General features: G+C 72.4%; 45 protein-coding genes (2 of these 45 cut by a window edge). 15 read left to right on the forward strand and 30 right to left on the reverse strand.

All coding sequences use genetic code 11. The features are described from left to right. The 4 genes in view from DEFCA_RS0114625 to DEFCA_RS19705 are tightly spaced (at most 15 nt apart) and all read right to left on the reverse strand, a layout consistent with a single transcriptional unit that may run on beyond the window. Positions 1 to 494 carry the beginning of a c-type cytochrome gene (locus DEFCA_RS0114625; protein ID WP_025323754.1) on the reverse strand. The gene continues 2,317 nt to the left of window position 1, outside the view, so 494 of the gene's 2,811 nt are visible here — the first part of the coding sequence; the start codon lies at positions 492 to 494; its stop codon lies off the left edge, out of view. 7 nt (positions 495 to 501) lie between these two features. Continuing rightward, positions 502 to 2,082, reverse strand: coding sequence for a cytochrome b N-terminal domain-containing protein (locus DEFCA_RS23610; protein ID WP_025323755.1), 1,581 nt, complete (start codon positions 2,080 to 2,082; stop codon positions 502 to 504). A 15-nt stretch (positions 2,083 to 2,097) separates the two neighbouring features. After that, positions 2,098 to 2,562 carry a QcrA and Rieske domain-containing protein gene (locus DEFCA_RS0114635; protein WP_025323756.1) on the reverse strand — a complete coding sequence of 155 codons (465 nt, stop codon included), beginning with the start codon at positions 2,560 to 2,562 and terminating at the stop codon, positions 2,098 to 2,100. After that, a complete protein-coding gene (locus tag DEFCA_RS19705) occupies positions 2,559 to 4,391 on the reverse strand; it encodes an FAD-dependent oxidoreductase (protein WP_025323757.1) in 1,833 nt (610 codons plus the stop codon). Before DEFCA_RS19705 ends, DEFCA_RS0114635 begins: the two co-directional genes overlap by 4 nt. 394 nt (positions 4,392 to 4,785) lie before the next feature. Here DEFCA_RS19705 and DEFCA_RS0114645 point away from each other — a divergent pair, with 394 nt between their 5' ends. The 3 genes from DEFCA_RS0114645 (at position 4,786) to DEFCA_RS0114655 (ending at position 7,390) form a co-directional block, all read left to right on the forward strand. Continuing rightward, the gene (locus tag DEFCA_RS0114645; protein ID WP_025323758.1) at positions 4,786 to 5,190 is read left to right on the forward strand and encodes a bacteriohemerythrin; all 405 of its coding nucleotides are present in this window, start codon (positions 4,786 to 4,788) and stop codon (positions 5,188 to 5,190) included. A gap of 192 nt (positions 5,191 to 5,382) precedes the next feature. Beyond that, complete coding sequence (locus DEFCA_RS0114650) at positions 5,383 to 6,879, forward strand: multiheme c-type cytochrome (RefSeq protein ID WP_025323759.1); 1,497 nt, start codon at positions 5,383 to 5,385, stop codon at positions 6,877 to 6,879. A gap of 79 nt (positions 6,880 to 6,958) precedes the next feature. Further along, positions 6,959 to 7,390 (forward strand): acyl-CoA thioesterase, encoded by a 432-nt coding sequence (locus DEFCA_RS0114655; RefSeq protein WP_025323760.1) that lies wholly within the window; start codon positions 6,959 to 6,961, stop codon positions 7,388 to 7,390. A 76-nt stretch (positions 7,391 to 7,466) separates the two neighbouring features. Here DEFCA_RS0114655 and DEFCA_RS0114660 read toward each other — a convergent pair whose 3' ends face one another. After that, positions 7,467 to 14,150 carry a PKD domain-containing protein gene (locus DEFCA_RS0114660; RefSeq protein WP_025323761.1) on the reverse strand — a complete coding sequence of 2,228 codons (6,684 nt, stop codon included), beginning with the start codon at positions 14,148 to 14,150 and terminating at the stop codon, positions 7,467 to 7,469. 222 nt (positions 14,151 to 14,372) lie between these two features. Between DEFCA_RS0114660 and DEFCA_RS0114665 the strand changes: the two genes are divergently transcribed. Continuing rightward, entirely contained in the window at positions 14,373 to 15,665 is a 1,293-nt protein-coding gene (locus tag DEFCA_RS0114665; RefSeq protein WP_025323762.1) for a helix-turn-helix domain-containing protein, read from the forward strand. A 22-nt stretch (positions 15,666 to 15,687) separates the two neighbouring features. On the opposite strand, the gene DEFCA_RS0114670 is transcribed toward DEFCA_RS0114665, so the two are convergent. From DEFCA_RS0114670 to trkA, 4 genes are read right to left on the reverse strand one after another with little or no spacing between them, the layout of a single operon-like run. Further along, positions 15,688 to 16,005: a hypothetical protein gene (locus DEFCA_RS0114670; RefSeq protein ID WP_025323763.1), complete on the reverse strand. Its 318-nt coding sequence runs from the start codon at positions 16,003 to 16,005 to the stop codon at positions 15,688 to 15,690. Between the two features lie 3 nt (positions 16,006 to 16,008). Beyond that, a complete protein-coding gene (locus DEFCA_RS0114675) occupies positions 16,009 to 16,527 on the reverse strand; it encodes a CvpA family protein (RefSeq protein WP_025323764.1) in 519 nt (172 codons plus the stop codon). Between the two features lie 48 nt (positions 16,528 to 16,575). Beyond that, complete coding sequence (locus DEFCA_RS0114680; RefSeq protein WP_025323765.1) at positions 16,576 to 18,021, reverse strand: TrkH family potassium uptake protein; 1,446 nt, start codon at positions 18,019 to 18,021, stop codon at positions 16,576 to 16,578. Further along, positions 18,018 to 19,367, reverse strand: coding sequence for a Trk system potassium transporter TrkA (gene trkA, locus DEFCA_RS0114685; RefSeq protein ID WP_025323766.1), 1,350 nt, complete (start codon positions 19,365 to 19,367; stop codon positions 18,018 to 18,020). Before trkA ends, DEFCA_RS0114680 begins: the two co-directional genes overlap by 4 nt. 603 nt (positions 19,368 to 19,970) lie before the next feature. On the opposite strand from trkA, the gene DEFCA_RS0114690 reads away from it, so the two are divergent. Both DEFCA_RS0114690 and DEFCA_RS0114695 read left to right on the forward strand, forming a co-directional pair. Beyond that, positions 19,971 to 20,819, forward strand: a complete 849-nt coding sequence (locus tag DEFCA_RS0114690; protein ID WP_051463266.1) for a CheR family methyltransferase — start codon at positions 19,971 to 19,973, stop codon at positions 20,817 to 20,819. Further along, positions 20,816 to 21,175, forward strand: a complete 360-nt coding sequence (locus DEFCA_RS0114695; protein ID WP_025323768.1) for a PilZ domain-containing protein — start codon at positions 20,816 to 20,818, stop codon at positions 21,173 to 21,175. Before DEFCA_RS0114690 ends, DEFCA_RS0114695 begins: the two co-directional genes overlap by 4 nt. Here DEFCA_RS0114695 and serA read toward each other — a convergent pair. The 3 genes from serA to DEFCA_RS0114710 all read right to left on the reverse strand — a co-directional run bounded on the left by serA (position 21,164) and on the right by DEFCA_RS0114710 (position 24,566). After that, positions 21,164 to 22,756, reverse strand: a complete 1,593-nt coding sequence (gene serA / locus DEFCA_RS0114700) for a phosphoglycerate dehydrogenase (RefSeq protein WP_025323769.1) — start codon at positions 22,754 to 22,756, stop codon at positions 21,164 to 21,166. The two genes, DEFCA_RS0114695 and serA, sit on opposite strands and share 12 nt — an antisense overlap. A 363-nt stretch (positions 22,757 to 23,119) precedes the next feature. Continuing rightward, positions 23,120 to 24,181, reverse strand: coding sequence for an RluA family pseudouridine synthase (locus tag DEFCA_RS0114705; protein WP_025323770.1), 1,062 nt, complete (start codon positions 24,179 to 24,181; stop codon positions 23,120 to 23,122). Position 24,182: 1 nt separating this feature from the next. Next, on the reverse strand, positions 24,183 to 24,566 hold the full coding sequence (locus DEFCA_RS0114710) for a hypothetical protein (RefSeq protein ID WP_025323771.1): 384 nt from the start codon (positions 24,564 to 24,566) through the stop codon (positions 24,183 to 24,185). A 703-nt stretch (positions 24,567 to 25,269) separates the two neighbouring features. On the opposite strand from DEFCA_RS0114710, the gene DEFCA_RS0114715 reads away from it, so the two are divergent. The 4 genes from DEFCA_RS0114715 (at position 25,270) to DEFCA_RS0114730 (ending at position 30,962) form a co-directional block, all read left to right on the forward strand. Beyond that, the gene (locus DEFCA_RS0114715; RefSeq protein ID WP_169709600.1) at positions 25,270 to 26,241 is read left to right on the forward strand and encodes a tetratricopeptide repeat protein; all 972 of its coding nucleotides are present in this window, start codon (positions 25,270 to 25,272) and stop codon (positions 26,239 to 26,241) included. A 493-nt stretch (positions 26,242 to 26,734) separates the two neighbouring features. Continuing rightward, positions 26,735 to 28,162 carry a cytochrome c3 family protein gene (locus DEFCA_RS0114720; protein WP_025323773.1) on the forward strand — a complete coding sequence of 476 codons (1,428 nt, stop codon included), beginning with the start codon at positions 26,735 to 26,737 and terminating at the stop codon, positions 28,160 to 28,162. A 167-nt stretch (positions 28,163 to 28,329) separates the two neighbouring features. Beyond that, entirely contained in the window at positions 28,330 to 30,249 is a 1,920-nt protein-coding gene (recQ, locus tag DEFCA_RS0114725; RefSeq protein ID WP_025323774.1) for a DNA helicase RecQ, read from the forward strand. Beyond that, complete coding sequence (locus DEFCA_RS0114730; protein WP_025323775.1) at positions 30,246 to 30,962, forward strand: uracil-DNA glycosylase family protein; 717 nt, start codon at positions 30,246 to 30,248, stop codon at positions 30,960 to 30,962. The genes recQ and DEFCA_RS0114730 overlap by 4 nt, the downstream gene beginning before the upstream one ends. A 324-nt stretch (positions 30,963 to 31,286) precedes the next feature. Here DEFCA_RS0114730 and DEFCA_RS0114735 read toward each other — a convergent pair whose 3' ends face one another. The 11 genes from DEFCA_RS0114735 to DEFCA_RS0114785 form a co-directional block, all read right to left on the reverse strand. After that, positions 31,287 to 31,691: a hypothetical protein gene (locus DEFCA_RS0114735; protein ID WP_025323776.1), complete on the reverse strand. Its 405-nt coding sequence runs from the start codon at positions 31,689 to 31,691 to the stop codon at positions 31,287 to 31,289. Further along, positions 31,688 to 32,902, reverse strand: coding sequence for a TolB family protein (locus tag DEFCA_RS0114740; RefSeq protein WP_025323777.1), 1,215 nt, complete (start codon positions 32,900 to 32,902; stop codon positions 31,688 to 31,690). Before DEFCA_RS0114740 ends, DEFCA_RS0114735 begins: the two co-directional genes overlap by 4 nt. Further along, a complete protein-coding gene (locus DEFCA_RS22395) occupies positions 32,899 to 34,683 on the reverse strand; it encodes a hypothetical protein (RefSeq protein WP_025323778.1) in 1,785 nt (594 codons plus the stop codon). The genes DEFCA_RS0114740 and DEFCA_RS22395 overlap by 4 nt, the downstream gene beginning before the upstream one ends. Next, the gene (locus DEFCA_RS22625; RefSeq protein ID WP_025323779.1) at positions 34,680 to 35,663 is read right to left on the reverse strand and encodes an ABC transporter ATP-binding protein; all 984 of its coding nucleotides are present in this window, start codon (positions 35,661 to 35,663) and stop codon (positions 34,680 to 34,682) included. Before DEFCA_RS22625 ends, DEFCA_RS22395 begins: the two co-directional genes overlap by 4 nt. After that, a complete protein-coding gene (locus tag DEFCA_RS0114755; protein ID WP_025323780.1) occupies positions 35,660 to 36,703 on the reverse strand; it encodes an oligopeptide/dipeptide ABC transporter ATP-binding protein in 1,044 nt (347 codons plus the stop codon). The genes DEFCA_RS22625 and DEFCA_RS0114755 overlap by 4 nt, the downstream gene beginning before the upstream one ends. Then, positions 36,700 to 37,551 (reverse strand): ABC transporter permease, encoded by an 852-nt coding sequence (locus DEFCA_RS0114760; protein WP_025323781.1) that lies wholly within the window; start codon positions 37,549 to 37,551, stop codon positions 36,700 to 36,702. Before DEFCA_RS0114760 ends, DEFCA_RS0114755 begins: the two co-directional genes overlap by 4 nt. Then, positions 37,551 to 38,510 carry an ABC transporter permease subunit gene (locus DEFCA_RS0114765; protein ID WP_025323782.1) on the reverse strand — a complete coding sequence of 320 codons (960 nt, stop codon included), beginning with the start codon at positions 38,508 to 38,510 and terminating at the stop codon, positions 37,551 to 37,553. The genes DEFCA_RS0114760 and DEFCA_RS0114765 overlap by 1 nt, the downstream gene beginning before the upstream one ends. Further along, positions 38,507 to 40,039, reverse strand: a complete 1,533-nt coding sequence (locus tag DEFCA_RS0114770) for an ABC transporter substrate-binding protein (RefSeq protein ID WP_025323783.1) — start codon at positions 40,037 to 40,039, stop codon at positions 38,507 to 38,509. Before DEFCA_RS0114770 ends, DEFCA_RS0114765 begins: the two co-directional genes overlap by 4 nt. Before the next feature lie 45 nt (positions 40,040 to 40,084). Continuing rightward, the gene (locus tag DEFCA_RS24335; RefSeq protein ID WP_025323784.1) at positions 40,085 to 41,608 is read right to left on the reverse strand and encodes a hypothetical protein; all 1,524 of its coding nucleotides are present in this window, start codon (positions 41,606 to 41,608) and stop codon (positions 40,085 to 40,087) included. Then, positions 41,577 to 43,187, reverse strand: coding sequence for a PEGA domain-containing protein (locus DEFCA_RS24340; RefSeq protein ID WP_025323785.1), 1,611 nt, complete (start codon positions 43,185 to 43,187; stop codon positions 41,577 to 41,579). The genes DEFCA_RS24335 and DEFCA_RS24340 overlap by 32 nt, the downstream gene beginning before the upstream one ends. 236 nt (positions 43,188 to 43,423) lie before the next feature. Beyond that, positions 43,424 to 44,626: a carboxypeptidase-like regulatory domain-containing protein gene (locus DEFCA_RS0114785; protein WP_025323786.1), complete on the reverse strand. Its 1,203-nt coding sequence runs from the start codon at positions 44,624 to 44,626 to the stop codon at positions 43,424 to 43,426. A gap of 405 nt (positions 44,627 to 45,031) precedes the next feature. Between DEFCA_RS0114785 and DEFCA_RS0114790 the strand changes: the two genes are divergently transcribed. The 5 genes from DEFCA_RS0114790 to DEFCA_RS0114810 all read left to right on the forward strand — a co-directional run bounded on the left by DEFCA_RS0114790 (position 45,032) and on the right by DEFCA_RS0114810 (position 51,561). Then, positions 45,032 to 47,845, forward strand: a complete 2,814-nt coding sequence (locus DEFCA_RS0114790) for a cytochrome c3 family protein (RefSeq protein ID WP_025323787.1) — start codon at positions 45,032 to 45,034, stop codon at positions 47,843 to 47,845. Positions 47,846 to 47,924: 79 nt separating this feature from the next. Continuing rightward, on the forward strand, positions 47,925 to 49,055 hold the full coding sequence (locus DEFCA_RS24345; protein WP_025323788.1) for a two-component system sensor histidine kinase NtrB: 1,131 nt from the start codon (positions 47,925 to 47,927) through the stop codon (positions 49,053 to 49,055). Then, complete coding sequence (locus DEFCA_RS0114800) at positions 49,048 to 50,484, forward strand: sigma-54-dependent transcriptional regulator (RefSeq protein WP_025323789.1); 1,437 nt, start codon at positions 49,048 to 49,050, stop codon at positions 50,482 to 50,484. Before DEFCA_RS24345 ends, DEFCA_RS0114800 begins: the two co-directional genes overlap by 8 nt. A 41-nt stretch (positions 50,485 to 50,525) precedes the next feature. Next, positions 50,526 to 50,885: a hypothetical protein gene (locus DEFCA_RS0114805; protein ID WP_025323790.1), complete on the forward strand. Its 360-nt coding sequence runs from the start codon at positions 50,526 to 50,528 to the stop codon at positions 50,883 to 50,885. A 187-nt stretch (positions 50,886 to 51,072) separates the two neighbouring features. Next, positions 51,073 to 51,561, forward strand: a complete 489-nt coding sequence (locus DEFCA_RS0114810; RefSeq protein WP_025323791.1) for a hypothetical protein — start codon at positions 51,073 to 51,075, stop codon at positions 51,559 to 51,561. Between the two features lie 131 nt (positions 51,562 to 51,692). On the opposite strand, the gene DEFCA_RS0114815 is transcribed toward DEFCA_RS0114810, so the two are convergent. From DEFCA_RS0114815 to DEFCA_RS0114845, 7 genes are all read right to left on the reverse strand, one after another. Continuing rightward, a complete protein-coding gene (locus DEFCA_RS0114815; protein WP_025323792.1) occupies positions 51,693 to 52,130 on the reverse strand; it encodes a hypothetical protein in 438 nt (145 codons plus the stop codon). 22 nt (positions 52,131 to 52,152) lie between these two features. Continuing rightward, positions 52,153 to 52,962 carry a fumarylacetoacetate hydrolase family protein gene (locus DEFCA_RS0114820; RefSeq protein WP_025323793.1) on the reverse strand — a complete coding sequence of 270 codons (810 nt, stop codon included), beginning with the start codon at positions 52,960 to 52,962 and terminating at the stop codon, positions 52,153 to 52,155. A gap of 160 nt (positions 52,963 to 53,122) precedes the next feature. After that, complete coding sequence (locus DEFCA_RS0114825) at positions 53,123 to 54,001, reverse strand: 3-methyl-2-oxobutanoate dehydrogenase subunit beta (protein WP_025323794.1); 879 nt, start codon at positions 53,999 to 54,001, stop codon at positions 53,123 to 53,125. 11 nt (positions 54,002 to 54,012) lie between these two features. Next, on the reverse strand, positions 54,013 to 55,173 hold the full coding sequence (locus DEFCA_RS0114830; RefSeq protein ID WP_025323795.1) for a transketolase C-terminal domain-containing protein: 1,161 nt from the start codon (positions 55,171 to 55,173) through the stop codon (positions 54,013 to 54,015). After that, positions 55,170 to 56,933 carry an FAD-dependent oxidoreductase gene (locus tag DEFCA_RS0114835; RefSeq protein ID WP_025323796.1) on the reverse strand — a complete coding sequence of 588 codons (1,764 nt, stop codon included), beginning with the start codon at positions 56,931 to 56,933 and terminating at the stop codon, positions 55,170 to 55,172. Before DEFCA_RS0114835 ends, DEFCA_RS0114830 begins: the two co-directional genes overlap by 4 nt. Next, positions 56,930 to 57,505, reverse strand: coding sequence for a 2-oxoacid:acceptor oxidoreductase family protein (locus DEFCA_RS0114840; RefSeq protein WP_025323797.1), 576 nt, complete (start codon positions 57,503 to 57,505; stop codon positions 56,930 to 56,932). Before DEFCA_RS0114840 ends, DEFCA_RS0114835 begins: the two co-directional genes overlap by 4 nt. Positions 57,506 to 57,508: 3 nt before the next feature. Continuing rightward, positions 57,509 to 57,671 carry the end of a helix-turn-helix domain-containing protein gene (locus DEFCA_RS0114845; protein ID WP_025323798.1) on the reverse strand. Its footprint extends 440 nt past the window's final position, so 163 of the gene's 603 nt are visible here — the last part of the coding sequence; its start codon lies beyond the right edge, outside the window; the stop codon is at positions 57,509 to 57,511.

Raw genomic sequence — 57,671 nt, forward strand, 5'->3', positions numbered from 1 at the left:
TACACGAGCTCGCCCGTGCGCAGGGGCTCGGGCCAGTACCGGGTCTGACCGTGGGCGTCGGCCTTCTCCAGGGCGCGGCCCTGGCCGTCGTGGCACACCGTGCAGCCGAACCGTCCGAGGGGGTGGGTCTTCAGCCAGTCGCCGCTGTGGGCCCGCAGGGGCGGGTCTGCGTCGGCCAGGCTGGGGTTGTCCACGCCGGCGTGGCAGGTGACGCACCGGTCCAGCCGGCCCAGCTCGGGCAGCACCACCTGCTGCACCTCCACCCGGATCCGCTCGGCCGCGGCCCGGGCTCGGTCGTCCGCGGCCCGGGCCAGCACGGCCTCCTTGTAAGCCCGCTGGTAGCCGCGCCACTCCAGCCCCAGGTTCTCCCGGACCGCGGCCACCGCCATCAGGCCCAGGGCCGCAAGCGAGCTCGCCAGCAGCGCGAGCTTCCACCGGCGCGAGGAGGGGAAGGCACCCTTCGGGGGGGACGTGTCGGCTCGATCGTTGCCCATGATCCACCTAGTGTGTCGGCCACAGCGTGGGCCACCAGTAGAACACCCAGTTGGGCCCCCGGAACCAGACCGCGATGATGGTCAGCACCAGGAAACCGGCCAGGAAGCAGGTGAACAAACCGACGGCGCCCAGCCGGGTTGATCCGGTGCGGTGCGCCACCAGCAGGGACCAGAGCATGTACACGGCCGTGAGCACGGTGCCGGGGTTGAACAGGATCACGGCAATCTGGGGGATGTCGGGGAACCAGTTGCGGAGCCACCCGAACGCGATGGCGAACGTCTCGAGCCCCAGCACCGCGGTCAGGCCGAACGCGGCCGACACCAGGGCGATGCGCTTCTCCCGGGCGCTCCCCCCGAACCACCGGCCCGACACGGTCTGCTCCCGGTCGAGGTACGGCACCAGGGCGAGCCCCAGGAGCGCCACCGTGGGGATGCCGATGCCCCCCATGAACGCCGAGTACGACACGAGCTCCTGGAGGCCCAGAAAGTACCAGGGCGCCTTGGCCGGGTTTTCGGGCACCAGGGGGTTGGCCGGCTCTTTCAGGGGCGCATCCTGGAGGAAGGCCCAGGCCAGCAGGAACACCACCGTGACCATGAGGACCGTGGCCTCGGCATAGAACAGGTGGGGCCAGGAGGGGAGGGTGTTCTCCGGGCCGCGGCCCACGGCCGGGCTCTTGCCCCGCACCAGCGCCATGAGCCCGTAGGTCTTCTTGGGCTCCTGGGTGAACACCGGCCGGCAGTCCTCGGGCGGGGGGCCGAGCACGGCATCGGCGTCCGGCGGACGCGACAGCCCCCCGTCCTTCCGGATGCGCCAGAAGTGCACCCCGATGAACACGGCCGTGAGCAGGGGCAGCAGGATGCAGTGGATCATGTTGAACCGGATGAGGGCCTCGTCCCCGAGGACCCGGCCCCCCACCAGGGCGGCCTGCATGTACGCGCCCGGGTCGAAGTACCGGGTGATGCCCAGGGCGTCGGTCACCTCCCGGATCGAGGTGGCGATGTTGGTGCCGATCACCATGGCCCAGTACCCGAGCTGGTCCCACGGGAGCAGGTACCCGGTGTAGGACAGGGCCATGGTCAGCACCCACAGCAGGATCCCCAGGACCCAGTTGAACTGGCGGCCGCCCTTGTACGAGGCCGTGAAGAACACCCGGACCATGTGGAGGATCACCGAGGCCACCATCAGGTGGGCCGCCCACCGGTGCATGTTGCGGATGATCCGGCCCACCGGCACCATGAAGTGGATCTCCTTAATGGAGTCGTAGGCCAGGGCCGTGGTGGGCTTGTAGTAGAACATGAGCAGCACGCCCGTGACCGCGAGGATCACGAAGCTGAAAAACGCGATCAGCCCCAGTCCCAGGGTGAACGAGGGCCTCAGGCTCCACCGGTGGACCCGCGCGGAGTGGATATGGAGGAAGAAGTTTTGGGTCACGGCCTCGGACCGGGCCCGGTCGGTGACGGGCGGGCCGTGGCGCACCAGGCTGCGCTTCAGGGTCTGGGGCAGCGCCTTCAGGTTGGCCACCAACGCGGCCAGTCCGCCCGGGGGGGGCTCGTGGGCTTCGCCGGCGATCGGGTTGGGCTGGCTCATGCCGTCATCCCCTTGTCATGCCTGAAAGTACGTGCCGGCTGACACGGTCCGGCTCTCGTCCACCTGGAGCTGGCCGTCGGGGGCCAGGGAGATCTCGTACCAGGGCAGGGGGCTCGGCGCCGGGCCCTGGAGGACCTTGCCGTCGGGGTCGAACCTCGATCCGTGGCAAGGGCACACGAACCCCGGGGGGGCCTGGTTGACGATGCACCCCAGGTGCGTGCACACGGCCGAGATGGCCACGAACCCCTCGGGCCGGTGGAAGATGAACACGTTGCGGCCCTCGGGCCGGCGGACCTCCCCCACCCGGAAGTCGTTGGCCAGCCCGATCTTGTAGCGCCGGGAGGGTTCGGGAAACGCCCGGGGGAAGGCCAGGCTCAGCATCCCGCCCACCGAGGCCGCCACCGCCGCCAGAAAGCTGCCCAGGGCCGCCAGGCCCAGGAAGTCCCTTCGCTTGACCGGGGGATCCGTCGAGACGCTCATGGCCACACCTCCTGGAACTCCACCCGCTCCATGGTGATCGCCGCGTTGGGGCACCGCTGGGCGCACAGGGCGCACCGGATGCACAGATCCTCGTCCTTGATGATGGCGCTCGCCTGCTCCCACCCCTCGCCGATCACCTCCCGGGCGAGGCGCTGCTGCTCGTCGTCCAGCTCCAGGTCCGCCAACGGCACGAGCTTGAGGCAGCCCATGGGGCACACGTCCGCGCACCCGCCGCACAGCACGCACCGCTCGCTGTCGAAGATCGGGTTCACCCCGCAGTCCAGGCACCGGCTCGCCTCGCGCCGGGCCAGGGCTTCGTCGTAGCCCCGCTCCACGAGGCGGCCCGGAGAGGAGAGCCGTTTTTGCACCTCCTCCAGGGGCACCGGGGTACGGGGGAGGGCCTCGTAGCCCGGTTCGCGCCGGAAGCCGGGCAGATCCCGGTGGCGCTCCAGGAGCCGGGGGGCGATCTCCCGGCCGGAGAGGTAGGCGTACACGGACCGGGCGGCCCTTTTGCCGCTGGCCACCGCCGTGACGATGTTGGCCGCGCCCAGGGCGGCGTCGCCGGCCACGAACACGCCCTCGGCCGTGGTGGCCAGGGTGTCCTCGTCGATCTCCAGCAGGCCCCAGTCGGTGAACCGCACCCCGTGGCGCTCGGGATCCACAAAGTCCAGATCGGTGCGCTGGCCGATGGCCAGGATCACGGTGTCGCAGGGCTCCATCCGCTCGGACCCGGGGATCGGCTCCGGCCAGCGCCGGCCGCTCTCGTCCGGCGGGCCCAGCCGGTTCTCCACCAGGCGCACGCCGCGCACCCGGCCCTGCTCGTCCTTCTCGATGGCCACCGGGGTCACCAGGTACTGGAAGTTGACCCCCTCCTCCCGGGCCTCCTCCAGCTCCTCCTCGGTGACCGGCATCTCGTCCCGGGTGCGGCGGTACAGCACGTTCACCACGCTGTCCACCCCCACCCGCAGGGAGGACCGGGAGCAGTCCAGGGCCGTGAACCCGCCCCCGATCACCACCACCCGCTTCCCCAGGGGCGGGGGGGCGCCGAAGGCCACCTGCCGCAGGAACTCCACCCCGCCGAGCACCCCCTCGGCGTCCTCGCCGGGGATGCCCAGGCTCCGGGAGCGCTTGGCCCCCACGGCGATCACCACCGCGTCGAACTCCCGGAGCAGGTCGTCGAAGCCGACGTCCCGGCCCACCCGGACCCCGCAACGGATCTCCACCCCCAGGTCCTGGATGGCCCGGATCTCGGCGTCGAGCACCTCCCGGGGGAGCCGGAACGCCGGGATGCCAGTGTACATCATGCCGGCCGGCTTGGGCTCCATCTCCAGGACCACCGGCCGGGCGCCCATCAGGGCCAGGTCGTGGGCGCAGGCGAGCCCCGCGGGCCCCGCGCCGATGATCGCCACGCGCCGGCGCTCGGGGGGCGGCAGGGCCCCCTCGGCGCGGGCCCGGAACAGGTGGGCCAGTTCGTCCTGGTCGGCGTCTGGCGTTGCCGGTTCCTGGAAGTTCTCGGGGCGGGCCAGCGTGCGGTCCGGCGGGGCCTCGGTACCGAACCGCTCGGTCACGTAACGCTTCAGCGCCCGGATGGAGATGGGCTCGTCCACTTTGCCCCGGCGGCAGGCCTCCTGGCAGGGCGCGCTGCACACCCGGCCGCAGACCGAGGCCAAGGGGTTGGGTCCCCGGGCGATCCGATACGCTGTTTCATCCTCACCCGAGGCGATCGCCCGCACATACCCCCGCGCGTCCGTGTGCACGGGGCAGGCCGCCTGGCAGTTGATCAGCTCTTTCCAGTAGCGATCGTCCGGAACAGTGACGCGCAGGCCCATCCAACCCCTCCGCGGATCAGGACGGGTGCTCGTTCCCGGCCGGCTCCGGGCGGTTGACCGGGTGGCCGAGAATGGCCGTGTTGAGAGCCGGTGAATCCACGCAAGCAAGAGTCACTATTCCACGACTTGCCGACTCAGGCAAACTAGAACTTGGTTTGGGGGATAAGAAAATGAAAAACCTTGACCCAGGTCAAAGCGACGGAAGGCGGGGACGGCTCGTCCCCCCGAGGGGGCTAAAGGTTCCCACCCCTCATGACGATAGATCTTTGCAAGTGCACGGGGCCGCTATCGTCGGATCGTCGCCCCTCCCCTTGCCCGCACAACCCCCTTTCGAACGCTACCCCCTGTTCGCCGACCCGGCCCCCGGGCCGGTGTGACGGAAAGGAGAAGGACCATGCAGTGGGAACCCAAGATGGCCACGGGCATCGCCAAGATCGACGCCCAGCACAAGGAGCTGATCCGAAGGATCAACAAGCTGCTGGACGCGATGAAGGAGGGGCAGGGTCGGGAGATGGTGGGGGAGGTGCTGGAGTTTCTGGGGCGGTACGTGGTGGAGCACTTCGCCGACGAAGAGGCCCTGATGAAGAAGTACGGCTACCCCAAGTACCCCGAGCACAAGGCGATCCACGACCGGTTCAAGAAGGAGTTCGAGGCCCTGGCCGCCGAGAACGAGAAGAGGGCGGGGAGCCTGTCGCTCACGCTCCAGGTGCAGAACAAGGTCGTGGACTGGCTGCGCAACCACATCATGAACGTGGACGTGAAGATGGCGGCCCAGTTGAAGGAGAAGGGAGCAGCCTGACCGGTCTGTGCCCCGGGGCCCAATCCGGACGAACGCCGCGTCCCCATGGGGGCGCGGCGTTCGCTCGTCCAAGGGCTTGGGGAAAGGGGCGCCCTTGCGGTGCCCGCGGCCTGTGGTAAGGGATACCGGCGGCCCCGGCCCGGGGCCGGGCAGCAAACGGACCATTCCGGCATCGGAGAGAGGAGCGCGATCATGAAGAGCCTGGGGGCGTTGGCCGCGGCCGTCGTGGTCGCCCTGGCTGCGGCACGGGTGGGGGCTTCGGAGACACCGGTGAGCGACGACACCGAGGCGTGCATCGGATGCCACGAGGAGGTGACCCCCGGCATCGTGGCGGACTGGCGCCGCAGCCGTCACGCCCACACCACGCCCGGGGAGGCGCTGGACCGGCCGAAGCTCGAGCGCAGAGTCTCGGCAGCCTCCGTGCCCGAGGCGCTCCGGACCGTGGTGGTGGGCTGCGCCGAGTGTCACACCCGCAACCCCGACGCCCACCCCGACACCTTCGACCACAACGGGTTCCGGGTGCACATCGTGGTCACCCCGGCCGACTGCGCCACCTGCCACCCCGAGGAGCGCGAGCAGTACGGCCGCAACCTCATGGCCAACGCCCACGACAACCTGATGGGCAACCCGCTGTACGGGGCGTTGGTGGCGGCGGCGGCCGGGCCCACCACGTACGACGGGCAGGGGTTGGTGGTGAGCCCCCCCGACGAGCGGACGCTCGGCGACGCCTGCCTCGCCTGCCACGGAACCCGGGTCACGGTGGACGGTATGGAGACCCGCGACACGGCCATGGGCGAGATGGAGTTCCCCAGGCTCCGGGGCTGGCCCAACCAGGGGGTGGGTCGGATCAACCCCGACGGCACCAAGGGGGCGTGCACCTCGTGTCACACCCGCCACCGGTTCTCGATCGAGGAGGCCCGCGAGCCGGACGCGTGCGAGCAGTGCCACAAGGGGCCGGACGTGCCGGCCTACAAGGTGTACGAGGTCAGCAAGCACAACGCCGTGTATCAGTCGTCCAGGGGCTCGTGGGACCTTGAGGGCGTTCCCTGGGTGGTGGGCCGGGACTTCACCGCTCCCACCTGCGCCACCTGCCACGCGAGCCTCATCGTGAGCCCGGGGGGAGACGTGCTGGCCCCGCGCACCCACGAGATGGCCGACCGGCTGAAGTACCGCCTGTTCGGGCTGCCCTACGCCACGGCCCACCCCCGCTCGGGCGACACCACGGTGATCCGGAACAAGGGGGGGCTCTCCCTCCCGTCGGAGCTGTCCGGGGAGCCGGTGGCCGAGTTCCTGATCGACGGGGCCGAGCAGGCCCGGCGGGAGGCTCGGATGCGCTCGGTGTGCTCGGGGTGCCACAGCGGCCAGTGGATCCGGGGCCACTTCGAGCGGCTGGACCACACGGTCCGGACCACCAACGCGCTGACGCTCGAGGCCACCAAGATCCTTCTGCGGGCCTGGGAGTCCGGGCTGGCCCGGGGGCCCGGCCAGGGCGGGAACCCCTTCGACGAGGCCATCGAGAAGATGTGGGTGGAGCAGTGGCTGTTCTACGCGAACTCCACCCGGTTCGCCTCGGCCATGGCCGGCGCGGACTACGGGGTGTTCGCCAACGGCCGGTGGTACCTGCAGAAGAACCTCGCCCTCATGAAGGACTGGCTGGGGTTCCTGTCGCGGCCCCCGACGGGCCGGTGACCGGGGGTTTGGCCCAGGGGGCGGGTCGCGGTATCATTCGCGGCCGCTTTTTTCCACGAAACGGGAAGGAGAACGCCCCATGCCCCACGTCACCAGGATCAAGGTCCGGGGGTACCACCTGGATCTCTACGGACACGTCAACAACGCCCGGTACCTGGAGTTCCTCGAGGAGGGCCGGTGGAGCTGGGTGGAGGAGCGCGGAGACCTGGCCGGGTTCATGAAGGGGGGGTACGGGTTCTCCGTGGTGAACATCAACATCAACTACCGCCGGCCCGCCTTCCTGGGCGACGAGCTGGAGATCCTCACCTCCCTGAAGGGGCTGGGGAACCGCTCGGGCGTGGTGCGCCAGGTGGTGCGCCTGGCCGGCACCGACACCGTGGTGGCCGAGGCCGACGTGACCTTCGTGGTGGTGTCGGCCCAAACCGGCCGGGCCGTGCCCCTGGATGGGGAGGTGCGGGCCCTCCTGGCGGGGTTGGAGGCGGACCGCAGCGGGGATTCGGCGGAGTCGTAGCCTCCTTGGGCCGTGCCCGGGGGAAAAAGGAAGGGCCCCGAGGGGCCCTTCCTTTCTTGCAGATGGGGTTTCCGGCTTACGGGGGGCCGAGGGTCCACGAGGTGCGTTTCCACGCCATCTCCTCCACGGCCGGCACCTCCATCAGGTCGATCGGCTGCCACCCGTAGGACGAGATCTCCTCGAGGGTGCCGCCCTCCCGGAGGACCTCCCGGACGAAGGCGTCGTAGCCGCCCGTCAGGCGCATGCAGGTGACCCGGGCCGTGACCTTGCTCACGGCATCCGTGGCGGGGTAGGTCTGGGTGTCGGCGCTTCCCTCTCCCCCGTAGGTCACGGTCATCTCGGGCAGGGGATAGCCCAGGGTGAGCTCGGTGATCGAGCCGTCCGTCAGGTAGTTCTCCCACCGGGTGCGGTCGGCCCACCCGTCGCCGTTCGTGTCGAACTCCACGTCCACGTCCACCGCGCAGGCGTCGGCGTTCGAGGCCTGGTAGCGTACCGTGACCGTCTTGCCCTCGGTGTCCACGGTGATCTCCGGATCCGACACGGTCACGGCCACGCCCGGCGCGGCGAGGTCCAGGGGGTCGGGCAGCGCCTCGGGCGCCCAGGAGCGGTAGAACCCGAACCCGTCCCGTTGGTCCGTGCCGTCGAACATCAGGTGCACCGTGCTCTCGTCCTGCACTGTGAGCACCGACCCGGTGGCGGCGGCGCCCTCGGACACACTCTGCATGGACCGCACCCGGATCCCCGACGCCCCCACAACCTCCGCCCGTAGATAGCCTGGGGGCGCGTTCTCCAGCCCCAGGGGAGACTCCGGGTCGAGCCCCGAAAGATCCACGGGCACGGGGTCGGACGCCCCCACCGTGTCCGCGTCCAGGGGGACCTCCACGGTCCAGTAGGAGCCGTCGTCGAGTGGGGCAGCGAACTCCAGCACGTAGTCCGCCCCCGGCACCACCGGGATCTGTACCCTGCCCTGGTCATCCTGGGGAAGCTCGTGGGTTTCCCCGAACCGAAGCTCCATCCCGTCGACGAGGATCGCCACGTCGGACAGCTCGACTTGGATGCCGGCGGGCGAGGCGATCTCCAATGACCGCAGCGCCACCGCGTCCGTCTCGCCCAGGGAGAACGCGTCCTCCCCGGAGCTCTTGAACCCGAAGTACTCGTAGTCGCAGGTGTACGTGGAGTCGTTCCACTGACCCAGCATGGCGAGCAGGTTCACCCGCCCGTCCGACGTCGTAAAGGCCCACAGCGGCTCGATGTCCAGGGAGGACAGCGGGGAATCCACGTTCGACCCCCAGTACCCGAAGTTGCGGGGCCACTGCCCGTAGAGAAGGAGCCCGCAGCTGTAGGCCGCAGGGAACCGGACCGTGCGTGACGAGCCGGTCTCCCAGGAGTCCAGACCCACCTCATACGTGCCGGGGGTCTCGATCTGGACCAGGGTATCGGACACGTTGCCCCAGCTCTCTCCGTGGAACCCGTAAAACGCCGGCCCCGCAAACGTCAGCTGGGAGCTCAGCCCCTGCAGGTCCTCCGAGTTCACGGCAGGATCGTCCACCGGAGTGCTCGCAAACCACAGGCCTCCGCCGTGGCCGATCACGTCCGACAGGGCGTCGAAGTCCACCTCCGGTCCGAGGCCGTCGGACCGGACCTCCTTGAACTGGAACACCACGCCCGCTTCGTCCGGATCCAGGACGTACACCGTGACGCTCTTGGTCGAGCTCTGGCCCGCGTCGTCGGTGACCTCCGCGGTCAGCGTGTAGGTGCCCGGGTCCTGGAAGGTATGGGATAGGGTGGCGCCCGATCCGATCGGTTCGTCGTCCAGGTACCACGCGTACCCGGTGATCTCCCCGTCGTCGTCGGCCTCGGCCGTTGCCGTGACGTCCAGGGGGGCCACGCCCGAACCGGGCTCCACCCGAACGGACACGATCGTCGGCGGCCGGTCCTGGACCAGCACCGGTACCGAAGACGAGGCAGTGAGCCCGCCCGCATCCGTCACCTCCACCCGCACGGTGTGGGTGGCCTCCGCCTCGAAGGCATGGGTGAAGGTGCTCGCGGTGCCGGCGCTCACGGGCTCACCGTCCACGAACCACCGGTAGTACAGGCTCTCGCCCTCCCGGGCGTCCGGATCCTCGGCATCCGCAGCAAACGTGACCTCCAGCGGCGGTCGGCCCGAGGCGGGGTCGGCCGTGAGGGCGTGGATCACCGGCGGGTCGGCCGTGACCGTCACGGCGTACGTGGCCGTGGACACGACCCCCCGGCTGTCCTCCGCCTCCACCCTCACGGTGTAGGAGCCGGCCTCCGCAAAGGTCCACGCGGCCTGCAGCGGATCGTCCGTGGGAACCGGCCGGAACCCGCCCTCCGGGCCATCCACGCTCCACCGGACCTCCGCCACCTCCACGCCCTCCGGCACCGCGGCCCCCAGGGTCACCACGTCGCCCGCCCGGGCCGTAGGCTCGTCCACCCCGTCCGCGCGGCCCACCTCCAAGAGTACCGGGGAGTAGGCCTGGAAGCTCACCTCCCGCACCACCTTGTGGGCCTCGGCCGTCTCCTGGGCGTTTCGAATCTCGACCCGCACGGTGTGTTCGCCCTCGGTGTCCGGGGTGTAGGTGAACGCTGGGCTCGTGCCCTCCCCTTGGTCCACGCCGTCCACGAGCCACCGGAATCGCAGGTCTGCATCGTCGGGCTGGGTGGTCACCTCCACCGAGAGCGCCACCTCGTCGCCCACGAGCACCCAGCCGCCGGAGGCGGCAAAGGCATCCAGGGGGTCGCCGTTCACCCGGAGCTCGCCGTCGAACGGAGCCGTGACCTCGATCACCCGTGAGAGCGACGCGCTCATCCCCCTGGCATCCTGGGCCCACACCGACACCGTGTAGCTGCCCGGCTTGTCCAGAACGAGGGGGATGGCCCCGTCCTCGGGGAGTTCCGCGTTCCAGGCGATCGTCTCGGACCACCACCACCGGTTGCCCGACCGGTAGGTCACCGAGTACGTGCCTTCCGCGATCGAACCGCCCCCTTCCTCGTACCCGCCGGGGCCGTTGTCGCTCTTGACCTGCACGGTCACGTCCAGGCCGGGGGCGTCCCCGGCCGGGAGCTCCACCCAGGTGTTGCCGTCCTCGTCTTGGTGAAGCGCGTCTTCCGGCAGGGACACCTCGAACCGCAAGGGGTAGAGCACGTGCACCGTGGTGGTGAGGGCCGTCTCGAGCCCCCGGGAGTCCACCGCTTTGTAGGTGACCGCGAAGTCCCCGGGGTCGGTGTAGCGGCACGCGGGGAGGTCCCAGACGCTGGCGGCCTCGGCCGGGGATTCGCCGTTACCGCAGTCGAGCTCGAAGTGGTCCAGGTCGCCGTTGGGGTCTCGGAACCAGACCCGCCCGGCCATCCACACGTCCACCCGCTCTTGCCATCCGTCGGTGTCCGCATCGTACGCCCGGTACAGGGACACCACGTACTCGTCGTCGAGCCCGCCGCCCGCCACTTCCGGCGGAACCGGGTTGGGTTCCACGGTGAACTCGGCGGTTTCCCGGTCCGTGAGCCACGTGCGATCCGTCACCGAGGCGATGACCACGCACCGGAGCGTGCCCTCGAGCAGGGTGTAGGCCGGATCGGTGCCGATGGACCAGGTTCCGTCGGGCTCGGCCCTCACGGCCAACCAGCGGCGGGTGCCCGCCTCGTCCGAGCAGTCCAAGGTGATGTTGCGGGAGCGGATCGTGTCGTCGCCGTCGGGGTCCGACGCGTCCAGGCTCACCACCACCGGGCTGCCGGCCTGGACCTCGTCGGCGCTCAGGGTAAGGGCATCGATCGAGGGCGGGGTGCTCTGCACGTCGATCCCCAGGTCCACCACCCGGGGCGGCACCGTGTCGTCGTCCGCCACGGACAGGGTCACCCGGAGGGTGTACCGGCCCAGGTCCACGTCGTCTGCCACCGTGAACGAAAACGACTCCCCCGACCCTTCCTCGATCGGCACCGATTCGTCGGACACCCAACCCCGGTACAGGGCGTAGGAGATCGCGAGCGTCCGGCCGCTGGCGCTTCCGGCCCACTCGTCCGGTCGAACGGTCAGCGACTCCCCCCGCCGGAGCCTCGTCAGCCAAGGTACGTTCCCGTAGTCCACCGTCACCTGGTCCTGGACCTCGATCGTTCCCAGGTCCAGGGCCCCTTCGCGGAGCGTACCGCTTCCACCCAGCCCGAAGGACGGCAGCTGGTACGGCACCCACGTGGAGTCGGAAAACCACGAGATCTCGCCCTCGAACCGCCCGTCGGGGCCGGTGCGCAGCTCGGTGCCGGCCACCACCACCGGCACGTCCGGCAGGGGTGCGCCCCCCTTGCTCTGCACCAGCCCCTGCACGGTCACGTTGGGCTCCAGGTCCAAGGTCCAGGTGCCCAGGTAGAGCGCCGGGGCCTGGGGGCTGCCGGGCCCGAACGAGGTCACCGTCGGAACAGGGATGAACGAGGCGTCCACCCCCAGATCCGACCGGCCTTCCAACGGGACCCAGTCGGTGCCGTCGTAGTACTCCAGCATGACCACCGCGTCCCCGCCCACGTACTCGGGCTTCCCGGGCCAGTCCTCCACAGGGTGGAACTCGCCCTGGTCGTCGAAGTAGCCCCATTGGTACCGCCGCATGTGCGACGCCCCGAGCAGGAGCCCGCCCAGTTCGTCGTACGAGGCCAACACCTCGTCCGCCACGTCGTCCACCGCGGCCGCCTCCTCCTCGGGGGTCTGCGGATCGGGCTCGGTGAGCGGCGCCGCCCGGGTCACACGCCGGTTCAGGCGGCTGCCCAGGGTGCTGGCGAGGCTCTTGATGTTCTCCATGGTCTCCCGGAGCTGTTTGGCCAGGTTCCAGAAGTCGCGCCAGCTTCCCGTCCCTTTTTTGTACGCCCGGTAGGCTTGAAGGGCCTGCGAGGCCAGCTCCTTGGCCGACTTGATCTGACCGGGAATCTCGCCGAGCTCCTGGGCCACGCCGTCGGTGTTCGCCACAACGTCCAGGAACTCCAGGCCTTTGGTGGCCGCGTACTCGAAGTCCAGGTTGGTAGGGTTGTAGGCGTCCACCGCGATCTGCATCAGGAACGCGGTGACCTGCTTGGCCTTGGACGACCGGTTCACGGCTTCGGCCGCGGCCGCGACGGCCCCCTTGCAGAGGTCGGGGGTCTTGGAGCAGTCCAGCCCCTCGGTGTTGATGAAGGCGTCGTTGATTTCTTTCCTCCGGAAGATATCCATCAGTCCCCGTTTGAACTCGCTCTCCTCCGAGGAGATCTCCACCATCTGGTTCTCCTCGTAGCGGCGTAGGGCCTCCAGAAGGGCGGTCAGGGCGTCGGGGTTTTTGGAGTGCATCACGGCGTACAGGTACCGGGAGCGTTCCTCGGCCGAGATGCTCCGGTCCAGCACCCTGCGGATGATGCTGTCGGCCGTGGCGGCCCGGTAGGTGTGGAGGTTGGGGTCGGGGCGGTTGCTGTAGTCCGAGGTCCGGCCGCCGCGCCTCGTGCGCACGCGCACCGAGACGTTCTTCACGCGGTTGCCGTTCCGGTCCCGGAGCCTGGCGTGGTAGCTGACCGAGTACCCGGAGCGGTCGCAGTTCCAGGTGGTAAAGTGGTGCACCGTTCCCACCCCGAACACCGGGGTGTCGGTGTCGTCCCCGGCCCGGAGCCGCGCGAGGTCGTCCTGGGTGAGCACGTTTCCGTACGGGTCCTCGAGATGGCCGTAGGCCGGGCTGCCGTCGGCCGTGCGGTGGAGTCGCCAGGTTCCTGCTGCTTCGTCATAGTAGAAGAGCGGAATCTCCACCTCAGGGGTCTCGGGATCCTCGTCCACCAGCGTCTCATACGCCTCGGCCGGAATCGCGATCCGGATCCGGATGTCCCGGTCCCGATCGGTGGGGTCGGTGAGGAGCTTGTTGCCGAGCTCGTCGTATAGGGTGATCTCGGAGGCGGCGTAGGTGCTTAGCACCTCCACCGGGCTGTCGCCGGAGCCCTCGGCCTTGAAACCGCCGGGCATGGTGTCGGGGTCGTTGGCCGTGTCCAGGTAGGCCACGCTTGCGTACAGCCGCTGGGTGCCGGCCGGTAGCTCCAACCCCCGCAGGCTGAATGACATCCGGGCGAGCTCCTGGCCGGCGCCGGAAAAGGGCGAGGGCTCGGAGCCCCAGAACACCCGTGCCGCGCGGCGGCCCGTGGCCCGGTCGCGTACCAGGCTCACGGTGACCGTGCGGTCGGTGTCGAGCACCACTCGACCCGCGCGTGCCGGCGAGGCCGACACCCCGTCCAGGTCCACCGCGGCCACCGCGCCCTCGGACAAGACCGGGTCCATTAGGATGGACCCCTCGACGTCCTCGTACCGCTTCACAAAGGTGCTGTACCCGGGCTTCTCCACCCGGACCTCCACCGTCTTGCCCTCGGCTTCGGCCGGCAGGCTGACAACGAAGCCGCCGCTTTCATCGGTGCGCACGGTGAACACCTCGGTCTCCGGGGCGAACAGGCCGTCCCCGTCCAGGTCCACCGACACCCGCACGACCGCGTTCTCCACGGCGGAGAGTTCCGATCGGGCCAGGCGCGCCGCGCCGGCGCTGGACAGATCCCGGACCGTTCCGGACACGGTCAGGGCGCTCTCGGTCGTCGATGCCGCCGAGGGTTGGGTTCCTCCTGAGCCGCCTCCCCCACCCCCGCAGCCGGCGGCGGCCAAGACGAGCAGGCTGATCAGTCCGAGCCGCATCCGCTGGGAAAGCACGCCCCTCCCTTCGCGGGCCCCCCGCACCGGTCCGATTGTCGGCAGTTTCCACACCATGGATCCTCTCCTCTCCTTGGGACGGGGCCGCCGGCCAGGCCGGCGGACGGGAAGGGTCTGGCGCCCCCAGCTAAGGTTCTGTATCGGACGCCGAGAACGGGCGAAAAGTCGTCCACCGTGTCATCCGCCGGAAATCGTGTCGTCCACGGTGTCGTCCAGGAGGAGTCGGGCGCCGACGCGTTTGCTTGTATTTCTCGTTTTCTTGGGGGTAAAGTAGCCGCCATGCATCCCGGAAACCGGCCGGCGATCCATTTTGCCGCTTTCGTGTTCTGGCTCCTTCTGTTCCCGCTCCAAGGGCCGTTCTTCGCCCTGGAGAACACCCCCCCTCCGCCGGTCGCCGCGTTCCTGCTTCCCCACGCGGCCGGGCTGGCGCTGCTGGGAGCGAGCGGGGCGCTGCGCCGGATGCTCCTTCCCGCCTCCGTGGGCGGCGGCGTTGTCGCGGCGGGGCTCACCGCCCTGTACCCGTTCTTCCCCGCAGGCCACGGCCTGGTCCTGGGGGTCTTGGGCGCGGTGAGCGCGCCCCTGGCCGTGCGGGTGGCCGGGGCCCTGGCCCGCTCCGACCGCCCCCTCGTCGCGGGGGCCTGGGCTCTGGTGGCGGCCAATCTGGTGCTGCCCCTGGCCGCACGGCTTCCCGGCCCGCCGGGGCTGCGGCTGTTGGCCGCGGCTGCGGTGGTGCTCGTTCCCCTGTGGAGACCCGTGCCCCCGCCGCCAGCCCCCCCGTCGGTGCGGCTTCTCCACGGGGCCCACCTGGGGTTCCTGCTGGCCATCTACGCCCTGAACGGGGTGTTTTACGAGAAACTGTTTCCCGCTTACGCGCGGGTGGCCTGGCTGCCGGGCGCGGAGCTCGCGGCGTACGCGGGGGCGGTGCTGGCCGCGGTGTACCTGGGCCGGGGCCGGGCCAAGCCCACCCTGGTCCTGGGGGTGGCGTTCGGATTCGCCGCGCTCGCGGTGTTTCGAACGGGCGGTGCAGGGGGGGTGAACGCCGGCATGGGCCTCATGCAGGGGGGGTCCGGCTTCCTGGACGCCTTTGTGCTGGCTTACTGCCTGGGGCAGCCCGATCCCGCGCGGGGCTTCGCCCTGGGGCTGGCGAGCGTGTGCGGGGGGCTGGGGCTGGGGTGCCTTGCCGCCCACGGACCGTGGGCGGTGGGGGACGGGGTGCCGCTGCTGGGGGCGTTTTTCGTGAACGGCGCGCTGCTCGTGCTCTACGCCGTATCGGGGGGCGACGTCCCTGGCGCGGCACCGGGCCGGGACCCCACCGGGCCCTCCGCGGCCGAGGGGACTCCGACCGGGGAACTGGTGCTGCCCCGGCTCGGCGCGGTGCCCCTTTCCTCCCGCGAGCGGGAGGTCGCGGTCTGCATGCTCCAGGGGTTGAGCAACCGCGCCATCGCCGAGCGCCTGGGCATCTCGCCCTCGTCGGTCCAGACCTATGCCCGCCGCATCTACGCCAAGGTCGGGGTCTCGGGCCGGGAGGAGCTGCTCGAACGCCTCCGGCCCCCCGCTGCGGCGACCAACTAGGCCCGGGGCCGCGGTGGGAGGCCTAGGGCTCGTCCTGAGAACCTTTCCCGGCGGAGTAGATGCCCAGGGTGTACCGGTGGGGGCCGGGCGTGCCCTGGGGCACGAACGCGGCCCGGTCGCCCGGCCGGATGGGGTGGGAGAGGTCGTGGGTTCGGTGGTTCACGATGACGGCCTCGATCCGGTCCAGCGGCAGGTCGAGCCGCCGGGCCACCTCGGCGGCGGGCGTGCCCTCGGGGGGCACCTCCACCTCCACCTCGGTGGGCAGACCTCGCCGCCGGCGCAGGGTGTGCAGGAGCCCGAGCATGAGGATCCGGGCGGTGGAGGGGGCGTCCGGGGCCATGGGTCAGATCCCCCGGCCCAACCGGCGAAGGGCCTGCCGTCCTTCGCGCACGGGCCTGCGGTAGGTTGGGGGTAGGAGCTCCAGGGCGGTTTCGGCGGCCCGCAGGGCATAGGGCAGGGTCACCGAGCGCCGGATCAGGGTCGAACGGGCCGGCAGGAGCGCGGCCAGGAAGTACCCGACGGTCGCTGCCACCACGATCGCCTTCACGAGCCCCAGGGCCGCACCCAGGGTCCGGTCTAGCCACCCCAGGCAGGCGGCGCCCAGGAGCCGGGAGATCGCCCACCCCACCAGGAACGCCGCCGCGATCGCCCCCACCAGAAGCGCCGAGAACGCGATCAGCTCCCGGGTAGCCGGCGCGCCCCAGGGGATCAGGCGGGCCAGCTCCCCGTGGTAGCGAAGCGCGGCCCCGGCGCCCAGGATCACCCCGGCGAAGCCCGCGATCTGGCGCACGGCGCCCTTCCAGATCCCGGCCAGCAGGAGCAGGCCGGCCAACACGAGCACGAACAGGTCAAAGGGGTTCATTCCGCGTCTCCAGGGGTGTCATGCCAAGTTGCCATCCATCTGATCCGCCTACCTTCTCCATGCCCCGGGGAAGAACAGCACGAACACCGTGAACAGCTCGAGCCGGCCGGCCAGCATGCAGAAGGTGAGCACGGCCTTGCCGGCCTGGGGCAGGTGGGCGTAGGTGTCGGTCGGGCCCACCCCCCCGAGCCCGGGCCCGATGTTGCCCACGCAGGCGATCACCGACGCCACGGCCGTGACCGGGTCCACGCCGAGGGCGGCCATGGCCAGGGCGCCCCCGCCGACGGTCAGGAGGTAGAGGGCGAAGAACCCCAGCACCCCCTGGAGCACCTCGGGGGGCACGGGCCGGCCGTCCAGCTTCACCAGCCGCACCCCCCGGGGATGGATGAGCGACCAGAGCTGGGCCCAGGCGTGCTTGACGATCAGCACGACCCGGCTCACCTTCATGCCCCCGCCGGTGCTGCCGGCGCACCCCCCGATGAACATGAGCAGCACCAGGAGCACCTGCCCCACCACGGGCCAGGTCTCGTAGTCGGCCGTGCCGAACCCCGTGGTGGTCAGGATCGACACGGCCTGGAACGCGCTGTAGCGCAGGTTCTGCCAGAAGTTCGGGTAGGCGCGGGCCGTGTTGGAGACCATCAGCACGGCCACCGCGGCCAGGGTCAGCAGCCCGTAGGCCCGCAGCTCCTCGTTCCGGCGGATGCGGCGCCACCCGCCGGTCAGGGCGGCGTGGTGCAGGGCGAAGTTCACGCCGGCCAGAAACATGAACACCGTGATCACGGCGTCCACGTAGGCGCTGCCGAACCCGGCCACGCTGGCGTTGCGGGTGCTGAACCCGCCGGTGGCCATGGTGGCGAAGGCGTGGCACACCGCCTCGAACCAGTCGAGCCCCCCCAGCATCAGGAGCAGGGTCTCCACCGCGGTCAGGGCCACGTACACCCCCCACAGGAGCTTGGCCGTGTCCTGGATGCGCGGCCGGAGCCGGTCCGCGGTGGGGCCGGGCACCTCGGCCCGGAACATCTGCATGCCGCCGACCCCGAGCATGGGCAGGATGGCGAGCCCCAGCACGATGATGCCCATGCCGCCGAGCCAGTGGGTGGTGGCCCGCCATAGCAGCAGGCTCCGGGGCAGGGCCTCGATGTCGGTGAGCACGGTGGCCCCGGTGGTGGTGAACCCGGAGAGGGACTCGAACACCGCGTCCACCATGGTGGGCAGGGCGCCGTGGAGCCGGTAGGGCAGGGCGCCCACCAGCCCGAACAGGACCCAGCCCAGGGTGACCACGGCGAACCCCTCCCGGTGGGTGAGCTCGGCCGGGCCCCGCCGTCCCAGGGCCAGGAGCCCCCCTCCGAGGCCTGCCGAAGCGGCCAGGGCGGCGAGAAAGGTCGGGTGGGTCCCGTCGCCGTCGGCCAGCGAGAGGGCCAGCGGCACCAGCAGCACGGCGGTCAGGGCCAAGGCCAGGCCGCCCAGGACTCGGGCGAGGGCGAACAGGTTCATGACGTGCCGAAGAAGTCTTCCACCGCCACCACCGCCTCGGGCAGGGCGAACACCACGATGCGGTCCCCGGGATCCAGGGTGGTGTCGCCGGTGGGGATGAACGCCTGGTCGCCCCGCAGGGCGGCGCCCACGATGGCGCCGTCGGGGAACGGGATCTCCCGCAGGGGTCGGCGGGCCCAGGCGAACGCCTCGGGGATGCGCAGCTCGAGCACCTCGGCCTGGTTCTCCTCCACGGTGGCCATGTTGAGCACCCCACCCCGGCGCACGTACTTGAGGATGGCGCTGGCCGTGGAGAGTCGGGGGCTGATGCAGGCGTCGATGCCCAGGCTCGGCACCAGCCCCACGTAGGCCGGCCGGTCCACCACGCACAGGGCCCGGCGGGCGCCGTGGCGCTTGGCCAGCAGGGAGGCCAGGATGTTCTTCTCCTCGTTGGGGGTGGTGGCCACCACCACGTCGGCCTTGCCGATGCCCTCCGAAAGGAGCACGTCCACCTCGGTGATGTCCGCGTTGATCACGGTGGCCCGGGTGGCTCGGCGGGCGAGCTCCTCGCACCGGGCCCGGTTGGGCTCCACCAGGGTCACTTCGGCCCGGTTTTGCTCGAAGTGCTCGGCCACCCGCTGGCCCACCGCCCCGCCGCCGAACACGAAGATCCGCCGGGTCTGGCGCTTCTCCAGGCCGAACATGTAGCGCACCGCGGCCAGGTCCTCCCGCCGGAGCACCAGAAACACGTGGTCGTCGGGCTCCACCCGGTCGTCGCCCCGGGGGATCAAGGTGCGGCCGTGGCGGGTGATGGCGGCCACCACGAACGGGTACATGGTGCGCAGCTCCCCGATCTCGGCCAGGGTGAGGCCGGCCACCGGGCTGTCGGGGGTGATGGGGTACCCCACGAACAGGATCCGGCCCCCCGCGAACTCGGCCACCTCCACGGCGGCGGCGTGGCTGGCGATGTTGATCAGGTCCTGGGCCACGGCCTCCAGTGGGTTGATCAGGAGCTCGATCCCGAGCTTCTCGGCGTTGAGCACCGCGCCCCGGCCGGTGTACGCCACCGAGCGCACCCGGGCGATCTTCACCGGCACCCCGTACTCCTTGGCCAGGAGGCAGGCCACGAGGTTCACCTCGTCCACGTCGGTGACCGCGATGAACAGGCCGCACGCCCCGATGCCGGCCTCCTCCAGCACCCGGGCCTCGGCGCCGTTGCCCTCGAGGGCCATGACGTTCAGCCGCTCCTCCACGGAGCGCAGGGCCTGGCGGCTGTGCTCCACTACCACCACGTCGTGGCCCTCGAGGGCCAGGCGCTCGGCGGTGTGGAACCCCACCTCGCCCGCGCCCACCACGATCACGCGCACCCACACCTCCTTGCGGCGGTTTGGACCTTCGGCATATCAGGGGCCAGAACTCAGAGGACAGTGGACGGGGAGAACCCCTGGGACCCAACCCTGTCCTCTGAATTCTGTCTTCTTCCCAGTAGCTTCGGTCGTTGGTCGTTGGTCGTCGGTCGTTGGTCTGGGCCTTCGGCCCGCTAGAAAGCTGGCAGGCTAGGATGCTAGAAGGCTTGAAACCCTCCGTGATCTCCCAGCATTCCAAGCATGACCACGCCTCTTTGACGCCACCTCACGGTCTCGGGGGGCATGGGTTTCAGGGGCCAGAATTCAGAAGTCGGTGGACAGGGAGAACGCTCTTCGGTGCCCCGAGAGGATCCCCCCGGGAACCCAAACTACTTTTCGGGACTTCCTGTCTCCTGTCCGCTGAATTCCGGTTCCTGAAACCCATGCCCTGCCGGCTGCAACGGCCCGGGCCTGCCCGAACCGACTAACAGTCTGCCGAGGATCCCAGGATGCCCCAGGGCTCCCGGTCGTCGCAACCCGGGGGTCAAGCCGGGGCCCGTGCGGGCCGATGGGGAAGGGGCCCCCAAGACCCAGAAACCGTGGACGCCCCGGAGGAATCCCCGGATGGAGCCCCGATCGCCCCCGATCCTGGATGCCGCCTCGTTTCGGGCGGTGGCGGAGTTGGTGTTCGAGCACACCGGCATCCGCCTGGCGCCGGGCAAGGAGTACTTCGTGGTGTCCCGGCTGGGGAAGCTTCTGCGGGACACCGGATGCTCCCGGTGGGAGGACCTGCCGGACGCGATCCTACGGGCCGGCACCCGGGCCCGGGAGGGGTTGGTCCAGGCGGTGCTCACGCTGGAGACCTCGTTCTTCCGGGACGGCCGGCCGTTCCAGGCCCTGCACGAGGTCCTCGTTCCGGAGCTGGCCCGGGGCGGGCCCGTACCCTACCCCCTGCGGATTTGGAGCGCGGGGTGCAGCACGGGGCAAGAGCCCTACAGCATCGTCATGTGCCTGGCAGACCTCTTGGACCGGGGCCGGATCCGGTTGGACCTGCTGGCCACGGACCTGAGCCCCGTGGCTCTGGAGCGGGCCCGCCAGGGGGTGTACGACCCGTGGGAGCTGGAGCGGGGCCTCGACGAAGGGCACCGGGCGCGGTATTTTGAGCCCCTCGACCGCGGCCGGGCCCGCATCCGGGCCGACGTGCGGCGCTGGGTCCGGTTCCGGCGGCACAACCTGGTCGCCGGGCCCCCGCCGGAGACCGGGTTCGACGTGGTGTTCTGCCGCAACGTGGGCATCTACTTCGGCCCGGAGACCCTGGAGCGGCTCCACCGCAACCTGACGGCCGCGCTCCGGCCGGGTGGGGTCCTGGTGCTGGGGGCCGGGGAGACCGTGTCGCCGGAGCTCACGGGGTTCCGCCCGGAGTACCCCTGCCGGACCCTGGTGTACCGGTACACAGCGGAGGACCTCCCATGAAGCGTTCCCCACCGCCCCGGCCCCCGGCCGACCGGCGGGCCCACCCCAGGGTTCCCCTGGTCGTGAGGGAGACCCGCTGCATCGCGGGCATGGAGGTGTTCTTCGGGTACGCCACCAACGTGAGCCGGGGGGGGCTGTTCATCAACTCCCCGCGGGTGCGGCGGCCCGGCGAGGAGTTCGAGATCCGTTTCGGGCTGCCCGGCCTCGACCGGGAGTTCTCGTGCCGGGCCCGGGTGGTGTGGGCCCGGCCCTACCGCCACGACTCCCCCCATCCTCCGGGGTACGGCCTGCAGTTCCTGGACCTGCCCGAGGAGGACGCCCGCCGGATCGACGAGTGGGTGAGGTCACAGGAATAGCTGCCGCACCTCCAGGATGTCGGGCAGGCCCGCCAGGGCCTCGAGTACCTCGGGGCCGGCCGTGCCGTCGATGTTCACCATGCTGATCGCGGTGCCGCCGGGCGCGGATCGGCCGTTGTACATGCCGGCGATGTTCACCCCCTGATCCCCCAGGCAGGTGCCGATCTTCCCGATGACCCCGGGCACGTCCCGGTTGTAGATCAGGATCAGGGTGCCCCGGGGCAGGGCGTCGAGCCGGTAGTCATTGAACCGCACCAGCCGGGGCTCGTGCTTGCCGAACAGGGTGCCCTCGACCCGGTGCTCCCCCGAGGGGCCGGCCACGGTGATCGCCACCAGGTCGCTGAAGTCCCCGGCCTCGGCCGTGACCCGGGTGGAGACCCGCACGCCCCGCTCCCGGGCCACGGCCGGGGCGTTCACTAGGTTCACCCGGGTCTCCAGGGCCGGGGAGAGCAGCCCCACCAGGGCGGCGGCCGTCACCAGGTCGGCCCCCTGGCCCGAGGCCTGGCCCTGCACCGCCACCTCCACCCGGTCCACGGGTTCGGGCACGGCCTGGGCCAGGAACAGCCCCAGCCTGCGGGCCAGGTCCAGGTACGGACCGAGCCGGGTCAGGGTCTCGGAGGGCACGCTGGGGGCGTTCAGCGCGTTGGGCGCCACGCCGGTGCGCAGGAACGAGATCACGTTCTCGGCCACCTCCAGGGCGACGCTCTCCTGGGCCTCGACCGTGGAGGCGCCCAGGTGGGGGGTGACCACCACCTCGTCCCGGCCGTAGAGGGACTTCGGGGGCGGCGGCTCCTGCTCGAACACGTCCAGGGCGGCGGCCGACACCCGGCCCCCGGCGATGGCCCGGTCCAGGGCGTCCTCGTCCACGATGCCCCCCCGGGCGCAGTTGACCACGATCACCCCGGGCTTGACCTTGGCAAACGCCTCGTCTCCCAACAGCCCCCGGGTGTCGGGCGTGAGCGGGGTGTGCACGGTGATCGCGTCCGCCTCGGCGAGGAGCCGGTCCAGATCCACCTTCTCCACCCCGAGCTGGGCCGCCCGCTCCTCGGTCAGATAGGGATCGTAGGCGACCACCCGCATCCGGATGCCCCGGGCCAGCTCGGCCACCACCGAGCCGATCCGGCCCACGCCCACGATCCCCAGGGTCTTGCCCCGCAGCTCCCGGCCCACGAACCGCTTCTTCTCCCAACGGCCCGCCTTCAGGGCCGCGCAGGCCTGGGGCACCTTGCGGGCCGCGCTCATCAGGAGGGTCAGGGCGTGCTCGGCCGTGGTGACCACGTTGCCGCCCGGGGCGTTCACCACCGCCACCCCCAGGCGGGTGGCCGCGTCCATGTCGATGTTGTCGACCCCGATGCCGGCCCGACCCACCACCCGTAGGTCGGTTCCGGCCTCGAGCACCTCCCGGGTCACCCGGACGTTGCTCCGCACGATCACGGCGTGGAACCCGGGCACGGCCCGCGCCAGGGTCTGGGGATCGTTGATGCTCTCGACCCGGACCATGAAGCCGGGTTCCTCGGTGAACCGGTCCAGGGCCGCCTGGCCCAACGAGCAGGTCACGAGCACGCGGAAGGTGTCGGGCATGGAGCGCCTCCTTGGTGTTCAGCAGGGTTCACGGCGAGTTGCGTTCAAAACCATTGGCCCCCTGAGAGAGCGGGGCAAGGGGCCTGGTGGAGCGCCGGGCGTGGCTCCGACAGTCGTTGCCTCCGGCACTCAGCCGATGCCCGCCCGGCTGCAATCCGAGAAATACGGTGTCAACGTTCGTTTTTCCGGCGTTCATGGAGCCTCCGGGCTGAGTGCTGGAGGCAACGTGAGTCGGATGCTGCACTCACGCACGGCCGGAACCAGGCCCCTTGCCCCGCCCCGGAGGCGCTCTGTTTGAACGCAATTCGGAATGAAACCCTTGCCCCGTCCCACGAGAGTTCTCGGTTTGAACGCAACGCGGTATCAGGTGGCCCGAAGGGCGGCCAGGCCGTCCACACCGGACGGGAGGCCGCCGAACGCGGCCAGACTGGCCACCAGATCCTCGGGCAAGGGGTCGGTGAGGTCAAGGGGGCCGCCCCCGGCGGGGTGGCGGAGCCGCACCCGATAGGCGTGGAGGAACATCCGGCCCAGGCCGGCCACGGCTCGCAGGTGCTCGTTGAACTCCGGGTCGCCGTAGCGCCGGTCGAGGGCCAGGGGATGGCCGGCCAGGGCCAGATGGCGGCGGATCTGGTGGGTCCGGCCGGTCACCAGGTCCACCTCGAGCAAGACCACTTGCAGGGGCTGGGGGTACCGGGCCAGGGTGCGGTACCGGGTCAGGGCCTCCTGGAGCACCGGCCGAGTTCGGGCATGGCCCGGAGGGTGCCGGCCCCGGTCGCGGGAGTCCGGGTGGCGGGGCAGGGGGATCCGGATCTCCCCCTCGGCCGGCTCGGGCCAGCCGGCCACGAGGGTGAGGTACGCCTTCCCGATCCGGCCCCTCTGGAGGTTCCGGCCCAGGCGGCGCTGGGCCGGGCGGGTCTTGGCCACCAGCACGATCCCGGAGGTCTCGAGGTCCAGGCGGTTGGCCAGGGCCGGCTGGAACGGGTCCGCCGGGGTCACGCCCAGGTAGGCGCGGACCCGCTCGATCAGGGTATCGCCGGCGTGGCCCAGGGCGGGGTGGCTCGCGCATCCCGGCGGCTTCGACACCACGAGCAGGTGGGGGTCCTCCCTCACCACCCGGAACGGCCCCGCCGGCGTGTCCACCTGCACGTGCTCCCGGTCGGCCGGGGGGACGCTAGGCCGGGTCGGCCGCACGAGCTCCACCGACACGGTGTCCCCCGCGTTCAGCCGGTCCAGGGCCCGGCAGCGCCGGGCGTTCCGCCGGATCTCGCCCGATCGGGCCTTGCGGAACACCTCGCGCGGGTCCAGGTCGGGAAACGCCGTGCGCACGGCGTCGTACACGGTCTTTCCGGCCCAGGCGGTGCCGATCCGCAGGTGCCGGACGACCCGCTCCAGCTCCGCCTCGGGTTCGGCCTCGGCCAGGGCCACCTCAGCACCCTCCCAGGCCGGGGCGGGGCCCTGCGAACAGCTCGTCGCCCCGCACCGCCCTGCGGTCCACCAGGGCCTCCATCACCAGCAAGGCGCCGCAGGGGGAGGCCCCTTCCCGCTTGTCGGGTCGCCGGAGCGGGCAGCGGTAGGGGTAGAGCTCGCACCGGATGCACACGGCCCGCAGCAGCAGGGCGTCGTGCTGGTTGCGCCAGCGCAGGGGCGCGCCCCGGAGCCGCTCCACCACCCGGAAGGCCGGTGACCCGGGGGCGACCCGGTCCCGGAGCCAGGCGAACGCGGCGCACTTCTGCCGCTCCTCCCAGGGCTTGAACAGCCGGCAGTGCTCGGCGCAGACGGCCCGTTCCAACACTTCTTCGTGGGTGCGCATGGGTGGCCTCTCCAGGGCTCCGCAGGAAGGTTCAGGGTACCAATCCGGGCCCTCGGGTCAAGCGCAAAACGATGTGCGCTTGTGCGGCACGGACGAGGGATGGCACACTGCCCCCCCTCCTCACGGCAACCCGGCCCGGCCCCTGCGGGGCCGGGCAACAGGGGAAGGTAACTGGCGGGGGCGGTTGCCGGCGGTGGGGCATGGGGCCTGCTTCCGGCCGGCCAGAGACTAGAAACTAGGGAAATTCCGGGTAGCCTGGCCCGTTAGGCGGGCGCTCCAGCAGACCCATGCCCCCCTGGGCTTTGGCGCGGTTCGAGAGCCGCCCGGCCGCCTAGCTGCCTAGCGGGCCGAAGGCCCCAGACCGACGACCAACGACCGACAACCGAAGTTACTGGGAAGCCTCGGCAGGCCCCTGGGAGGCCCTGCAACGTGCGGCGTAACAGGACGCCCTCCCGCGGCGGCGGGGGACCTGTTTCCGGCCGTGCGTGAGTGCAGCATCCGACTTACGCTGCATCCGGCACTCAGCCCGGAGGCCGAAGCGTTTCAGCGGATCTCATGGCGAGGCGGCCGGGAAGCGAAGCCGACCGGGCACGCGGTGGCTGTGAGTGCCGGATGCAGCGACTGTCGGAGCCACGCGCCCTGGGGGCCAGGAGACCGACGACCGACGGCCGTAGACCGAAGTTACTGGGAAGGGGGCGGAGCGTTGACTCGGTGGTTGGGGCTCATCGCGGGAATGTGGGCGGCCGTGGCGATGGCGGCCGACCCCTACGGCACGGGGGTGGAGGCGTTTCGGCGGGGGGATCTGGCGGGGGCGCTGGAGGCGTTCCGGTCCGCCGCCCGGGACGCCCCCGACAACCTTGCAGTGACGTTCGCCCTGGCCCAGACCTGCCAGGCCTTGTTCGAGCGCACGGGCCTGTACTACCAGGAGGGCCGGGACGCCTACGACCGGGTGATCCGGGGGCTGGACCCCCGCACGCCCCCCGACAGCCCGTTTCAGATGGCCCGCCTGTTCCTGGGCACCCTGCTGGTGCGTGGGGGGGAGTATGATCGGGCGGTGGAGGTGCTGCAGGGGTTCCTCGAGGCCAAGCCGGACTACTGGGCCCGGGAGGAGGTGTGGAACACCCTGGGCGTGGCCCACTACTACCGCAACGACTACCGGGAGGCGGTGCGGGCGTTCGAGCGCGCCCTGAAGGTCGACCCGGAGTTCGGCCCGGCCCGGTTCAACCTGCGCAGCGTGTTCACCCGGCTGTCGCTGTTCGACATCGCCATGGCGAACCGGCGGGCGGGCCGGCTGAGCCTGGCCCTGGGCGACCTGGACCGGCTGCTGCGGCTCGCCCCCCGGTTCCATGAGGCCCGGCTGCAGAAGGCATTGGTCCTGCGGGACCTGGACCGACCGGACGAGGCCCTGGCCGAGGCCCGGCGGGCCCTCTCCGGGGATCCCCCGCCCCGGGTGGCGTTCGAGCTCAACGATCTGGTGGGCGACCTGCTGGCGGCCCGGGGCGATCGGGCCGGGGCGGTGGCCGCCTACCGGCGGTGCCTCAGGATCTTTCCCGGCTACGTACAGGTGGTGGAGAAGATCGATCGCCTGGAACGCCGGGAGGGCGGGGAGGAGCCCCCGGCGGCCGCGGCGCCGCCGGCCCGGACGGCCACGCCGGTGGCCGAGTTTCCCATGTGAGCTCTGGGAGACTGCGCGGGCCGAAGGCCCCAGACCAACGACCGACGTTACTGGGAAGTCTCTCAGGCCCCTGCGGAGCCGGGCACCGGGGGTTGGTCCGGGGCGTTGCCGCGAGGGGGCAAGGGGCCTGGTTCCGGCCGTGCGTGAGTGCAGTATCCGGCTCACGCTGCATCCGGCGCCCAGCCCGGGTTGCAACAAAGGTTCAATGGGGGATCGATCAGCGCGAACGTTTTCAGGGTCCCTGGGGAAGGCGAGCATCGGCTGGGCACCGGATGCAGCGACTGTAGGAGCCACGCCCGGCGCTCCACCAGACCCCATGCCCCCCGAGACCGTGAGGTGACGCCAAAGGGGCGTGGTCATGCTTGGAACGCTTGGAAAGCAGTGAGGTTTTCCAGCCTCCTAGCCTCCCATCGTCCTAGCATCCTAGCGGGCCGAAGGCCCCAGACCAACGACTGACGACCAACGACCGAAGTTATTGAAGGGGGGTATACGCGTGGGGGTGTTGGCCCGGGTTATGGGGGTGGCGGTGATCGTGTTGGGGTGGGCGGGCCGCGCGCCGGCAGGGGGGCTGCCGCCGCCGGCCCCGCCCCACGACGGGGCCGTGTGCGAGGATTGCCACGGCGCCGAGCCGACGGAGCCGGTGGACTGCGGCCGGTGCCACGGCCCGGGGGCGAACCTGCATCCGGACGGGATGGTGCCGCCCCGCCCCCTCCCCTCGGAGTTCCCCCTGGAGGGTGGGCGGGTGACGTGCCGGTCGTGTCACCGGCTCCACGGCCCCGCAGGGCCCCACGCCCTGCGGGGGTTCGGGCGCCCCGGGGTCCGCAGGCTGTCGGACTTCTGCGCCCTGTGCCACGGCGAGGGCCTGGCCCGCACCAACCCCCACCGGGCCGATGCCGGGGAGAACCGGTGTGCCTTCTGCCACGCCTCGGTCCGGGTGGACTCGGTGCTGGCGGGGGGCCGGCCCGAGGCCCGGGCCGCAGCGAACCGGCTGTGCGACTTCTGCCACGACGTGCGGGCCAGGAACCACCCCCGCAACATCGACCCCGTGCTCGACCTGCCGGACGAGCTGCCCCGGGGGCCCGGGGGCGGGATCACCTGCGTCACGTGCCACGACCCCCACGGATCGAGCCGGTTCACCCATTACCTGCGGGAGGCCTACGGCCTGAGGTTCGAGCGGGGCCTGCAGGACGACCCCCACCGGGACGACAGGTATGCGTGCCGGGCGTGTCACGTCGAGCCGGCGCCCGAGCGGATCACACCGGAGCGCCACGACCTGCGGTTCCAGGGGGACACGATCCTCCTGTGCGTGTCGTGCCACGTGTCGGCCCGGAGCCACCACCCGGTGGGGGTGCCGCTGCCGCCGGACATGGCGGCCCGGCTGGAGCGGGCCGGGCCGCTGCCCTTGGACCCCCAGGGGAGGACCACCTGCACCACCTGCCACACGAACCACTGCGACACCGGCGCCCAGCGCATGGGGGTGCGGCGGTACGACCCGAAGCGGTTCCGGTTGGACCTGTGTTGGGGTTGCCACGAGAAGGAGAGGTTCGCGGCCACGGATCCCCACCGCAAGACCGTGGGCGACTCCCAGGAGGGGTGCGTGTTCTGCCACGACCGGCCGCCGGTCAAGGGGTTGGAGCGGGCCGAGGACCTGTATTTCGTGAGCCAGGTCAAGATGATCTGCCTGCGGTGCCACGAGGACCTGTCGGACCAGGACGTGAGCCACATGGGCAAGACCCCGCCCCCCCCGATGCGCGAGCGGCTCGAGGCGGCGGGTCGGGAGCGGTCGATCGAGTTCCCCCTGGCGCGGGACGGAACCCTGACCTGCACCACCTGCCACAACGCCCACTTCTCGGCCAAGGACGACCGGCACAAGACCCGGCTGCCCAGCCGGGACATGTGCGCCCTGTGCCATGCCCGATGACAGGTGCCAGGATTCAGCTTCGGCAGGCCGCGGGGCGGTCCGTTTGCGAGACAGGAACTGCGGCCCGTAGGGCCCATGCGGCATCCGCGGGGGGGCGTGTTTTTCGGCCGTGCGTGAGTGCCGGGGGCAGAGACTAGAAACTAGCGGAACTTACCGGGAGGACCCCCTTGGGAACCGGATCGCCCCCCACCCCTAACCCCTTCGAGATCCTGCGGCAGGTGTTCGGCTACCCCGGGTTCCGCGGGCAGCAGGAGGCCGTGGTGGGCCACGTGGTGGAGGGGGGCGACGCCCTGGTGGTCATGCCCACCGGCGCGGGCAAGAGCCTGTGCTACCAGATCCCGGCCCTGGCCCGGCCGGGGGTGGGGGTGGTGGTGTCGCCCCTGATCGCCCTGATGAAAGACCAGGTGGACGCCCTGGTCCAGCTCGGGGTGCGGGCCGCTGCGCTCAACTCGTCCCTGGATCCGGCCGAGGCCCGGCGGGTGGAGGAGGCCCTGGCCCGGGGGGAGCTGGACCTGGTGTACGTGGCGCCCGAGCGGTGCCTGACGCCCCGGTTCCTGGAGCTGCTGTCCCGGGTGCGGGTGGCGCTCTTTGCCATCGACGAGGCCCACTGCGTGAGCCAGTGGGGGCACGACTTCCGGCCCGACTACCTGGGGCTGTCGATCCTGGCCGAGCGGTTTCCCGGGGTTCCGAGAATGGCCCTCACCGCCACGGCCGACGCGCCCACCCGCTCCGACATCGTCGAAAGGCTGGCGCTGGGCCGGGCCCGAGTGTTCGTCTCCGGGTTCGACCGGCCCAACATCCGGTACCGGGTGGTGTACAAGGAGCGGCCGAGGCAGCAGCTGGCCCGGTTCCTGGAGGGGCACCGGGGCGAGGCCGGCATCGTGTACTGCCTGTCGAGAAAGCGGGTCGAGGCAACGGCCGCCTGGCTGCGGGAGCAGGGGTGGGATGCCCTGCCCTACCACGCAGGCCTGGACCCTGCCGTGCGCCACGCCCACCAGGAACGGTTCCTGCGGGACGAGGGGGTGATCGTGGTGGCCACCGTGGCGTTCGGCATGGGCATCGACAAGCCCGACGTGCGGTTCGTGGCCCACCTGGACCCCCCGAAGAGCCTGGAGGCGTACTACCAGGAGACGGGCCGGGCCGGTCGGGACGGGCTGCCGGCCGAGGCCTGGATGGCCTACGGCATGGGAGACATCGCGGCCCTGGCGTGGCTGCTGGAGGGCTCCGGCGCGGACGAGGCCCACCGCCGGGTGGAGCGCCGCAAGCTCGAGGCCCTGTTCGGGTACTGCGAGACCGCCGAGTGCCGGCGCCGGGTGCTGTTGGGGTACTTCGGCGAGCGCCTCGCCGCGGACTGCGGCAACTGCGACACCTGCTTGGAGCCGGTGGAGACGTGGGACGCCACGGTGGAGGCCCAGAAGGCCCTCTCGTGTGTGTTCCGGACCGGGCAGCGGTTCGGGGTGGGCCACCTGGTGGACGTGCTGCGGGGCCGCGACACCCCCAAGGTGCGGGGGTGGGGGCACCACCGGGTCAGCACCTTCGGGATCGGGGAGGACCTGGACGCCCGCACCTGGCGCAGCGTGTTCCGGCAGCTGGCCGCGGCCGGCATGATCCAGGCCGACCCCGACGGCCACGGGGCCCTGCGGCTCACGCCCCGGGCCCGGCCGGTGCTCCGGGGCGAGGAGCGGGTGCGGCTGCGGCGCGACCCCGCCGGCCGGAGGACGGCCCGAACGCAGGTCCCTGCGGCCGAGCTCGGGGGAGCGGACGAGGCCCTGTTCCAGCGGCTGCGGGCCTGGCGCCTGGAGACGGCCCGGGCCCAGGGCGTGCCCCCCTACGTGATCTTCCACGACGCCACCCTCCGGGAGGTGGCCCGGGCCCGCCCCCGGACCCTTGAGGAGCTGGCGGCCGTGCCCGGGCTGGGCCGGGCCAAGCTGGCCCGGTACGGGGCCGCCCTGCTCGGGATCGTGACGGAGGCGGCCGTGGACCGGGAGGAAGAAGGAGGCCCCCTGCAGCGCCCCGTTGGACCCCCGACCGAGGACCGAGGACCGTCCGACCGACGACCGAAGTTCCCCCCGAGGAGCCCTCCGTGACCCACCGCGACATCACCGACCGGCTCGCGGCCAGCGTGGCCGCCCTGCGGTTCTCCCCACCGGTGGCCTACGTGTACAACCCCCTGGAGTACGCCAGGGCCCCCTACGACCTCTACTGGGAGCTCTACGGCGCCCCGCCCAAGGAGGTGGTGCTCCTGGGCATGAACCCCGGCCCGTTCGGCATGGCCCAGACTGGGGTGCCGTTCGGGGCCGTGGGCCGGGTGCGGGGGTGGCTGGGCATCGAGGCGCCGGTGGGCACGCCCCCCCGCCAGCACCCCAAGCGGCCCGTACTGGGGTTCGGGTGCCCCCGCGAGGAGGTGAGCGGGGCGCGGCTGTGGGGGTGGGCCGAGGAGCGGTTCGGCACGCCCGAGCGGTTCTTCGCCCGGTTCTTCGTGGCCAACTACTGCCCCCTCGTGTTCCTGGAGGAGACCGGGCGGAACCGCACCCCCGACAAGCTGCCCGCGGCCGAGCGCAAGGCCCTGTTCGCGGCCTGCGATCGGGCCCTGCGGGATACGGTGGCGCTGCTCCGGCCGCGGCTGGTGGTGGGAGTCGGGGCGTTCGCCGAGGCCCGGGCCCGGGCGGCCCTGGCCGGCACCGGCGTGCGGATCGGCCGGATCAGCCACCCGAGCCCGGCCAGCCCCCGGGCCAACCGGGGGTGGAGCCGCCTGGTGGAGGCGGAGCTCGCGGCCCTGGGGGTGGGGCGGGAGGCGTGAGGGCGGGCTAAGGGGTGCGGGGTGGGGGTCTGGCGGAGTGCCGGGTGCGGCCCCTTAGCTCGCCGCGCCCCCGAATGTCCGGATCGCCAACAGATCCCAGGGGTTCCGCTATCGTCGCCCGGACCGACGGGTAGACGACGGCATGAGAAGGCGCGGCGATCGGATGCCGCACTCGCGCCCGGCCGGAGCCAGGCCCCCACCCCGCACTGCGGGAACACTCCTGAAGGGTCTAGGGGCCGGAAGCAGGGCCCCGTGCCCCGGACCCCCCAGACCCGGGGCGCCCGTCTGGCCGCCGGGGGGTGGTGGGGGCGTGACGGCGGGGGATCAGGGGCGGGGCTTGGTGGTGGGAGGCGAGGTCCAGTCCTCCTCCCACTCCTCGTCCAGCAGCCCCTGGCGCTCCATGAACTCCATGTTCGCCTGGAGCACCCGGAGGATCACGTCCCGCTCGATGCCCCGGTTCCTCTGGATGAACGAGACGGCCACGTCCATGTCGTACCCGTCGGGGTTGCGGTCGAGCAGGTCCTCGTTCTCCCGGCGCAGCTCCTCGAACTCCCGGCGGGTGGCCTCGTCCATGACCTCGCCGTTCAGGAGTCCGAGGCAGCCCAGGTAGTCCAGCTCTCCCTCCAGGACCTGGGCGATGTCCTTGAGGTCCAGGCCGGTGCGCACGGCGATGTCCTCCAGCGCCGCGAACGGGTCGTATCGGGCCACCGTGTCGTCCAAAGGGCTCACGGGCTCTCCTCCCTCAACCGGGCGGCGTACACCCGCCGCCAGCGTTTTTCGACCCGGCCGGCCGCGCCCTGGGCCGTGAAGAATACGATCACCTCGCCCTCCCGCACCGTGACCCAGGGGTCGGCGTTCAGCTCGGTGCCGGTGCGGAGCACCCGGGGCGGTGCGCTGCCGTCCCGGGGCACCCAGGCCAGCGGGTTCATGCGGTCGGCGTCGTCCAGCACCACCACGAAGCCCCGGGAGTCCGGGGTCCAGCGGGGGCCGCCCCGGGTCTCGGACAGCACCCGCCGGCACACCCGGCGGGCCGGGCCTCCCCCGGCCGGGACCACGTACAGGTCGGCGGGCCTGCTCGCCGCGGGCCGGGACAGGAAGGCCACCCACCGGCCGTCGGGGGAGAAGCTGGGAGCGAGGCACGTTCCGGTCCACCCGGGCGTGAGATCCCGCAGGTGCTCCCGCAGCCGCAGCCGGCGCGAGGCCTCGTCGGTCACCGCGAGCAGGGCCCCCACCCGGTCCACCACGTACACGTGGTCCGAGGCGCCCAGATGCCCCACGAAGGCAAGCCGGTCCCCGTCCGGAGACCAGGCCGGGTACAGCTCGGAGCCGCCCGCCTCGAACGTCAGGCGCATCAGACCGGCCGGCTCGCCCCGCAACCGGTACACGTACAGGTCCCCCTGGCCGGTCCGGCCCGAGGTGAACGCCACCGCCGTTCCGTCCGGAGCGAACGCGGGCTGGGCGTCGTTCTCCGGGTGCTCGGTCAGGAAGATGCGGCGGCCGGGCTCCCGCAGGAACACGTCCAGGTTCACCACCCCCGCGCCCCGAACCGCGGCCTTCCGGGTGGCGGCCACCACGAGCCGCGGCCGCCCCCGCTTCGGCGGGCCGAAGCTGAGCCCCTCGCTCAGGGGGCGTTCGGGCTTGAGGGCGAACGGGTCGGGGCCGGCCGCGGGCACGGTGGGTTTCGGCGGGGCCGCACCTTCGGGCAGGGCCTCGGCCCCCCGAAGCCGGGTCAGGTACACCTCGAGGGTGTCCCCGTCAGCCGCCAGGAACTCGAACCCCAGGTGGTCCCCCGGGGGGTCCACGGCAAGGGCCGCGGGCTGGCCCCTGCCGTCCAGGCCCGGCAGGGGCAGGGGCGCCACGGCCTCCACCCGGTACCCAGCCCGGGCGCCGGCGGGCAGCAGCACCGCCGCGAGCAGGGCGGCCGCGAGGCGCCGGGTCACGGTCGGGACCCCCGGTTGTCGGGGCGCGGATAGGCCTGGTAGGAGAGGTCCAGGGTCAGCAGGGGTACGCGCTCGCCCCCCGCGCCCACGGCGTACACGCGCACGAGGTGGCGGGTGGCCAGAAGCGGGGTCTGCAGCCCGTCCACCTCCACGTAGGGCCGTTTCACGAGCACCTCCTTCTCCCCCACGACCACGGCGTACAGCCGTGCCCCCCGGTAGGGGTCCCAGGAAAGGGCCAGGTCCGGGAGGGCCTGGCCCATCCGGCGGCGCTTCTCGAACCGTTGGTCGGGTTCCTCGCCGGTGGCCCGGATCCACTCCGGATCCAGGATCCACCGGTCCCCCACGACGGGGATCACAAAGTGGCGCCACTGGGACGCCTCGAGGGGGTCGGCCACCTCGTAGGAGAACTCCCGGGCGAACGCGTCGGTGGTCTCGCCCACGAGCTCCCCCAGGGTTCCCCGGCCCCGCTGGCGGTAGATGCGGTAGCCCTGGGCCGCCGCCTCCCTGGGGAGGGTCTCCCAGTACACCACCACCAGGCCTCGGTCCACCGACTCGGCCACCTGGACGACCCGCTCCACCCGGGCCGGGATCTCCACCTCGGCCCGAACCGCGGCGGACGGGGCCTCGGCCCCGGCCACCCAGGCCTCGATCCGGTAGCTCACCGGACGGGGCCGGGCCTCGGGAAGAAACGGCCCGTCCACGGTCTGGCCCTCCCGCAGGGGCTCCGGGCTGCGGCGCCGCAGGACGACCCGGTCGCCTTCGGCGTCTTCCCGCACCACCCGCACCTCGTCCACGGCTCCGTCGCCCAGCACCCACGCCACCGCCACCCGCAGGTCGTCCTGGACCTGGGCCTCGGCCGCGGCCCGGTCCACCGGGGCCAGGGTGCGGGCCGTCACCCGGCCCACTGCGGCCAGGGCCCCGTCGGCGGCGCGCACCTCGAGCCGGTAGGCGGCGTCCACCCCCACCGCCAGGCCCTGGTCCCGGCACGAGGGCTCGGTCCCTTCGCACACGACCACGGGGCCGTCCGGGGCCTCCCGCACCAGGCGGTAGGTCATGCCCTCCAAAGGGGGCCAGGCCAGGTCCACGGTGCGCGCGCCCGGCGCCACCCGCCAGGAGGCCGGCCGAGGATAGCGGGGCACGAGCCGAAGGTCCACCTCGTCGCCGGCCCACACCTCCAGGTCCACCGCGTCCTTGGGGGCCTCCAGGGGCGTGGCCGGGTCGAAGACGACCCGGAACCGGCCCTCGGGCACCAACAGCACGGTGCCGTCGGGCCCCACCCCCAGGCCCCGGTCGAACAGCTCGGACAACCGCTCCACGGCCCGGCGGCCCGCCGGGTCCAGGGCGGCGGGGTCCAGGGGGGTCATCCGGAGCCGGACCCGCTCCAGGGGCACCGCGCTCAGCATTCGCACCCGGCCGAGGCCGGAGGCCTCGAGCAGGTGCTCGCGCAGGGCCGCCGCCTCGGGCCCCAGGGCTCCCTGCGCCTCCAGGCGCTCCAGGGCCCAGTAGGCCTCGGTGTGGCGGCCGGTCTGGACGTAGGCGCGGGCCGCCGCCTCGAGCCAGCGGGGGTCGGACCAGGCCCGGGTGGGGTCCTCGGCCTCGGCCTTCCGCAGGCTTCGCACCGCGTCCGCACCGTAGGTGCTGCCGCGGCTCAGGTAGAACAGGGCCTGGTCGAGGGCGGCGGTGTAGCCCCCCCAGGCCGGCAGGGCCAGGAGCACCAGGAGTCCCGCCCAGAGGCCGATCCCGGCCGGCCGGGCGAGCGACGATCGCTGGGTCTGTCTCACCGTGGGGTCTCGCTCCCGGAGGTTCTGCGGTGACAAGCCACGCGGTGGGCCGGGCCCACCGCCCGAAGGGCCGGGGTCATTCTAGCACACGGTCCGTCGGGTTCCGCGAGGGCCTCGACGCACCGGCTGGAGAAGGGGCATCCGGACACGGGGGGCTCGGAGAACGGCCGGGACGGGCCTGCGACGGCCTCGGCCACGCCGAAGGCGCTCTCCAGGAGCTCCCGGGAGTACGGGTGCAGGGCGCCGCAGCCGAAGAACACCCGGGCCGGGGCGTCCTCGACCAGCCGGCCCCGGAACAGCACGAGCACCCGGCCGACCAGGGTGCGCACCACCCTGAGGTCGTGGGTCACCAGGAGCACGGTCAGGCCCCTGCGCCGGTGGATCCGGCGCAGCAGGGCCACCATCTGCTCCTGGATCGGGGGGTCCAGCCCGGCCACGGGCTCGTCGGCCACCACGAACCGGGGGCGGGTGGCCAGGGCTCGGGCAAACGCCACGCGCCGGCGCTCCCCGCCCGACAGCTCGGGCGGGAAGGCGTCGAGGCGTTCGGGGGGCAGGTGGACCGTCTCGGCCAGCCGCGCCACCTCGGCCCGCACGGCGGACCGGGGCAGGCGCCGGTGGAGCCGCACGGCCTCGGCCAGGAGGAACCGCACCCGGAACGCGGGGTTCAGGGTGGCGTAGGGGTTCTGGAACACCATCTGGGCCGTGCGGGCGAACTCGGCCCGGCGGCCCCAACCCAGCCGGGACGGATCGTACTCCCCCACCCGGACCCGCCCCCGCTCGAACCGGGTCAGCCCCAGCAGACACCGGCCGAGGGTGGTCTTGCCCGACCCGGACTCCCCCACCAGGGCGGCGAACTCGCCCGCCTCCAGGGCGAACGACACCCCCCGCACGGCCGGGACCGGCCGGGCGCGGCCCAGGGCGGTCCGGTGCGGCCGGAACGTCTTGTGGAGGCCGCTCACCTCCACCCGCACGCCGCTCACCCCGCCACCCCCCAGCAGGCGATGCCGTGATCGGGGCCGACCCGGACCCAGGGCGGCGCCTCGGCCCGGCACCGGCTGCGAGAGCGGCCGCACCGGTCCGCGTAGGGGCAGGCGCCGGCCGGGCCGGCCCCGGGGCGGGCCGACGGCGGAGCCTTCCGGCCCGCCAGCACCTGCTCGGCCTCCAGCAGCATGCGGGTGTACGGGTGCTTTGGCGTACCGTCCGGATCGAGGACCCTGCCTGCCGGCCCGTTCTCCACCACCCGCCCCCCGCACAGCACGGCCACCCTCTGGCACAGCAGGCGGGCCGCCTCGGTGTCGTGGGTGATCAGCAGCAGGGTGGTGCCCCCGGCCTGCCGGGCCCGGGCGAGCAGGTGGAGCACCCGCACCCGCAGAGTGGCGTCCAGGCCGGTGGTGGGCTCGTCGGCCACCAGCAGGTGCGGGCCAGGGGCCAGGGCCAGGGCCAGGGCGACCCTCTGGGCCATGCCGCCCGAAAGCTCGTAAGGGTGCTGCCGGGCCACCTCGCGGGTGCGGTACATGCCCACCCGGGCCAGGTGCTCGAGCCCCGCCTCCAGGGCCTCGGCCCGGGTCAGGCCCGGGTCCCTGCGCCGGACCGCCCGCACGAGGAGGTCGGCCACCGTGGCGTAGGGGGGGAACGCCGTGGCCGGGTCCTGGGGCACCAGGGTCACCTCCCGGCCCAGCACCGAGGCCACCCGCCGCCGCAGCCGGCGGTTCCAGGTGCGCACGTCCTTGGCCGCCCGGTCGGGGGATTCGGAGGACCATGCCACCAACCGATCGAGGCCGGCGAACAGGTCCAGGTGCAGGACCCGGGCCGCGCCGGCCACCACCCCGGGCACCCCCTCGGACAGCCCGAGCACCGAGTGGAGCAGGAGGGTCTTTCCCGAGCCCGACTCGCCCAGCAGGCCGAACGGCTCCCCGGCCCGCACCTCGATGTGGACCCGGTCGAGCACCCGGCGCATCGACCGGCCGGCCTCCAGGGCCACGACCAGGCCCCGGATCCCCAGCAGCACGGGGGCGCTCACCGGGGTTCCTCCACGGCCTCCAAGAGCCCCCGGCCCAGGAGGTTGAGGCCCAGCAGGGTCAGCGACAGCATGACCGCGGGCGCCAGCGCCGGGAGCCAGTGGCCCCGGAACACGCCGTCGCGGGCCAGGGCGAGCATGTTGCCCCAGCTCGCGGCCGGCTCCTGCACCCCCAGCTCGCCCCCCAGGTACGAAAGGCTGGCCTCGGCCAGCACGGCGAACGACAGCAGGCTGGTGGCCTGGGCCAACAGCACCCGGCGGGCGTGGCCCCAGAGGATGTGCACGAACACGATCCGGCCCGGCCCCACGCCCAGGCTCCGGGCCGCCTCGATGAACGCCAGGGAACGAAGCCTCTCGATGCTCGACCGGATCGGCTCGGCCACCTGGGGTGCGAACGACACCCCCACGGCCGCCATGATCCAGCCCAGGTCGCTCTGGGTCACCGCGGCCACCAGGAGCACCGTGACCAGCTTGGGGACCCCGTCCACCGCCTGGGCGAGACCGGTGGCCAGGGCGGCCACCGGCCCGGGCAGGAGCCCCTCGGCCAGGCCGAGGGCCACGCCGACGAGCGCTCCCACGGCCACGGCCAGGAGGGCCGGACCGGCGAACCGGGCCGCGGCCGAGGCGAGCCGGGCCGCCAGGTCGCGGCCGAGGGCGTCGGCCCCGAGCCACAGGTCCGGGCCGGGCGGGGCGTGGGCCGGGGCCACGAAGGCGGTAGGGTCGTGGGGGAGCCAGCCCAGCAGCCCCAGGGCGGCCCCCAGCACGGTGGGGGCCAGGCACGCCGCTCCGGCCGCCAGGGCCAGGCGGGCCGCGGCAGGGCCGCCCCGGGGGAACCGCGTCAGCCGTCCCATCACGCGGCCTCCCCGCCGGTGCGGGGGTCGGCCCAGCGCCGCACCAGCTCGGCCAGCAGCCCGGCCGCCCGCACCACCGCGGCCATGAGCACGGCAGCGCCCAGCAGGAGCGGCAGGTCCCGCTGGGCCGCGGCGCGCCACGCCAGGTAGCCCAGGCCCGGCCACCCCAGGGCCGCCTCGAGGACGACGGTGGAGCCCAGCACGAACGACACCCGCCGGGACAGGTGGGCCGCCAGGCCGGGCAGGGCCTCGCGCACCCGCACCTCCCAGTCGGGGATGCCGAGCAGCCGCGCGCCGGTGCGGTGCTCCACGGCGCAGGCCGCCCTCCACTCGGCCTGGGTCCGGCGGAACAGGTCCGCCAGCAGGCCGTCGCCCACCGCCAGGATCAGGGCGGCCACGAGCCACGGCACCCAGTCGTCCCGGCTCGGAAACGGGAACCAACCGGGCCGGTCCCACCAGCCCGCCCGGATCCCGGCCCCCACGAGCCGGTTTTCGGCCAGGGTGGTCAGGTACGCCAGCAGGAACACGGGAACGGCCGACACCAGGTGGGCGGCGGCCGACAGGGCGGACGCCGGGCCCGGATCGGACCAGCGGGAGCGGATCAGGGTGAGCCCGGCCGAGAGGAGGGAGGAGAGGGCCAGGCCGGCGGCCGCCAGCCCCAGGGAGCGGCGCAGCCCGGCAAAGACCAGGTCGGACACGGGCCGACCCTGCTGCACCGCCGTGGACCGGCCCAGGTCGCCCCGGACCACCCCGGCGAGCCACTCCGTGTACCCGGGCAGGCCCTCGGCCGGCACGGTCCCGGCCGGAGCGGCGGCCACCACCCGGCCGGCCGGCCCGGCGTGGGGAGCCAGGCGCACCACGGCGTAGAGGGCCGCGCTGGTGCCCAACAGGACCAGGAGCGCGCCGGCCGTCTGGCGCAGGGTCCACCAGGCCAGGGAGAGGGCCGGCCGCGGGGTCACCGTTCCTTCCAGGACCCCACGTAGGAGAAGAAGTAGAAGGGGTGGAGCCGGACGTTGTCGATCCGGGTGGACACGGCCGCGTACCGGTTGAGGCTCCACAGGAACAGGTACGGCAGGTCGTCGTGGAGGATGCGGTGGAGCTCGCCGTAGGCCGCCCGCAGCGCCTCCGAGTTGGTGACCTCCCGGGTCTCGTCCAACAGCCGGTCCACCTCGGGGTTCGCGTAGGCGCCCAGGTTGTTGCGGCCCGGCCCGGCCTCGGCCGAGTGGAACAGGGAGTAGATGTTCACGCTGTGGTCGAAGGTCCACTCGGCCAGCACCAGGTCGAAGTCGTGGTCTTGGAACACCGCCTTGCGCCAGGCCGACGGCTCCAGGAACTTCACCTCGATCCCGATGCCCAGGCCCTTCAGTTGCTGCTGCAGGTCCAGCACCACGGCCTTCTGGGCCTCGCTGGCCGCCAGGGACACGAGCCGAAACCGCACGGGCTTTCCGTCCTTCTCGCGGATGCCGTCCCCGTCGGAGTCGACGAGCCCTGCCTCGTCCAGCAGGCGGGCGGCGGCGTCGGGCTCGTGGGGCCAGGGTTTGACGTCGAAGTTGTACGCCCACGAGGCCGGCGGGAACGGCCCGGAGATCACGACCCCCCGGCCCCCGTAGTGGGCCTTGAGCATGGCCTCCCGGTCGATGCCCCGGGCCAGGGCCCGGCGGACCCGCAGGTCCCGCAGCAGGGGGTTGCGGAAGTTGATGCCCACGAATGCGTAAGAGAGGGTGCTGTAGGGGTACAGGCGGATGCCCGAGAGCTCCTCGAGCACCGGGATGTCCCGGGGCCGGACCCGGGGGACCAGGTCCACGGCGCCGTAACGCAGCAGCTCGTTGCGGATGTTGTCGTCGGGCACCGGCGAGGCCTCCACCTCCCGGATGCCCGGCTGGCCCGGCCGGTGGTAGTCGGGGTTGGCCTCGAACCGGATCTCCCCCGAGGGCGCCCACTCGCGGAACCGGAACGGGCCGGTGCCCACGGCCGAGGGGTCTCCGCCGGCGAGCCTGCCCTCGGGGAACCGGTGGGCCGGGAGGATCCGGAAGTCGAACAGGAGGATGGGGTTGGCCGAGGGGTGGGCCAGCCGGAACCGCACGGTGTGGTCGTCGAGGGCCTCCACCGACTCGAAGGCCGCGAACTGGCTGCGCAGGGGAGAGGCGTTCGCCGGGTCCCGGCCGGCCTCCACCGTGAACACCACGTCCCGGGCCGTGAACGGCCTGCCGTCGTGCCACCGGACCCCCCGCTTCAGGTAGAACGTCACGGTGCGGCCGTCGGGGTCCACCTCCCACCGCTCGGCCAGCAGGGGGCGCACCTCCCCCGCGTCGGGGGGGGTGATGAGCCCCTCGTACACCAGCTCCGACGCCCGCACGCTGGGCATGTCCCGGGCCAGCAGGGGGTTCAGGGTAGACGGGGGGGTGCTCTCGGCGTACCGCAGCCCGGCCGAGGCGTTCGCGGCCGGGCCGACCACCAGCAGGAACAGGGCGATGACGTGGCGGATCATGGGGTGTGAGACTCCTTGGTGTGGGCGGGGCCGACCCCGAAGGGGTCACCGGGGCGGGACCCCTCCACCGCTCCGGGACGCGTACAGGCGCTTCATGCTCTCGTAGGCCAGGCGGGCCGAGGGGTACTCCCGGGTCAGGTCGAACAGGATCGCCACGGCCGGGGCGAACTGCCCGGCCCGGGCGTAGGCCCGGGCCAGGTCGGCCAGGAACGCCGGGGGATTGCGGAAGTCCGGGTGGGCCCCCTGGCCCTTCTGGTGGGCCGCGTCGAGCACCTGGAGCGCCTCGGTGTCGAGGCCCCGGGCCCACAGGGCCCGGGCGGCCCACCGGGCCACCTCGGCCCGGCGCACGGCGTACAGCTCGGCCACGGCGGCCGACTCGGGGCCCGGCGGCAGGCGTTCGGGCAGCCGTTCCACGGCCCGCACCGCGGCCCGGGCCGACTCCACCGGGTCTCCCAGCGGCTCCGACAGCCCGAGCTCGGCCTGGAACCCGGCCAGCACGGCCAGGGTCAGGGGGGTGGGGTCGCCGCCGGCCACCTTCCGCCACAGGGCCAGGCCCTCGGCCCGCCGGCCCGCCCGGAACAGGGCCGCGCCGGCCCGGACCCGGCCCACCTCCGCGGCCTCCGCCGCGCCGTGCACGGGGCTGAACAGCCACGGCGCCGGCCCGGATCCGTCCGGCAGGTCGGCCACGTAGCTCGCGGCGGCCTTGTCCCAGCGGCCCTGGGCCTCGAAGCCCCGGCCCGCCCAGTAGGGCGAGGGGATCTGTCCCGCGCCGTTGGCCGCCAGCCCGCCGAACCCCCGCTGCAGGAGCTCGTACAGGAACAGGTCCGCGCCGGGTCCGTCGCCCACCCGATTGAAGTCGATCATCTCCAGGGCGAGCACGCCGCTGGCCAGGTCGCCCTGGCGGAACGCGTCCAGGGCCTGCCCGTAGGGGCTGCGGTCGCCCGTGGGGCACGGCACGCCCCACAGGTAGCAGGCCACCAGGCCCAGGACCTTGTCCGTGTCGGTCTCGGGCGGGGGGGCCTGCCGGGCGAGCACCCGGACTCGATCCATGTCCCCCTGCCAGTACGCGATGCCGGCTCGGGCCAGCGCCGCCGGGTAGCTGCGGGGTCGACCCCCTTCGGCCCCGAACACGGCTCGGGCCTCGGCCAGGTCCCCCCGCCGCAGGGCCACCCAGCCCCTGCGCTCCACGAGGGCCCGGTCGCCGGAGGGGGCCCGGCTCAGGTACAGGTGCTCCGTCTCGAGGAACAGGTCGTCCATGGCCCCGTACAGGTCGGAGAACGCCTGGTAGGTGCGCACCAGGCCGGGGCCGGGGGGGGCGGCGGAAAACACCTGGATCGCGTCGTACAGCCGCATGTCCCGCAGGGCCCGCCAGCCGTCCCCGGCGGAGAGGAGCCGGGCGATCTGCGGATCCTTCCGGGCATACCGCCCCATCCACCCCTCCTGGCAGGCCCGGACCTCGGGGTCGGGACCGGGGGGCTGGTCGGCCCGGCCCTCGGGGGCCTGGGTGCAGGCGATCCCCAGGGCCAGAAGGAGCAGGCTAGCCGCCCAGCTTGGTCGCCAGGTACTCAAGGTTCTGGCGGTGGCGCCGGGCCCGTTCGACCCACTCCGGCGCCATGGCGTCCGGGGCTTGCTCCAGGCGGGCGAAGAACACCTGCCAGGCCTGGGCCCCTTTCTGGATGAACCGGGCCTCTCCGGTCTCTTGGAACAGACGCTCACTGGTCACCCCCAGGTAGTAGTAGGCTTTCAGAAGGAGCGGCTGACGCCGGCCCGCCGGCAGGAGCTCCGGGGTGGCCACGGCCCGTTCCAGGGCCTCGACCCCCTGGCGCAGAAGGGCCACGGCCTCCCCCGGGTCGGCCTGCCGCGCGGCCTGCCAGCACCAGTACCCCAGGGCCAGGTTGAGGGCAGGGTTCCGGCCCGTCTCCGGCCGGGCCACCAGCTCGGCCAGGACCGGGGGGATCTCCCGGATGCGGCCCGCCCGGGCCAGCAGGTCCACCATCTGGGCCCGGGCCCGGGCGAAGCTGGGGTGGTCCGGCGGCACCCGTCCCAGGAACCCCAGGGCCTCCTCGATCTGCCCCCGCTCGATCAGCTTCTGGGCGTTGGCGTAGTTCTCGTCCACCGGCGGGATGCGAAGGGGGCGGTCCCGGAAGTCCTCCACGTCGTCCCGGAACTGCACCGTGACCTCCAGGGGCGTGTACCCGGGCCGCTCGGCCGGGTCGAAGGCCAGCCGGAGCCGGTGGAGCCCCTTGGTCGCCCGGAACCCCAGGCCGTTCTCGTCGGCTTGGCCGATCTCCTTTCCGTCCAGCCACACCCGGGCGCCCGGGGGGTCGGTGTAGAGCCGCACCGAGCTGTCGTTGCGCACGGGCATGAGGGCCGCGATCACGGTGGTGGTGCGGCCGTTGCCCACCACCACGTCCCCGCGCTCCCAGGGGCGGTAGCCCTCGAGCTCCACCCGGACCCGGTGCACCCCGGGCGTCACCGGGTCCACCCGCAGGGGGCCCTGGGCCGTGCCCCGGGGCTCGTCGTCCACGAACACCCGTCCGCCCTCCGGGCTGGATACCACGAGGAGCGCCCCGTCCTCCGGGGCCAACGTGAGCGCGACCTCCTGGGCGGCTGCGCCGGCGCTCACCTCCACGGCGGCCTCGGCGGGCTGGAACCCCTGCTTGGCCGCCCGGATCACGTGGCGGCCGGCCTTCAGGGGGATCTCCAGGGGGGCCAGGCCCACGGGCTTGCCGTCCACCTCCACCCGGGCGTCGGCCGGGTCGGTGGTCACGGACACGAGCCCGATCCCGATGCCGGTCTCCTCGTCCAGGTCCACGAAGATGCGGCCGCCGGGCCCCTCCACGGTCTGCCGGAACGCGCCCTTGCCCGGCAGGTACAGGATCACCTCGTGCTCTCCCTCGGACAGGTTCCGCACGTACAGGGGGGTGGTGCCCTTCTCCTCCCCGTCCACGAACACCCGGGCCCCCTCGGGCCGGGACAGGATCGACAGCACCCCGGGCTCGTCCGCCTCCTGCTGGTAGGTGGCCGGGTTCCGGAGGACCTCGTCCGAGCCGGAGGGCGAGCCCCCCTCCACGGCCCGCGCCCAGGGGGGCGAGAGGGGGGGGAACGCGACGACGGCCAGCAACAGCAGCAGCCAGATCCGTTTCATGGGGTTCCTCGTCAGCGCCGGTAGGCCACTGGGTGGCCTGTTTTCGAAAAAGGAACTTGCGAACCCAACCCCGCGTTTCGGCGGCGGGGCGTGGGGTCTGTTTCCGGCCGGGCAGAGACCGGAGACTAGAGACTAGAAACTAGAGCATGCTCTCGATACTTGGCGGGTTCGAGAGCCGCCTGGCCGCCCAGCGGGCCGGAGGCCCCAGACCGACGACCAACGGCCGACGGCTACCTTCATGGATTCAGGCGCGGGCCTGCCCCCTGGGGGACCACCTCGGCGGGGCCCAGCGTCAGGTGTTGGGCCAGGTCCAGGTCCAGGTCGGGAACCGGCTCGCCCACCAGATCGATCCGCTCCACCCGGATCGGGGGCACCCGGTTCTCCCGGTAGCTCTCGGCCGACACCCGGGCCCGGCCCACCGAGTACCCCTTGCGGTACGCGAACACCTCGTAGTCCCCCCCGAACAGCGGCCGGTCGGCCGGCTCCCCCTCCTTGGGCGTGAGCACCTTCCTGCGGGAGATCCGGAACGCCCCCGCCTCGTCGGACAGCACCTCCATGGTGTAGGGCGAGGTCCATACCTCCATCCCCGCCAGCGGCGCCCCCCGCTCGTCCCGGACCTCGCCCACCAGGACGGTGGGGGTGACCCGGATGGGGATGTCCGCCTGGATCTCGGCGAACGAGTCGGCCGGGATCTCCACCTTCACCTCCCGGGCCTTCTGGAACCGGGGGTCCTTGATGTCGAGGTTCAGTTTCACGGCCACCGGCAGCTTGGGGATCCCCTCGATCCGGAACCGGCCGGTGTCGTCGGTGCGGGCGATCACGAACCGGTCGAGCTTGATCAGCACCTGGCCCAGGGGCAGGTCCCGGTCCACGGTCTCGGCCAGCCGCAGCCGGCCCTCCAGGGTGGTGCCCGGGAACGTGGGGTAGCTCTCCTTCATCTTCAGCCGGAACACCTCCCGGGCGATCCGGGCCCGGTACTTGCTCTTGGGGAAGAACCCGAGGAACTCCAGGTAGGCCGGGATGCGGTTCGTGCGGATCACCCGGGCCGCGGCCTCGCGTTCGGACTCGCGGGCCAACCGGTCGCCGGGGGACACCGAGAACCGCCCCGCCGGCTTGAGCAGATACACGCCCTTGTCCAGCTCCCGCTCGATCACGGCCTTGCCCACCCTGCGCATCCCCTGGCCGAACACCACCATCCACTCCCGGGGCTTGGCCCCCCCCGGGATCTCGGCCACCACCGGCCCCCCCCGGGAGAAGATGACCGTTCCGATGAACACGTCCTTGCCCTTCCGGGGGCGCACCGCCGGCCGGGGGCGCGAGGTCTCAGGGGCCAACAGGACGGGTTTCCTGACCTTGATGGCGGCGTGCCCCCGTGCTGGCACGGCGACCACGGCGGCCGCCAGAAAGAGGGTCACGGTGATCCTTCGCAAACCAGCCATGCCACGGCCTCCTCCAGGGGTTGGATCGGCAAGGACCAAGGTGAGGTCTGATAGCACAAACCGTGCCGGGCGTCCAAGGTGCCTCCCGGCCGAAGTCGGCCGGAGGGCTGGTCTTCGTGGGGTCATCCGGGCTGAGTCTTATCGCGCACGAGCAGGCGAAATGCCCCCGGCAACGGTCGTTGCGAGCGGTCGGTTTCGATGCTACAGTCAGCATCCTTTTCTTTTCGGAACCGCAAGCGGTTTCTTGACGGCGCGAGGCGGTCCCGTTTCGGGGGGGAGGCCTTCCGCCACACAGCAGGCCTCCCCGCTTCGGCCCCTCCCCCGGGAGACCCTTCGGCGGCGTCCGGCCACCCGTTCGGGGCGTCGATCCAACGGTCGCCCGCGCATCCGGAAGGTCCGACACCCATGCACCCCTCCCCTGGCACACGTCGCCGTCCCATCGGAAAGCTCCGGGCCCTGGCGGTGGGGCTGGGCCTCTTGGGCGCAGCGATCCTCCCCCGGTCCGTGGGGGCCGGGGAGGTCAGCATCATCGCCCCTGTGGACGGCTCGGTGGTGAAAGAGGACTCCCTGCTCATCCTGGGCGCGGCGCCCCGGGGCAGCCAGGTCCCGTGGTCCGTGCGGAGCGCCTCGGGCGTGCTCGAGGACTCCGCCCGGGCGGACTGGGGCGACCTGTTCGAGATCTTCGTGCTGCTGGACCCCGGGCTCAACGAGTTCCAGATCGGGGATCGGCGGCTTCGGGTGTTCTACGACGACGGGTCCCGGGAGCCGCCCGAGGGGTTCCGGCCGGTGCGCGTGCACGCGGGCGACGTGTCGCGATGCTCCGACTGCCACGACCGGCTGAGCATGGAGCTGCTCGAGGGGGGCTACCCCGGCGTGTGCCTGGCCTGCCACGTGGTCGTGTCGGTGAACCCCGCCAACCAGGGGCCCGCCACGGACACCCCCCATTTCCGGAAGGCCGTGGCCCGGTGCGGCCGGTGCCACGAGCCCCACGCCTCCCTGGACCCCAAGCTGCTCCGCAGGCCCGGGCCGGAGCTGTGCCGGTCGTGCCACCCCGAGCGGACCGTGTCGGACGCCTCCCATCCGGTGCTGGCCGAGGAGGGGTGCTCGGCCTGCCACGACTCCCACTACTCGGGGTACCCCAACGACCTCCACAAGCCACAGCCCGAGCTGTGTCAGGACTGCCACGACCAGGGCGGGGGGGACGCGGAGGGCCTTCACCCGCCCCTGGTGGAGGAGAGGTCCTGCTCCACCTGCCACGACCCCCACGGCGATCAGCCCGGGCTCCTGCGCTCGGGGCTGCCGGACCTGTGCCTGGGCTGCCACGAGACGGTCATGGACCAGGGCCACGGCGACACGCTGGCCGAGTGCACCCGGTGCCACGATCCCCACGGCCGCACCGACCGGGGGCTGCTCGGAGACGGGGTCAGCCCCAGGTGCCTCGAATGCCACGAGGGGATCGACCGGGGCGAGACGGTCCACCCGGCGCTGCAGGAGGGGTGCCAGGCCTGCCACGATCCCCATGCCGACGACAGCGTGGAGCAGGCCCGGGTCTCCTGCGGCAAATGTCACGATCTCCAGGGGGACGAGGAGCTGGGGGCCCTGCACGGCGGGCTGTCGATCCCGGCCGGGGCGTGCCTGCGCTGCCATCCGGCCCACGCCGCCGATGGGGACCGGCTCGTCCGGGGTCGGCTCCACCCCCCCCTGGCCAAGGGCAAGTGCACGGTGTGCCACGGCGGCGGGGCGGACCGGAGCATCCGGATCGAGAACCCCGCTACCCGCTGCCGCATGTGCCACTCGTTCGAGAAAGACCTGCGGGAGGCGGGGGCCAGGGAGCACGACCCGGTGGCCGGGGGCGAGTGCACGGCCTGCCACGACCCCCACATGTCGTCGGAGCCCGCGTTCCTGCGGGGGCCCCAGCCCGAGGTGTGCGGCCGGTGCCACGACGAGGCCCGGCTGGGACCCGGCCGGGAGCGTCACCCCGCGGCCGAGACCTGCACCGATTGCCACGGCGCCCACGGCGGGCGGGGACCGGCGTTCCTGGCATCCCAACCCCCGGAGCTGTGCCTCGACTGCCACGACGACCCAACCGAGGGGCTGGAGAGCCCCCATCCCGCGGTCGAGGAGGGGTGCCTCGTGTGCCACGATCCCCACCAGGGGTTCCGGCCGGGGTACCTGAAGGGCGACACCCCGCGGGCGGCCTGCCAGGAGTGCCACGACGTGCCCGACCTGTCGGAGGGCCGCACGCTCCATTCCGCGGCCGACACCTGCACGGCCTGCCACGACCCCCACGGCCGGGGCGGCCCCCGGTACCTGGCCTCGCAGCCGCCGGACCTGTGCCTGGAGTGTCACGACGACCCGGCCGAGGGGGTGGAGGATCCCCACCCGGCCCTGGAGGAGGGGTGCCTCGTGTGCCACAGCCCCCACAGCGGGTTCGGGGGGGCGAACCTGGTGAAGCCCCAGCGGGAGCTGTGCCTCGGCTGCCACGACGATCCGGCCGAAGGGTTCCCCCGGGTCCACGCCCCGGCGCGGGACCGGTGCTCCGGGTGCCACGACCCCCACGGCGACGCATCCGCAGCCCTGTTGAAGGAGGCGCGCCCCGGTCTGTGCCTGGGCTGCCACGCGGTCCAGGCGCCGGCCTCCGGCCGACCGGCCCACCCGCCCGCGGCCGAGGACTGCGCCAACTGCCACGAGGAGGCCCCCCACGGCGGCACCTCGCCCCGGTTCCTCCCGAAGACCCCGCCGGAGCTGTGCCTGGAGTGCCACGACGACCCGCGCGAGGGGGCCCAGACCCTGCACCCGGCCCTGGAGGAGGGGTGCCTGGTGTGCCACGATCCCCATCGGGGAGCCCGGCCGGGGTTCCTGCGGGGCGCCGACGCCAACGCCCCCTGCCTGGACTGCCACGAGGTGCTGACCGGAAAGCCCGTGCGGCACGCCGCCCTGGATCAGGGGTGCACGGTGTGCCACGATCCCCACCGTGCGGATGCCGAGCACCAGCTGCGCAGGCCCGGCAATGCCCTGTGCCTGGGGTGCCACGACCTGACCGGCCACGCCCACACCGTGGACGTGGCCCGGGGGGAGCGGTTCCCCGGGGCCCGAGGGTTTCCCACGGACGGCGGACAGTACCTGTGCACGGGATGCCACGCCCCCCACGAGGCGGAGGACGAGGGGCTGTTCATCCGGCCCCGCGAGGTGCTGTGCCAGGAGTGCCACCGGATCTGATCCCTCCCCTGTCGGCCGCCAGGGTTCCGTGGTAAGAGGAACCGACGGACCCCTTGCCTTCTCCCAGGAACGATTCCCGATGCGCGAGCGGTTGGCCAGCCTGCTCCTTTCATCCATGCGCTGCGGCGTGATCGCGGTGGACGCCGAGGGCACCGTGATGCTCTGGAACCGTCCGGCGTCCGAGATTCTGGGCATCGGGCCGGAGGGTGCCGAGGGGCGCCACTGCCGGGAGGTGCTCGCCCCGTACCCGGCCCTGGCCCACCTGCTGCTGGAGGCCCTGGGCCGCACTACCCTGCCCGACCGGGCCGAGCTCGAGCTGGAGCGGCCGGAAGGCGGGCGGGAGCTGGTGGGGTTCAGCCTCTCGCGGGTGGAGGCCCCGGACGGGGCCGTGCTGGGCTCGGCCCTGTTCTTCAAGGACCTGACCGTGGTCGAGGAGGAGCGGGAGCGGGAGGCCCTGCGCAGCCGGCTGGCCAGCCTGGGGGAGGTGGCCGCCCAGCTGGCCCACGAGATCCGCAACCGCCTGGGGGGCATCCGCTTGTTCCTGGGCCTGGCGCGGCGCAGACTGGACCACGACCCCGAGGGGACGGAGTTCCTGGACCGGGCCGAGCAGGAGCTCCTGGAGGCGAACCGGAAAATGGGGGAGATCCTGGCCTTCGTGCGGCCCCTGCGGCTCGAGACCGGGCCGGTGGACGTCGAGGCGCTGTGCCGGGAGGCTTGGCAGGGGGTGGTGGCCCGGTTCGGGGGGGAGGCGCCGCGTCTGCGCTGGGAGGCGGCGCCCCAACTGCCCCCGGCCCGGGCCGACCGGGAGAAGCTGCGGGACGCCCTGTCCAACGTGCTGGCCAATGCGGTCGAGGCGGCCGGGCCCGAGGGAAACGTGCGGGTTCGGCTCTCGCTGGAGGAGGTGCCCACCCTGGTGGCCGAACCGGGAGCGACCGCGCTCCCTGGGCTGCGGCAGTTCGAGCAGCACCCGGCCGCCCGGCTGCGCATCGAGGTGGAGGACGACGGCCCCGGCATGGAGCCGGAGGTGCTCCGGCGGGTGTTTCACCCCTTCTTCACCACCAAGGAGGGCGGCTCGGGCCTGGGGGTTCCCACGGCCCAGAAGATCCTGGACGCCCACGGCGGAGGCCTGGACGTGACCTCCGAGCCGGGCCGGGGGACCCGGTTCGTGCTGCGGGTGCCGGTGGTCACCGAGGAGACGGAACGTGGCTGACATTCTGATCGTGGAGGACCACGCGGCCCTGCGGGACGCCCTTGCCATCGCGGCCGGGGCCCGGGGCCACCGGGTGGTCACGGCCGAACGGGGGGACGCGGCGGTGCGGGCGCTGGAGAGCCGCTCGTTCGACCTGGTGGTGACCGACCTCAAGCTGCCCGGGGCCGACGGGTTCGCCGTGCTCGAGGCCGTGCGGGCCCACCAGCCGCGCACGCCCGTGGTCGTGATGACCGCCCACGGATCCATGGAGGCGGCGGTGCGGGCCCTCCGGCTGGGGGCCCTGGACTTCATCGAGAAGCCGTTCGACATCGACGAGATGGAGGCCCGGATCGAACGGGCCCTGCAGCAGGGGGACCTGGCCGAGACCGTGCGGGGCCTGCGCGAGCACCTGCTCGAGCCCTACCGGCCCGAGAACATCGTGGGCGACAGCCCGGGCATCCGGGCCGCCCTGGATCTGGCCCGGAAGGTGGCGCCGGCCCCCACCACCGTGCTGATCACGGGGGAGACGGGCACCGGCAAGGAGCTGGTGGCGGGCGCGATCCACGCCATGGGCCCGCGGCGCGAGGGGGAGTTCGTGGCGGTGAACTGCGCGGCCGTGCCCGACACCCTGCTGGAGAGCGAGCTGTTCGGGTACGAGCGCGGCGCGTTCACCGGGGCGGCGCGCCGGCGCGTGGGGCGGTTCGAGCGGGCCCACGGCGGCACCCTGTTTCTGGACGAGATCGGCGACATGAGCCTGGCCACCCAGGCCAAGATCCTGCGGGCCATCGAGGACGGCCGCATCGAGCGGCTGGGCGGCGACGCGCCCCTGGAGGTGGACGTCCGGATCATCGCGGCCACCCACCGGGACCTGTCGGAGATGGTGCGGCAGGGCAAGTTCCGGGAGGATCTGTTCTACCGGCTGAACGTGGTCACCATCCGGCTGCCGCCCCTGCGGGAGCGGGGGGACGACGTGATCCTGCTGGCCCGCCACTTCGCCCGGCAGTTCTGCACCGAGTTCAAGCGCCCGCCCGTGGAGTTCGGCGACGACGCCATGGAGACCCTGCGGCGCCACCCCTGGCCCGGCAACGTCCGGGAGCTCCGAAACGCGGTGGAGCGGGCCGTGCTCCTCAGCGAGGGGCCGGTGATCTCGGCGTCGGACCTGGGGTTGCCCGAGGCGGCGCCCCCGGTTCCCAAGGACTGGGAGGGGGAGGCGTTCCGGTTTTACTTCCCCCCGGGCGGGGTGCGCCTGGACGTGGCGGAGAAGGAGCTCCTGCTGGCCGCCCTGCGCCGGGCCCGGTGGGTGCAGAAGGACGCCGCCCGGCTGCTGGGCATCACCAAGAGGGCCATCCACTACAAGATCGAGAAGTACGGGATCACTCACCCCTCCTGGACCAAGAACCGGCCCCCCCCGGACCCGGAGGGTGACACCGGCCCGGCGGATCGGGTATAGGAACGGATCGGGATGCCGGAACCCCGAGCCCGGAGGGGACGATGCTGTTCGAGCGGTACCGCAGGATGAACCACAGGGATCGGGCGCTCCTGGACGGTCGCCTGATCACCTACCACTTCTACGTGGGGGGGGTGACGCTCCTGGCCCTGGGCTGGATCGGGATCGCCCAGCACGGCAGGTACGCCTGGGTGGCCGTGGTGTTCGGGCTGGCGAGCCTGGCCATGGGGGCCGGCCTCCACTGGTTCCACCGCCGCATGATCCGGAGTCCCCACCGGGACGCCTACCTGGTGACCATCACCGCGGCCCTGGGCCGGCACCGGTTCCCCCTGCTGCCGAGCCTGCTCGGCATCCTGATCGTGTTCAGCGTGGCCGTGACCCTGCTGTACCTGCTGAGCGGGTGAGGCCGGGTTCCCAGTAACTTCGGTGGTCGTCGGTCGAGGGCCTTCGGCCCGCTGGGCGGCTAGGCAGCTAGGCGGCCGGGCGGCTCCAAAATCCAGTTTCTAGTCTCTAGTTTCTGGTCTCTAGCCCGCAGCGGCCGATGGGGGCTTCTCAGTGCCGGAGCCGAGCAGACAAGGGTTGGATCGAACGATGAACCGAGACGAGCTCCTTTTGCGGGGCGCTGACGACTTCGTGCGCCTCGACAGCCTGTGCTCCGATCTGCTCCAGGAGTTCGCGGCCTGGCTGCGCGACCATCAGGGGCGCACCCCCCTCGAGGCGGGGGGCCTGGCCCACCAGGCCGACCGGTACCTGCGGGACTTCGTGGTGGACTGTAAGGAGACCGGGCCGGCGGACGAGGACCCCACCCTGGTGCGCCAGTACCTGGCCAACTGGTACATCGTGCACACCCTCTACCCCACCCACGACGAGATCGACCGGATCCGGGAGGCCCTGGTGCTGCTCTACCGGTTCCTGATGGATCGGGGCGTGGTGGGGGAGGCGGCCTGCCGGGCGGCCGAGGCCGCCCTGGCGGACGCCGGGTACTTCCACGCCCGGCTGGAGGCATTCTGGAACCTCACGCCGGAGGAGATCGACCCCTGGCGGGCCCAGGACGACTACCGCCGCCGGCGGCAGGGCTAGTTGGCTAGGCGGCCAGGCAACGTGCGGTGTAACCGGACGCCCTCCCGCCGCCGGGTTGGCGAGAGCCACTCGCCCTGGGGGGCCAGGGGACCGAAGACCGTGGACCGAAGTTCCTGAGCCTCCCAGCCCTTTTACGGCAGCTTGATCTTCCCGCCGCCCGGCCGAGGCATCGGGCCGCCCTTGAGCCCGGCGGTGAGATCGGGGCCCAGCCCCATGCCGGCCTCGGCCGGGGTCACGATGCGGGAGGCCTCGCGCATCTGGGCCTCGCGCACCTCCCGGACCAGGCGTTGGACGGCCTCGTTGATGGCCTGGGGGAACTTGTCGCAGGCCTCCTCCAGGGTGGCCGCGTCGATCGGGGCCTGCACGGGCAGCAGGCCCGCCGGGGTCAGGATCTGGGTCTCGCCCATGTACAGGGGCTGGCGGTCCGGGTCGTCGGACCCGTCGGCCCGCACCGGCACGAGCCGTCGGATCGTGGCGGCCCGCAGGTCGGTGAACATCTCCTCCCGGAACAGGTTGGCCTTGTCGACCTCCACCTGCACCGGTCCTTCGTTGGTCCTATCCTCGCTCACGTCGGATCTCCTGACAAAAGGTTTAGGCCCCGTCGGGGCCGGTGACCCGGTTGGTCAGCCGGCCGATGCCTTCGATCTCCACCGACACCAGGTCCCCGGGCTTCAGGAACACCGGCGGTGTCCGGGCGAAGCCGACGCCGGGGGGGGTGCCGGTGAGGATCACCGTGCCGGGCAGCAGGGTGGTGTCTCGGCTCAGGAAGCTCACCAGCCGGGCCACGGGAAAGATCATGTCGTCGGTGCCCCCGTCCTGCACCAGCTCTCCGTTCAGGGCCGTGCGGATCCGCAGGGTCTGCGGGTCGGGGATCTCGTCCCGGGTGACCAGGGCCGGCCCCAGGGGGCAGAAGGTGTCGAAGGACTTTCCCCGGATCCACTGGCCGCCGTTGTGCTTCTGCCACCGCCGGGCCGACACGTCGTTGGCCACGGTGTAGCCCAGCACGAAGTCCAGGGCCCGGTCCTCGGGCACGTCCCGGGCCTTGCGGCCGATCACCACCGCGAGCTCCCCTTCGTAGTCCACCTCGGGCCCGCGCTCGCAGCAGGCCGGGATCCGAATCGGCTGGTCCGGCCCCACCACGGCCGTGGTGGGTTTCATGAACAGCACCGGGTCCTCGGGGATGGGCAGGCCGGCCTCCTGGGCGTGGGCCCGGTAGTTGAGGCCCACGCAGAAGATGTTCACCGGCTCCACCGGAGCCAGGAACCGCAGCACGTCGGCGGTACGAAACGTGGGGGAGAGCCCGTTGAAGGGGTCGCCTTCCATCTCCTCCACCACGCCGGGCGGATCCTCCCGGCCGTACCGGACGTTCCCCCGCATGTCTTCGTACCGGACGATGCGCATGGAGAGCCTCGTTTCGCGGTTGCGGGCCCGGCGAGCTAGGGATCGTGCCCCTGGCCGGAGCGCCGGGTCCCTACAGGGTAGGCGGGGGGAGGGGTCGAGGGCAAGCCCTGGGATTCGGTCGTCGGTCTGGGGTCGTCGGTCTGGGGCCTTCGGCCCGCACTTACCCGATTCGGGCCAGGGCCTTCAGCCGCTCCCAGTTCTCGTCCACCTGGGCCTGGATCCGGTCCAGGGCCTCGCGGGTCAGGTGCTTGAACCGGCCCTGGAGCCGGTAGTACTCGTCCACCAGGTAGCCCACCGGCTCCAGATTGATGGTGTAGCGCACCCCGTCCTCCACCTCGTAGAGGGGGAAGATCCGGGTCTGCACCGCGAGCCGGGCGAGCTTCACGCTGATCTCGCTGGGCACCTTCCAGCCGGTGGGACACGGGGCGTACACGTGGAGGAACTTCGTGCCCGGCAGGGAGACCGCCTTCTGCACCTTGCGGACCATGTCCTCGGGGTAGGCGATGGAGGCGGTGGCGGCGTAGGGGATCCGGTGGGCCGCCATGATCTGCATGATGTCCTTCTTGCGGGTGGGCTTGGGCGAGCCGGTGGGCGTGGTGGTGGTCCAGGCCCCGGTGGGGGTGGCCCCCGAGCTTTGGACCCCGGTGTTCATGTACGCCTCGTTGTCGTAGCACACGTACAGGATGTTCTCGTTGCGATCGGCCGCGCCGGACAGGGACTGGAGCCCGATGTCGAAGGTGCCGCCGTCGCCGGCCCAGGTGACCACCTGGGTCTCGGTGTCGCCCCGGGCGTCCAGGGCGGCCCGGATGCCGCTGGCCACGGCCCCCCCGGTCTCGAACGCGGTGTGGAGCACCGGCACCTGGAGAGCCGTGTAGGGGAACGGTCCACCGATGATCGACCAGCAGCACGCCGGGATCGACAGGATGGCCTTCTCCCCCAGGCCCTTCAGGAGGAACCGCATGGCGATGGCCGCACCGCAGCCGGGGCAGGCCAGGTGGCCCGAGTACATCCGCTCGTGCACGGGAAGTTCGATGGGCATGGCGATCTCCGCTAGAGCTTGAGCCCTTCCCACAGGATGTCGGAGGGTGGCTCGTCCCCCAGGGCCCGGGTCACGACCGACTCGATGGTCTGGGGCGTGATGTCCCGGCCCCCGAGCCCCGCCACGAACGGGTACACCCGGGGCCTCCGGTCCAGGCCGGCCAGCGCCGCCCGGATCTCGCTGGCGAAGATGCCCCCGGCCCCGAACGAGATGTTTCGATCCAGCACGGCCACCCGCTCGTACGGGCCCAGCACCTCGCGGACCTCCTCGTGGGGGAACGGCCGGAACAGCTTGAGCTTCACCACGTCCACGTCGGTGCCCTTCTCCCGCAGCGCGGCCTGGGCCACCCGGGCCGTGCCGGTGACCGACCCGGTGGTCACCAGGGCCAGGGGGGCCAGCTCCCCCTCCCGGCAGGGGATCCGGCGCACCGCGCCGTAGGAGCGGCCGAACCGTCGGCCGAACTCGGCGTCGATCTCGTCGTGGGCCCGGAGGGCCTCCTCCATGGCCTGCTGGATCTTGTACCGGAACTCCATGTAGTACTCGGGGCTCGCCAGCTGGTTGAAGGCGTGGGGGTCGGCCGGGTCGAGGATCTCGGTGGGTTCCCAGGCCGGCAGGAACGCGTCCACCTCGTCCTGCTCGGGCACCTCCACCGGCTCGTAGGTGTGGGAGAGGAAGAACGCGTCCATCACCACCATGGCCGGCAGGCTCACCCGCTCGGCCAGCTTGTACGCCATGAGGATCGTGTCAAGCACCTCCTGCACGTCCTCGCAGTACAGCTGCATCCACCCCGTGTCCCGCTGGGACAGGCTGTCGGTCTGGTCGGCCCAGATGTTCCAGCCCGGTCCCATGGCCCGGTTCACCTCGGCCATCACGACGGGCAGCCGGGCGCCGGCGGCCCAGTGGAGCATCTCGTGCATCAGGGCCAGACCGTGGCTGGAGCTGGCCGTGAACGACCGGGCGCCGGCCGAGGCCGCTCCGATCACGGCGGCCATGGCCGAGTGCTCGCTCTCCACCCGGATGAACCGGGCGTCCAGCACCCCGTCGGCCACCAGCTCGGCCAGCCGCTCCACGATGTGGGTCTGGGGGGTGATGGGGTAGGCGCTGATCACCTTCACCCGGGCCAGTTCCACCGCGTGGCTGACGGCGTGGCTGCCCTCCAGCACCCGCCTCATCGGGGCTCCTCCTCCAGGACCATGGCGTTGCGGGGGCACTCCACCACGCACACGCCGCAGCCCTTGCAGTAGTCGTAGTTGATCTCCCGGGTGCCGGCGCGCAGGTCCCGCAGCACCGACACGTCGGGGCAGAACAGGTAGCAGTTGTCGCACTGGTCGCACTGGCCGCAGTGGAAGCAGCGCTCCGACTCCTTGAGGGCCAGCGAGGCCGAGATGCGCATCTTCACCTCGTCGAACCCGGTTCGGCGCTCCTCCAGGGTGATGCGGGGCCGCTCCCGTCGCTCCTGGAACCGGAAGTAGATGGTGTTGAGCTCGTCGTAGCGCACCACGTGGTCCTGCTGGGCCGCGCGGTCGCCGCCACGGTACCGGTTCATCGAGACCCCGCCCTGGCGGCCCACCCGGATCGAGGGCCAGATCGAGGCCGGATCCCGACCCCGGAGCCGCGCATCGATCACGAGCGCCGCCTCCTTGCCCGAGGCTACGGCCGTGACCACGGCCTTGCGGTCGTTCACCAGGTCGCCGCCCACGAACACCGGCGGCCGGTCGGCCCACTCGCCCTCGGGCGCGATCCGCTTCAGGTGGAGCCCCTCCGAGACCAGACCCCCTCCGCCGGCCACCTCGGCCGGCACCCCCTCGGACGGTCCGGCGCCGATGGCCGTGACCACGGCGTCCACATCCACCTCCACGTCGGGATGGCCCGAGGGCACCACCCGCGGCCGACCCCCTTCGTCCTCCTCGAGGATCTCCATGGTGGTGAGCACGAGCCGGAACCCGCCTTGGGGCAGGGGCTCGATGCGCTTGGGGGCGAGCAGGGTCTGGAACGGAATGCCCTCCTCCCGGGCCTCGTGGATCTCCTCGGGCAGGGCCGGCATGTCCTGGAGCCGGCGGCGGTAGTACACCACCGGCTCGGCGCCGAGCCGCAGGAGCGAGCGGGCCACGTCCATGGCCGTGTTGCCGCCGCCGATCACGGCCACCTTGCCGGAGACCTCGGGGGTCTCGCCCCGCCGGATCGCTTCCAAAAGGGCCAGGCCGTCCCGGGCGTGCTCCTCGCCCTCGGCCCCCAGGGGCGCCGGCCTCCAGGTGCCCACGGCCAGGAACACGGCGTCGTAGCCCGAGAGCTCGTCCCAGGTGAGGTCCGCGCCCAGGCGGCGGTTTCCGTGGAACCGCACCCCGTCGTTCAGGATGAGCCCCACCTCCCAGGCCAAGGCGTCCAGGGGCAAGCGGTACTCGGGGATGCCGTACCGCAGCAGCCCGCCCGGCTCCGCACGGGCATCGAACAGGTCCACCTCGTGGCCCAGGCGGCGCAGGAAGTAAGCCGCGGCCAGCCCGGCGGGCCCGGCCCCCACCACGGCCACCCGGCCGCCGCCGACCCCCGGCTCGGGGGATGGGGGGGTGAGACCCAGCTTCCAGGCGTGGTCGGCCAGGAACCGCTCCAGGGAGTTGACCGAAACGGGGTCGTCGTACTCGCCCCGGTTGCAGGCCGCCTCGCAGGGGTGATGGCACACCCGGCCGCACACCCCCGGCAGGGGGTTCTCCTCGCGGATGCGCAGCCAGGCCGCCTCGAAGTCCCCCTGACCCAGCAGGATCTGGACCCGGGCGATGTCCTCGGCGGCCGGGCACCCCTCGGCGCAGGGAGCCACCTTGTCCTGATACCGGGGCCGGAGGAACCTCCAGGACCCGGTCCGGTTCCACAGCATGGTGTCGGCCGAGCGGGACATGGGGGGCAGGTCCCGGGCCGAGCGGAACGTCACTGGGCTCATGGGGCAGCCTCCGCTGGCGCCTCCGGGAGCACGACCGAGTCGTAGGCCTCCCGGGCGGCGGCGATGTTGGCCTCGTGGTGGGACGGCACCTCCTCCCGGATGGCCTCGCACACGGCGTCCACCGACACCAGCCCGGTGGCCCGGGCGAAGGCCCCCAGGATGGCGGTGTTCACGATGGGGTGGGTGCGGGACCCGAGCCGATGACGCAGGGCGATGCGGCTCGCATCCACCGTGGCCACCCGGAACGAGGCGAACCGGGGGAAGGCGTCGGGGGACTTGTCGGTGTTCAGCAGAAGGGTGGCCCCGGGTTTGAGCCCCCGGGTCACGTCCACCACCTCGATCAGGGTGGGGTCGAGCACCACCACGTGGTCGGGGGTGTACACGTTGGTTCGCAGGTGGATCTTCTGGTGGTCGATCCGGATGTACGCCTCCACGGGAGCCCCCCGCCGCTCCACGCCGAAGGCGGGGAACGCCTGCACGTACCTTCCCTCGAGGAAACACGCGGCGGCCAGGATGTTGCTCGCCACCACCGCGCCCTGTCCCCCCCGTCCGTGGAACCGGATCTCAACCACGGCTCACCCCCGTTCGCCGGTGTACACCACCACCAGGGCCCGGGCCTCCTTGTTGCCCAGGGCCCGGAAGGCGTGGGACACGTCGGACTCGAAGTACAGGCTGTCGCCGGGCTTCAGGGTGCGCACCTCGTCCGGGGTGCGGAACTCGATCTCGCCCTCGATCACG

The organism is Deferrisoma camini S3R1 (genome assembly GCF_000526155.1).
Classification (GTDB): Bacteria; Desulfobacterota; Deferrisomatia; order Deferrisomatales; family Deferrisomataceae; genus Deferrisoma; species Deferrisoma camini.

Coding starts and splice junctions, on each gene's coding strand:
- DEFCA_RS23610 (WP_025323755.1), bottom strand. CDS start 2,082: ATGAGCCAGCCCAACCCGATCGCCGGCGAAGCCCACGAGCCCCCCCCG.
- DEFCA_RS0114635 (WP_025323756.1), bottom strand. CDS start 2,562: ATGAGCGTCTCGACGGATCCCCCGGTCAAGCGAAGGGACTTCCTGGGC.
- DEFCA_RS19705 (WP_025323757.1), bottom strand. CDS start 4,391: ATGGGCCTGCGCGTCACTGTTCCGGACGATCGCTACTGGAAAGAGCTG.
- DEFCA_RS0114645 (WP_025323758.1), top strand. CDS start 4,786: ATGCAGTGGGAACCCAAGATGGCCACGGGCATCGCCAAGATCGACGCC.
- DEFCA_RS0114650 (WP_025323759.1), top strand. CDS start 5,383: ATGAAGAGCCTGGGGGCGTTGGCCGCGGCCGTCGTGGTCGCCCTGGCT.
- DEFCA_RS0114655 (WP_025323760.1), top strand. CDS start 6,959: ATGCCCCACGTCACCAGGATCAAGGTCCGGGGGTACCACCTGGATCTC.
- DEFCA_RS0114660 (WP_025323761.1), bottom strand. CDS start 14,150: ATGGTGTGGAAACTGCCGACAATCGGACCGGTGCGGGGGGCCCGCGAA.
- DEFCA_RS0114665 (WP_025323762.1), top strand. CDS start 14,373: ATGCATCCCGGAAACCGGCCGGCGATCCATTTTGCCGCTTTCGTGTTC.
- DEFCA_RS0114670 (WP_025323763.1), bottom strand. CDS start 16,005: ATGGCCCCGGACGCCCCCTCCACCGCCCGGATCCTCATGCTCGGGCTC.
- DEFCA_RS0114675 (WP_025323764.1), bottom strand. CDS start 16,527: ATGAACCCCTTTGACCTGTTCGTGCTCGTGTTGGCCGGCCTGCTCCTG.
- DEFCA_RS0114680 (WP_025323765.1), bottom strand. CDS start 18,021: ATGAACCTGTTCGCCCTCGCCCGAGTCCTGGGCGGCCTGGCCTTGGCC.
- DEFCA_RS0114690 (WP_051463266.1), top strand. CDS start 19,971: ATGGAGCCCCGATCGCCCCCGATCCTGGATGCCGCCTCGTTTCGGGCG.
- DEFCA_RS0114695 (WP_025323768.1), top strand. CDS start 20,816: ATGAAGCGTTCCCCACCGCCCCGGCCCCCGGCCGACCGGCGGGCCCAC.
- serA (WP_025323769.1), bottom strand. CDS start 22,756: ATGCCCGACACCTTCCGCGTGCTCGTGACCTGCTCGTTGGGCCAGGCG.
- DEFCA_RS0114710 (WP_025323771.1), bottom strand. CDS start 24,566: ATGCGCACCCACGAAGAAGTGTTGGAACGGGCCGTCTGCGCCGAGCAC.
- DEFCA_RS0114760 (WP_025323781.1), bottom strand. CDS start 37,551: ATGGGACGGCTGACGCGGTTCCCCCGGGGCGGCCCTGCCGCGGCCCGC.
- DEFCA_RS0114770 (WP_025323783.1), bottom strand. CDS start 40,039: ATGATCCGCCACGTCATCGCCCTGTTCCTGCTGGTGGTCGGCCCGGCC.
- DEFCA_RS24340 (WP_025323785.1), bottom strand. CDS start 43,187: ATGAAACGGATCTGGCTGCTGCTGTTGCTGGCCGTCGTCGCGTTCCCC.
- DEFCA_RS0114785 (WP_025323786.1), bottom strand. CDS start 44,626: ATGGCTGGTTTGCGAAGGATCACCGTGACCCTCTTTCTGGCGGCCGCC.
- DEFCA_RS0114790 (WP_025323787.1), top strand. CDS start 45,032: ATGCACCCCTCCCCTGGCACACGTCGCCGTCCCATCGGAAAGCTCCGG.
- DEFCA_RS24345 (WP_025323788.1), top strand. CDS start 47,925: ATGCGCGAGCGGTTGGCCAGCCTGCTCCTTTCATCCATGCGCTGCGGC.
- DEFCA_RS0114805 (WP_025323790.1), top strand. CDS start 50,526: ATGCTGTTCGAGCGGTACCGCAGGATGAACCACAGGGATCGGGCGCTC.
- DEFCA_RS0114810 (WP_025323791.1), top strand. CDS start 51,073: ATGAACCGAGACGAGCTCCTTTTGCGGGGCGCTGACGACTTCGTGCGC.
- DEFCA_RS0114820 (WP_025323793.1), bottom strand. CDS start 52,962: ATGCGCATCGTCCGGTACGAAGACATGCGGGGGAACGTCCGGTACGGC.
- DEFCA_RS0114825 (WP_025323794.1), bottom strand. CDS start 54,001: ATGCCCATCGAACTTCCCGTGCACGAGCGGATGTACTCGGGCCACCTG.
- DEFCA_RS0114830 (WP_025323795.1), bottom strand. CDS start 55,173: ATGAGGCGGGTGCTGGAGGGCAGCCACGCCGTCAGCCACGCGGTGGAA.
- DEFCA_RS0114835 (WP_025323796.1), bottom strand. CDS start 56,933: ATGAGCCCAGTGACGTTCCGCTCGGCCCGGGACCTGCCCCCCATGTCC.